The following is a 57,671-nucleotide window of genomic DNA, read 5'->3' on the forward strand; positions in this document are numbered from 1 at the left end:
CGAATCGCTCGAACAGTTGCGGGCGTTGTGGCATGGCTATCGCATCAGCGTCACGCTTATCGATGCAGCGCCGGCCCCAGGCGTCGATACGCCCGAAGATGCAGAGCGGATGCGCAAACTGTTTGACCGTGCCTGAAATTAAAGGTACTTTTTCGCCTTCTGAGAACGGCCGGAACCACCGCTGATTTGAAGCAGACAACAATAATTTTCAATAGTTAAACCCGAGGGACTTTCCATGAAATTGATTTTGTTGGGCGCGCCTGGCGCCGGCAAGGGTACGCAAGCCACATTCATCTCCAAGGAATTCGGCATTCCCCAGATTTCCACCGGCGACATGCTGCGTGCTCAAGTCAAGGCCGGCACCCCGCTCGGTCTCGAGGCCAAGAAACACATGGATGCCGGCGGCCTGGTCCCGGATGCCGTGATCATCGGCATGGTCAAGGATCGCCTGACCCAGGATGACTGCAAGAACGGTTACCTGTTCGACGGCTTCCCGCGCACCATTCCCCAGGCTCAAGCCATGCGCGATGCCGGCGTGCCGCTCGATTTCGTGCTCGAAATTGACGTCCCGGACAGCGACATCGTCGAACGCATGGCGGGCCGCCGCGCTCACCTGGCGTCCGGCCGCACCTACCACGTCAAGTTCAACCCGCCGAAAGCCGAAGGCAAGGATGACGTGACCGGCGAGCCGTTGGTCCAGCGTGACGACGACAAGGAAGAAACCGTCAAGAAACGCCTGGAAATCTATCATTCGCAGACCAAGCCACTGGTTGACTTCTACTCCAAGTGGGCGGCGGAAGGTGACGGCAAGGCGCCGAAGGTGCGCAAGGTAGTCGGCGTCGGCGGTGTGGACAGCATTACCAAGAGCGTTTTCGACGCGCTGAAATAAGGAAAGAAAATGACGGTGAAAAACGCCTTCTACGCACAGTCAGGGGGCGTTACCGCCGTCATCAATGCCACGGCGTGCGGCCTGATCCAGGAAGCCCGTCGTCATGGCGACAAGATCGGGAAAGTCTATGCCGGCCGTGATGGCATCATCGGCGCGCTGACCGAAGACCTGATCGACACCAGCCTCGAATCCGACGCCGACATCGCCCGCCTGCGCTCGACGCCGGGCGGAGCCTTCGGTTCCTGCCGCTACAAGCTGAAAAGCCTGGACGAACATCGCGCCCAGTACGAACGCCTGATCGAGGTCTTCAAGGCGCACGACATCGGCTATTTCTTCTACAACGGCGGCAACGACTCGATGGACACCGCCTGGAAGGTGTCGCAGATCGCCGAGAAGATGGGCTATCCCGTCGTTTGCGTCGGGGTTCCGAAAACCGTCGATAACGATTTGCCGCTGACCGACTGCTGTCCCGGCTTCGGTTCGGTAGCCAAGTATGTTGCGACCTCGATTCGCGAAGCCGGCTACGACGTCGCCTCGATGGCGCGCACCTCGACGAAGATCTTCGTCCTCGAGGTCATGGGGCGCCACGCTGGCTGGATTACCGCCGCTTGTGGCCTGGCATCCGAGAATGTCGGCGAACCGCCGCATATCCTGCTCTTCCCCGAGGAGCCGTTCGATCCGGAGCGCTTCCTGGCGCGGGCGGATGAGTGCGTCAAGCGCTACGGTTACTGCACGGTGGCCGTTTCCGAAGGCTTGTCTGATGCTTCCGGCAAGCTGATTGCGGAATCGGGGACCAAGGACGCCTTCGGCCACTCCCAGCTGGGCGGGGTCGGGCAGGTCGTCGCCCAGTTGATCAAGGACAAGCTCGGCTACAAGTACCACTGGGCACTGGCCGACTACCTGCAACGCTCGGCCCGCCATCTGGCCTCGCGAACCGATGTCGAGCAGGCGCATGCCCTGGGCGTTGCAGCGGTGGATTTGGCCTTGCAGGGCAAGAATGCGGTGATGGCGACTATCGAGCGGCTGTCAGAGAAGCCGTATCGCTGGCGGATCGGCGATGCGCCCTTGAAGGACATCGCCAATGTCGAGCGTAAAATGCCGGCTGAATTCATTTCGGCGGACGGCTTCCACATCACCGAAGCCTGCCGCGCTTATTTGCAGCCGCTGATCGATGGCGAGGAGCCGCCGGTCTATCGCAATGGATTGCCCGATTACGTGCGTTTGAAGAACGTTGCCGTCACAAGAAAGTTGGAGGCGTTCAAAGTGTAGTTCCATCAACCTAGGGAGGGAGAGTATGTCTACACCGTTGTGGTTGGCGCTGGGATGCGCCGTTCTAGCAGTGTTGTACGGCTGGATTTCCAGCCAGCAGATCCTCGCGTTGCCGGCCGGCAACGAGCGCATGAAAGAGATTGCCAAGGCAATCCAGGAAGGCGCGGAGGCATACCTCAGCCGACAGTACAAGACCATCGCCATGGTTGGCGTCGTCCTCTTCATCGTCATCGGTGTTGTTCCCAAGCTTGGCTGGTTGACTGCCTTCGGTTTTCTGATCGGTGCTGTGCTGTCCGGCGCTGCAGGTTTCATCGGCATGAACGTTTCGGTGCGCGCCAACGTGCGCACGGCTGAAGCCGCACGCAGCGGCATTGCGGCGGCGCTCGACGTTGCCTTCAAGGGCGGGGCGATCACCGGCATGCTGGTGGTCGGTCTGGGGCTGCTCGGCGTCGCCGGGTATTACGCTTTCCTCAAATCAGTGAATGGCCCTGGTGCCGACCTGCACCACGTCATCGAACCGCTGGTCGGTCTGGCCTTCGGTTCCTCGCTGATTTCGATCTTTGCTCGTCTCGGCGGCGGCATCTTCACCAAGGGGGCAGACGTCGGCGCCGACCTGGTGGGCAAGGTGGAAGCCGGCATTCCCGAGGATGATCCGCGCAATCCGGCGGTGATCGCCGACAACGTCGGCGACAACGTTGGCGACTGCGCCGGCATGGCGGCCGACCTCTTCGAGACCTATGCCGTGACCGTGGTCGCGACCATGGTGCTGGCTGCGCTGATCATCAAGACGGCGACCGGCCTCGGCGAAAACCTGGTGCTTTATCCGCTGGCCCTGGGCGCAGTGTCGATCATTGCCTCCATCGTCGGTTGCTATTTCGTCAAGGCGACCGAGGGCGGCAAGATCATGGCGGCCCTTTATCGCGGCCTGATCGTCGCCGGCGTGCTGGCCCTGGTCTTTTACTACCCGGTGACGGCCTGGCTGATCGGTGCCGGCGCCACGCTGCCCGACGGCAGTGTGATCAACACCATGACCATGTTCGGCTGCTCCGTCGTCGGCCTCGTGCTGACCGCCGCACTGGTCTGGATCACCGAGTACTACACCGGCACCGATTACGCGCCGGTCAAGCACGTCGCGGCCGCTTGCCAGACCGGCCACGCCACCAACATCATTGCCGGTATCGGCGTCTCGATGAAGGCGACGGCGCTGCCGGTGCTGTCGGTCTGTGCTGCGATCTATGCTGCGTTTGCCATGGGCGGCTTGTTCGGCATCGCGATCGCCGCCACCTCCATGCTGTCGATGGCCGGTATCGTCGTCGCCCTCGACGCCTACGGTCCGATCACCGACAACGCCGGCGGCATTGCCGAAATGGCCGAACTGCCGAAGGAAGTGCGCAATGTCACCGATCCGCTGGATGCCGTCGGCAACACCACCAAAGCGGTGACCAAGGGTTACGCCATCGGCTCCGCCGGTCTGGCCGCCCTAGTGCTGTTCGCGGACTACACCCACGGTCTGGAAGCGGTCTCGGGCAAGGTCTTCACCTTCGATCTGTCCAACCATCTGGTGATCATCGGCCTCTTCATCGGCGGCCTGATCCCCTTCCTGTTCGGTGCCATGGCCATGGAAGCGGTCGGCCGTTCGGCCAGTGCGGTGGTCGTCGAAGTGCGTCGCCAGTTCAAGGAGATTCCCGGCATCATGGAAGGCACGGCCAAGCCGGACTACTCGCGTGCGGTCGACATGCTGACCGTGGCGGCGATCAAGGAAATGATGATTCCCTCGATCCTGCCGGTGGCCGTGCCGATCGTCGTCGGTCTACTGCTCGGGCCGGTCGCGCTCGGTGGCTTGCTGGTTGGCACGATTGTCACCGGCCTGTTCGTGGCGATCTCGATGACGACCGGTGGCGGTGCCTGGGATAACGCCAAGAAATACATCGAAGACGGTCATTTCGGTGGAAAAGGCTCGGATGCGCACAAAGCCGCCGTCACCGGCGACACGGTGGGTGATCCCTACAAGGATACGGCGGGTCCGGCGGTCAATCCGCTGATCAAGATCATCAACCTGGTGGCGCTGCTGATCGTGCCCCTGATTGCCTAATATTTAACACTTGAGCAAAAAAAGGCGGCTGTGGCCGCCTTTTTCTTTTTGTGTTTCTTTAGACTGCGCGTTTTCTGCCACATCAGAATTCAAAGAAAGCTTCAGGGAGCATGAGCGAGGCACTAGGCGGTCCGGCCGAGAACGGCAAATCGGGCATACGGGAAGACATCCTGCATCATGACCCCCTGCTTGACTGCCTGGTCGAGTTGACACGCATTCACGGCCGGCCGAGTACGCGCGCCGCGCTGATCGCCGGCTTGCCTTTGGAGAACGGTTCGCTGACCCCGTCCTTGTTCGGGCGCGCGGCCAGTCGCTCCGGCCTCTCGGCCAAGCTGGTCCGCCGCTCGCTCGAGCGGATCGACGACGTTTTGCTGCCCGCCGTCCTGCTGCTCAAAGGCGAAGAAGCCTGCGTCCTGCTCGGCTGGGATGACAGCGGCGACAACGCCCGCCTGCTTTTCCCGGAGACCGGCCAGGGCTCAGTGCTGTTGTCGCGCGAGGCCCTGGCGGTGCGTTACACGGGCGTTGCCATTTTTTCCCGGCCGCATTTCCGGTTCGACAAACGGACGCCGCAGGTCGGCGAGGTCAAGCTGCGTCACTGGTTCTGGGGCGCCCTGGCCGATCAGTGGCTGGTCTATCGCGATGTGCTCGCGGCGGCGCTGCTAATCAATCTGATGGCGCTGGCCATGCCCTTGTTCACGATGAACGTGTACGACCGGGTGATTCCCAACCGGGCCATGGAAACGCTCTGGGTGCTCGCCCTCGGCGTCGTTCTGGTGATCGGCATCGACATGATGCTGCGCCTGTTGCGCGGCTATTTCATCGATCTTGCCAGCGCGCGAATCGACATGGAACTCTCGGCCAAGATCATGGAGCGGGTGCTCGGCGTCCGGATGGAAGCCCGGCCGGCGGCGGTCGGGGCCTTTTCCTCGAACCTGCGCTCTTTCGAGTCGGTCCGCGACTTCATCACCTCGGCTTCGGTAACCGCCTTCATCGACCTGCCGTTCGCCCTGCTCTTCGTTCTGGTGATCGCGTTGATCGCCTGGCAACTGATCATCCCCGTGCTGCTGGCCATCGTCGTCGTGATCATTTACGCCTACATCCTGCAGCACAAGATGCACGAGCTGTCGGAGACGACCTATCGCGCCGGCGCCCTGCGCAATGCGACGCTGATCGAAAGCCTGACCGCGCTGGAAACCATCAAGACCCTGGGCGCCGAAAGCGTGATGCAGTCGAAATGGGAAAAGTCGGTCGCCTTCGTGTCGCGGGTCAACAACCAGATGCGCTTCCTGTCCGCCGCTGCCACCAACGGGGCGATGGAAATCCAGCAGTTGGTCAATGTCGTGGTCGTCATTGCCGGGGTCTATCTGATTGGCAACGGCCAGCTCAGCATGGGCGGGCTGATCGCCTGCACGATGCTGACTTCGCGCGCCGTCGCCCCGCTCGGCCAGATGGTCGGCCTGCTGATGCAGTATCACAATGCCAAGGTCTCGCTGACCTCGCTCGAAGAAGTCATGGCCAAGCCGGTCGAGCGGCCAGGCGATGCGGCCTTTGTGCATCGTCCGGAACTGAAGGGCAACATCGAGTTCCGCGATGTCGAGTTCACTTACCCCAACGCCTCGATCAGCGCCCTGAAGGGATTCAGCTGCAAGATCGCGACCGGCGACAAGGTGGTCGTCATCGGTCGCATCGGCTCGGGCAAGACGACGCTGCAGAAGTTGCTGCTCGGCCTCTACCAGCCGACCGGCGGGGCGGTGAGCATCGATGGCGTCGATCTCCGCCAGCTCGATCCGGCCGACCTGCGCCGCAACATCGGCTACGTTGCTCAGGATGTCACGCTCTTTTACGGCAGCCTGCGCGACAACATCGCGATCGGCGCCCCCTACGCCGACGATGCGACCATCGTCGCCGCCGCCGATGCCGCCGGCCTGACCGATTTCGTCAATCGCCATCCGGACGGTTTCGACATGATGATCGGCGAGCGCGGCGACTCGCTGTCCGGTGGCCAGCGGCAAGGCGTGGCGATTGCCCGCGCCCTGCTCATGGACCCGCCGATCCTGCTGCTCGACGAGCCGACCAGCGCCATGGATTTCTCCTCGGAACAGCAGTTCAAGGAGCGTCTGCGGAGGGTGGCGGCCCACAAGACGGTGGTCATCGTCACCCACCGCAACAGCCTGCTCGATCTGGCGACCCGCGTCATCGTCGTCGATGAAGGCCGCGTCGTCGCCGACGGCCCGCGCGATCAGGTCATCCAAGCCCTGCAGAGTGGCCGCATCGGGAGGGCCTCATGAAGCGCCCGCACCGGATATTCGCTGCCGTCCACGGCAGGCTGGAAAAGCTTGCCCAGTGGAGTGCGCCACGTGTCGAGAAAGTGCTCGGGCGGCTGCCGAGCCGGGAAGAAATTGAAGTCGTCGATTTCGCCACCGATGCCGATCTCGCCATGCTGCGCCAGGAACCGCTGCGCGCCCGCATCCTGCTCCGCTCGATCGGCGTTGTCTTCGCCATCTTCGTGATGTGGGCCGCCGTCGCCCAACTGGACGAGGTGACGCGGGGCGAGGGCAAGGTCATTCCGTCCAAACAGCTGCAGGTCCTGCAGAGCATCGATGGCGGCCTGGTTTCGGAAATCCTGGTCCATGAAGGCGAGGTCGTGCAGGCCAACCAGCTGTTGATCAAGATCGACGAGACGCGCTTCGCCTCCTCGGTCAAGGAAAACCAGTCGCAGGCCCTCGGGCTGATGGCCAAGGCGGCGCGCCTCAAGGCATTGTCCGACGGCAAGGAGTTCGTGCCGCCGCCGGAAGCGCTCAAGGCGGCGCCGGACGTCGTCGAGCAGGAACGCCAGCTCTTCCGGGCCAAGCGTGAGGAGATGCAGGCCTCCGTCTCGATCGCCCGCCAGCAGCTCAGCCAGCGCCAGCAGGAACTCAACGAAGTGCAGGCGCGGCGTTCGCAGGCCGCCCAGGGTTACGAGCTGACTTCCCGGGAACTGACCGTGACCAAGCCGCTGATCAATTCGGGTGCCGTCTCCGAAGTTGAACTGCTGCGCCTCGAGCGCGATGTCTCGCGTTACCGCGGCGAGCGAGATCAGGCCTCGGCCCAGATCACGCGGGTCCAGGCTTCGATCAACGAGGCGCAACGCAAGATCGAGGAAGTCGAGCTCAGCTTCCGCAACGACGCCGGCAAGGAGCTTTCGGAAACGGTGTCCAAGCTGAACAGCCTGACCGAGGGCGGCGTCGCGTTGTCCGACCGCGTCACCCAGTCGTCGATCCGCTCGCCGGTCAAGGGTACGGTCAAGCGGCTGCTGGTCAATACGGTGGGCGGCGTCGTCCAGCCCGGCAAGGACATGATCGAGATCGTGCCGCTCGAAGACGCGCTGCTGCTGGAGGCCCGCGTCCTGCCGCGCGACATCGCCTTCCTGCGGCCCGGCCAGCCGGCGATGGTCAAATTCACCGCCTACGATTTCTCGATCTACGGCGGCCTCGACGGCACGCTCGAGCATATCGGCGCCGATACCGTCACCGACGACAAAGGCAATGCCTTCTACACGGTGCGCGTCCGTACCAACCGGCCCGGCTTCGGCGACGCCAACTTGCCGATCATTCCCGGCATGGTCGCCGAGGTCGATATTCTGACCGGCAAGAAGAGCGTCCTCGCCTATCTGCTGAAACCGGTGCTGCGCGCCAAGAGCGTCGCGATGTCGGAGCGCTGATGCAGCACTGGATACTCGACGACAGTGCCGTACCGCCGCCGACCTGGCAGCAAGCCCTGCTGCAGGCCTGGCGACTCGAACGCTGGCGGGCTGGCGAGGTGCCGGCCGACCAGCCGGGCATTCTGTGGTGCCGACTGCATGCCGGCGAGACACCGGCCGAGATCCTGCGTGGGCTACGTCTGAGCGAGGGCAGCGCCTGGTTCTGTTGTGCGACGAGCCGGACGAGGCGACGGTCATCGATGCTCTGGCCGCCGGTGCCGCCGGTTGCTGCAACAGCCATGCCGCACCTGAAGTCTTGCACCAGGTGGCGCTGGTGGTCGACAACGGCGGGCTGTGGATCGGCCAAGCGCTGTTGAGCAAACTGGTCGGCAGTACATCCCGCATTCTGGGGCAGCAACCGCGGCCGCCGCGCGACGATTGGGCCAAACTTCTTTCCGAACGCGAATGCCAGGTGGCGCGACTGGTAGCGGGTGGGGCCAGCAACAAGGAGATCGCCAATCAGTTGGAGATCTCGGAAAGAACGGTCAAGGCACATCTGACCTCGATCTTCGAAAAACTCAGCTTGCGCGACCGCTTGCAGCTTTCTCTGAAGATCAACGGTCTGATGGTCTAGCCGAAAGCGTGAGTTTTTTCACGCTATCCGCCACCACTGGTACTTTGGTGCAATAGAAGGGCCTGCTCGATCTCCCTACACTGGCAAGCTTGCTAATCGTGTCTGGAGTATTCCCGTGGCCCAAGCTCAAGTCATCGCCAAAGTCTCGTCCCTTTCCGGTGAAGCCTATGCCCGCGACAACGCTGGCAAGCTGCGCCGCCTGAAGGCCGGGGATGCGATTCGCGAGGGCGAAACGGTGGTGGCGGGAGACGGGGCACAAGTTGTTCTGCTGCTCGCCGATGGTCGTGAAATGACTGTCCTGCCTGGTGAAACGGCCAGGCTGGATGCCGAAGTCGCGGCGCTGGTGAAACCGGATGCCAGTGATAGCGCGGTGGTCAACAACCCGGACGAATTCGAAAGAATCGCCAAGGCCCTGGCGACCGGGGGCGATCTCGACGCGCTGCTTGAAGATCCGGCTGCCGGCGTTGCCGGTCCCGGCAATGAGGGTCACAGCTTCGTCGAGTTCCTGCGTGTCGTCGAGAGCGTCGATTCTTTGTCCTATCAGTTCCCTGCGGCGCGGATCGGAACCCCGGAAATCATCGAGAATCCGGCTTCGCCGGTTTCTGAGCTGGGCGATGCCAATGCGCCTACCGCGAATGCCGGGGCTGGCACGCCGCCGACCGGCAGCGATGCTGGCTATACCCTCAACGAAGACACGGCACGGACTTTCGCGGCCGGCGATTTCGGTTTCGCCGATGCCGATGCCGGCCAGACCCTCCAGGCCGTACGCATCGACAGCTTGCCGGCGGCCGGCAACCTGACCTTCAATGGCGTGCCGGCGATGGTTGGCCAGATCATCGCGGCCGCCGACCTCGCGCAACTGGTCTACACCCCGGGGGCAAATGCCAGCGGCGCGCCCTATGCCGGTTTCGACTTCAGCGTCCAGGACAGCAGCGGCGCCTTCGCGACGACACCCAACCACATCACCCTGACCGTGGCACCGATCGACGACACCAGCCTCCTCGCTCCGGACAGCCAGACCGTGGCGGAAGACACAGTGGCCACCGGCAACGTGCTGGCCAACGACAGTGACCTGGACAACGCCTTGGACGTCACCGGCTTCACGGTGGTCGGCGTCGCGGGCAGCTTCAATGCCGGCCAGACGGCGACCATCGCCGGCATCGGCACCCTGACCATCGCCACCAACGGCGATTACAGCTTCACCCCGCTCGTCGACTGGAACGGCACGCTGCCGACTGCGACCTATACCACCAACACGGGCAGCACAAGCACGCTCGACCTGAGCGTGACGCCGGTCAACGATGCCCCGACGCCGGCCGACCCGGGCAACCCGGCCTTCGATCCGGCGGCGGGCAATTACAGCGTGACGACCTTGGAAGACACGCCAGTTTCCGGCCAGGTCGTGGGCACCGACGCCGACGGCGATCCGCTGACCTATGCCAAGTGCAGCGATCCGGCCAACGGCACGGTGACGGTCAATGTCGACGGCACCTGGACCTACACCCCGGGTCCGAACTACAACGGCAACGACAGTTTCATGGTGACGATTGCCGACGGCCATGGCGGCAGTGCAACCTCGACGGTTTTCGTCGGCGTGACGCCGGTCAATGATGGGCCAACCCCGGCCGATCCGGGCAACCCGGCTTTTGATCCGGCAACCGGCAATTACAACGTGACGACGCCGGAAGACACGCCGGTTTCCGGCCAGGTCTTGGGCACCGACTCCGACGGCGATCCGCTGACCTATGCCAAGGGCAGCGATCCGGCCAACGGCACGGTGATGATCAATGCCGATGGTACCTGGACCTACACCCCTGGCGCGAACTACAACGGCAGCGACAGCTTCACCGTGAGCATCGCGGACGGCCACGGCGGTAGCGCCACTTCGACGGTTTTCGTCGGCGTGACGCCGGTCAATGATGGGCCGACCCCGGCCGACCCGGGCAACCCGGCCTTCGATCCGACGACCGGCAATTACAACGTGACGACGCCCGAAGACACGCCGGTTTCCGGGCAGGTCGTGGGCGCCGACGCCGACGGCGATCTGCTGACCTATGCCAAGGGCAGCGATCCGGCCAACGGCACGGTCTCGGTCAATGCCGACGGCACCTGGACCTACACCCCGGGTCCGAACTACAACGGCAGCGACAGCTTCACCGTGAGCATCGCGGACGGCCACGGCGGTAGCGCCACTTCGACGGTTTTCGTCGGCGTGACGCCGGTCAATGATGGGCCAACCCCGGCTGACCCGGGCAACCCGGCTTTTGATCCGGCGACCGGCAATTACAACGTGACGACGCCGGAAGACACGCCGGTTTCCGGCCAGGTCGTGGGTACCGACGCCGACGGCGATGCGCTGACCTACGCCAAGAGCAGCGATCCGACCAACGGCACGGTGACGGTCAATGCCGACGGTACCTGGACCTACACCCCGGGCGCGAACTACAACGGCAGCGACAGCTTCACCGTGAGCATTGCCGACGGCCATGGCGGTAGCACGACCTCGACGGTCTTCATCGGCGTGACGCCGGTCGACGATGCCAGCCTCCTGGCGCTGGACAGCCAGACAGTGGCGGAAGACACCGTGGCGACCGGCAACGTGCTGGCCAACGACGGGGATGTGGACAATGCCCTGAGCGTCGCCGGCTTCACGCTGGCCGGCGTCGCGGGCAACTTCAGCGCCGGGCAGACGGCGAGCATCGCCGGCATCGGCACGCTGACCATCGCCGCCAACGGCGACTACAGCTTCACCCCGCTCGCCAACTGGAACGGCACAGTGCCAACGGCGAGCTACACGACCAACACCGGCAGCACCAGCACGCTCGACCTCACGGTGACTCCGCTCGACGACACGCCGTCGGTTTCCGACGATGGCGCGAGCACGCCCGAAGACACGCCGGTGATCATCCGCGTGCTGGACAACGACAGGGATGCCGATGGCGATGCCCTGACGATCACCGCCATCGATGGCCAGCCGGTGGCCGCCGGCGACACGGTCGCGGTCGCCAATGGCACGGCGACGCTGAACGCCGATGGCACGATCACCTTCACCCCGGTCAGCAACTACCACGGCTCGGCGACCTTCACCTATACCGCAAGCGATGGCCGGACGCCGGTCAGCGGTGATGTCAATGTCACAGTTACGGCAGTCAATGATGCGCCGCTGGCGGGCAACGACAGCGTTACGACCGCGGAAGACACGCCGGTGACCATCCTGGTCCGGGCCAACGACAGCGATGCCGATGCCGACCCGCTGACGGTGACCGCCTTCACCAACCCGGCCAACGGCACCTTGACGCAGAACGCCCAGGGCAACCTGGTCTATACCCCGAACGCCAACTTCAACGGCGCCGATTCCTTCACCTACACGATCAGCGATGGCCAGGGCGGCTTCGATACCGCCACGGTCACCGTCAATGTCGGCGGCAGCAACGACGCCCCGCTCGCCAATCCGGATGCCGGAAGCACGGGCGAAGATGCTACGTTGGTGGTCAGTGCCGCCAACGGCGTCATCCAGAATGACAGCGACCTCGATGGCGACAGCCTGTCGGTCAGCGGTATCGCCTTCGGCGCCAGCACCGGTACGGTCGGCAGTCCGCTGGTCGGGGCCTGGGGCAGCCTGACCCTGCATGCCGACGGCAGCTACACCTATGTCTCGAATGCGGCCGCCCAGGCCCTGGACGACGGCGAAAGCCGGACCGACATCTTCACCTACACCGTCTCCGATCCCGGCGGACTGAGTAGCACGACCACGCTGAGCCTGACGGTAAGCGGCGCCAACGACGGTCCGCTGGCGATCGACGACGCCCGGACGACGCCGGAAGACACTCCAGTGACCATCGTCGTGCTCGGCAACGACAGCGATGTCGACGGCGAAGCGCTGCACGTCTCGGCGATTGCCGGCCAGCCGGTCACGGCCGGCGACAGCGTGGCGGTGACCAACGGTACGGCGACCCTGAACGCCGACGGCACGATCACCTTCACCCCGGCGGCGGGCTACAACGGGCCAGCCGACTTCAGCTACACGATCACCGACGGCACGACGAGCGATACCGCCAACGTGCATCTGGTGATCGACGACGTCAACGATCCGCCGGTCGCCCTCGACAACGTGGTCAATGGCAGCGAAGACAGCCCGGTGAATTTCGATCCGCGCTCGAACGACAGCGATCCGGACGGCGACCCGCTGACCATCACCGCGATCGACGGCCAGCCGCTCGACCTGGCCATCCCGGTGACCCTGAGCCAAGGCGTGGTCAGCCTGAACGCGGACGGCACTTTGACCTTCACGCCAAACGCCAACGTGAACGGCCCGGTCAGCTTCCAATACACGATTGCCGACGGTCGCGGCGGCAGCGACACGGCGCTGGTCAATCTCAACATCGCCGCGGTCGACGACCCCAGCACGCTGGTCGCCGATACCGGCACCACGCCGGAAGACACGGCGCTGTCGGGCAATGTGCTGACCAACGACGGCGATATCGACAACAGTCTCGCGGTAGCGAGCTTTGCCGTCAGTGGCGTGGCCGGCAGTTTCAACGCCGGCCAGACTGCGACCGTCGCCGGCATCGGCGCGATCGCTCTGGGCGCTAACGGCGACTACAGCTTCGCGCCGGCTGCCAACTGGCACGGTACGGTGCCGACGGTGAGCTACACGACCAATACGGGCAGTAGCAGTACGCTCGCTATCACGGTGACGTCGGTGGACGACGCCTTTGCCGACGCCGACGAAAAGGTCAGCGTCGCCGAAGACACGACGCTGACCGGCAGCGTGCTGACCGGCACGACGAGCGTCGACGGCCTGGTGACAGTCAGCGACTTCACGGTGGCCGGCGTTGCCGGCAGTTTCACGGCCGGCCAGACGGCGAGCATTGCCGGGGTCGGCATGCTGCAGATCAATGCCGATGGCAGCTACAGCTTTACCCCGGTCGCTAATTACAACGGTGCGGTGCCGGTCGCCACCTACACGCTGAGCGATGGCTCGAGCGGCGATACCTCGATGCTGAGTATCACGGTGACGCCAGTCGACGACACCTTCGGCGACGTCAACGAAACGGTCAGCGTCGCCGAAGACACGACGCTGACCGGCAGCGTGCTGACGGGTACGAGCAGCGTCGATGGCCCGGTCACGGTCAGTGGCTTCACAGTGGCCAGCATCGCCAGCGGCTTCACTGCCGGCCAGACGGCTAGCATCGCCGGCGTCGGCACGCTGATCATCGCGGCTGACGGTGGTTACAGCTTCACACCTGCTGCCAACTACGTCGGCGCCGTTCCGGTCGCTAGCTACACACTGAGCGATGGGTCGAGCAGCGATACCTCGACGCTGGCGATTACCGTTACCCCGATGGATGATGCTTTCACGGATGCTGACGAAGCGGTCAGCGTCGCCGAAGACACGGCGCTGACCGGTACTGTCTTGAATGGCACGACGAGTGTCGATGGCCCGGTCACGGTCAGTGGCTTCACGGTGGCCGGCATCCCCGGCAGCTTCACCGCTGGTCAGACGGCGACCAGCGCCGGCATTGGCACGCTGACCATTGCCGCAGATGGTAGCTACACCTTCACCCCGGCTGCCAACTACAACGGTGCAGTGCCGGTCGCCACCTACACCCTGAGCGACGGATCGAGTGGCGACACCTCGACCTTGAGCATCGCAGTAACGCCGGTGGGCGACGCCTTCACGGATGCCGACGAATCCGTCAGCATCGCCGAAGACACGACGCTGAATGGTACGGTCCTTGCCGGTACGACGAGTGTCGATGGCCCGGTCACGGTCAGCGGCTTCACGGTGGCCGGCATCTCCGGAAGCTTCACGGCCGGCCAGACGGCGACTATCGCCGGCGTCGGAGCGCTTCAGATCAATGCCGACGGCAGCTACAGCTTCGCCCCGGCCGCCAACTACAACGGCGCCGTGCCAGTCGCCACCTACACGCTGAGCGACGGCTCGAGCGGCAACATGTCGACCTTGAGCATCACGGTGACCCCGGTCAATGACAATCCGCTTGCCGTCGACGACAGCAACAGTGTGCCGATCAATACCGCTACCAGCGGCAACGTGCTGGCCAACGACAGCGACCTCGACGGCAACCCGCTGAGCGTCACCGGTTTCAGCGTGGCAGGCGTGGCCGGCAGCTTTACGGCCGGCCAGACGGCAAGCATCGCCGGGGTCGGGGCGCTGCAGATCAACGGCGACGGCAGCTACACCTTCACGCCGGCCGCCAACTACGCCGGGGCCATCCCGGTTGCCACCTATGCCGTCAGCGACGGCCAGGGCGGCACCGACAGCGCGACGCTGAGCCTGAGCATGGGCAACAACGCGGCGCCCGACGCCCGCGACGACGGCCCGGTGGGCGTCACCGAAGACACCCCGGTCAGCGGCAACGTGCTGGTCAATGACAGTGACCCGAACGGCAATCCGCTGAGCGTCACCGGCTTCACGGTGGCCGGCGTCGCCGGCAGCTTCGCGGCCGGCCAGGCGGCGAGCATCGCCGGCGTCGGCACGCTGCAGATCAATGTCGATGGCAGCTACAGCTTCGCCCCGGCCGCCAACTACAACGGCCCGCTGCCGATCGCCACCTACAGCATCACCGACGGCCTGGGCGGGACTGACAGCGCGACCCTGGCGCTGGGCCCGGTCACGTCGGTCAACGATGCCCCCTGCTGAGCAACACGCCGCTCGTGATGAGCGTCGCCGAGGATGCAGGCAACCCGTTCGGGGCCGTTGGCTCTCCCGTCTCCAGCTTAATCGGCGGCATCAGCGATGCCGACGGCGGCGCGCTGCAGGGGATCGCCATCGTCGGTAGCAACCTGACGCATGGTTCGTGGTACTTCACGACCGATAACGGCGCGAGCTGGCACCTCGTGGCGGCCAGCCCGTCGAGCTCGCTGCTGTTGGCCAACGATGCCAATACGCGCCTCTACTTCCAGCCCGACGCCAATTTCAACGGCACGGCGACGGCGGCGTTGACCGTACGGGCTTGGGACCAGAGCAGCGGTACGCCCGGGACCTGGGTCAATACTGTCAGCAACGGCGGCAATACGGCATTTTCCAGCGCCACCGATACCATCGACGTCCAGGTGACGGCGGTTAACGATGCGCCGATCGCCTTTGGCGCGGCGGCGCTGGCGCCGATTGCCGAAGACTCGACGAATCCGCCGGGGGCCACCGTGGCCGCGTTGTTCGGCGGGGCCGGCAATTTCCATGACAATACCGACCAGGTGGCTGGCGGTTCCAGCGCGAATACCTTTGCCGGCATCGCCATCAGTCAATACAACGCCATTCCGGCGATCGGCACGTGGCAATACTCGACCGACGGCGGGGCCTCCTGGATCGCCCTGGGCGATGCGACCCTGGCTTCGGCCGTCACCCTGCAGGGGACGGATCTTCTGCGCTTCGTGCCGGCCGCCAATTACAACGGCGACGCGACCCAGTTGCGGGCCAACCTGATTGAAAGCGGCGTCAGCATCACGAGTGGCGATGTCGTCAATCTGGTCGGCGCGACGGGCGGCACGACCCATTATTCGCAAAGCACGGTACTGCTCAGCGAGACCGTTACGCCGGTCGATGATCCGAGCGTTCTCGTGGCGGACAGCAGGACGGTTGCCGAGGACCATCCGGCGACCGGCAACGTGCTGACCAATGACAGCGACGTCGACAACGCCCTGAGCGTGGTGAGTTTCAGCGTGGGCGGTACGGCCTATGCGGTGGGAGCGGTCGCTACCCTGACCGGCGTCGGCACGCTGACCATGGCTACCAACGGCAGCTACACTTTCACGCCGGTCGCCAACTGGAACGGCACGGTGCCGACGGTGAGTTACACGACCAACACCGGTGGCGCCAGCACGCTCGATATCACCGTCACGCCGGTGGATGATGCCTTTGCCGACGCCAACGAAACCATCAGCGTCGCCGAAGATACGACCCTGACCGGCAGCGTGCTGACCGGCACGACGAGCGTCGATGGTCCGGTCACGGTGAGCAGCTTCACGGTGGCGGGTGTCGCCGGCAGCTTCACGGCCGGCCAGGCGGCGAGCATCGCCGGTGTCGGCACCTTGCAGATCAATGCCGATGGTGGCTACAGCTTCACCCCGGCCGCCAACTACAACGGTGCGGTGCCGATCGCAACCTACACGCTGAGCGATGGGTCGAGCGGCGACACCTCGACGCTGGCGGTTACCGTAACCCCGGTGAACGATGCCTTTAGCGATGCCGACGAAACGGTCAACATCGCCGAAGACACGATGCTGACCGGCTCTGTCTTGAGTGGTACGAGTAGCGTTGATGGCCTGGTGACGGTCAGCGGTTTCACGGTGGCCGGCGTCGCCGGCAGTTTCACGGCTGGCCAGGCGGCGAGCATCGTCGGCGTCGGCACGCTGCAGATCAATGCCGATGGCGGCTACAGCTTCACGCCGGCCGCCAACTACAACGGTGCGGTGCCGGTCGTTACCTACACGCTGAGCGATGGCTCGAGCGGCGATACCTCGACGCTGGCGATTACAGTGATCCCCGTGGTCGACGCCTTTGACGATGCCAACGAAACCGTCAACATCGCCGAAGACACGACGCTGACCGGCAGCGTGCTGAGCGGAACGAGCAGCGCCGACGGCCCGGTGACGGTGACTGGCTTCACGGTGGCCGGCATCGCCGGCAGCTTCGTGGCTGGCCAGGCGGCGAGCATTGCCGGGGTCGGCACACTGCAGATCAACGCCGACGGCAGCTACAGCTTCACCCCGGCCGCCAACTACGCTGGTGCCGTGCCGGTCGCAACCTACACGCTGTCCGATGGCTCGAACGGCGATACCTCGACCTTGAGCATCACGGTGACCTCGGACAATGACGCGCCGACTGTCGGCTCGGCGGCAATCAGCGTTTCGGAAGAGGGCGTGGCCGGTGGTATAGCCGATACGGCGGGCAGTCCGGGCGACAGCACCAATCTGGCGATCCGTTCGGGAACGATCGGCATTGCCGATTCCGACAGCCCGGTGACGGTCAGCCTGCAGGCGCCGACGGCGGCGTTGAGCGCCGGCGGTGTGGCAATCACATGGAGTGGTGCCGATAGCCAGATGCTCATCGGCTCGGCCGGTGGCATCGAAGTCGCCCGCGTGACGATAGATAACAGTGGAAATTACCAGGTCACCTTGTCGCAGGTGCTCGACCATGGCGTCGCCGGTAGCGAGGACAGCCTGAGCTTCAACGTCGGTGTCACTGCTAGCGATGGCGCGATGAGCGCCTCGGGGGCGATCGCGCTCACCGTCGAAGACGATTCGCCGCTCGCCACGTCCTCCGCGGTGGCGGTCGGCGGCACGGCGACCAACACCAATCTGGCGATCGTGCTCGACCTCTCGGGCTCGATGGACGATCCCAGCGGGCTGACCAACGCCACGCGTCTCGCTGTCACCAAGGAAGCGATCAAGGAACTGATCGATACCTACGATGGCATGGGCGAGGTGATGGTCAATGTCACGGTCTTCGGCTCGTCGGGCACCAGCGGGACCTGGATGACGGCGGCCAACGCCCTGCAATTCGTCACTGCCGCCCAGTCGTTCAGTTCCAGCGGCACGATGTACACCAACTATGATGCCGCCCTGGCCGCCGCCATGACGGCTTACGGCGGTGCCGGCAAGCTGAGCGGCGCCAATGTCCAGAATGTCCTGTACTTCCTCTCCGATGGTGAGCCGAATCGCGGCGACGGCAACAACACGGCGCTCACCAACACCAATGCAGGCAGCAGCGACAACGGCATTCAGGGGGTGGAAGAGACGATCTGGACCAACTTCCTGAGCAGCAACCACGTTAGTGCCTACGCCATCGGCCTGGGAACGGGGGTTACCACGGCCAACATGGACCCGGTGGCGTACGACGGGGTCAATGGCACGGGCCGCGATTCCTTGTCGGTGGCGGACCTCAATGACCTGAGTTCGGTGCTGGCGTCCACCATCGAGAGTCGCGTCACCGGGGCGATCATGATCGACGGGGGCGGTTCTGGCGGCTTCGGGGCGGATGGCGGCTATCTGGCAGCACTCACCTACGGCAACAACACCTTCAGCTTCGACGGTAGCGCGCTGACCGTCGGCGGCGCCGGCACGACGGCCTACAGCTTCGATGCGGCAAGCCATGTGCTGGCCGTGACGGCAGCCGGCGGCCCCTTCGTGGTCGACATGGATACCGGGGAGTACACTTACACCCGGACGCCGAGCAGAACGGTCCTCCAGGAGAGCTTCGGCTACACACTGACCGACCACGATGGAGATACTGCCGTGGGCACGCTGACCATCAACCTGCCGGATTACGATACGGCGCCCGTCGCTCGCGACGACCGGGTCGTGGTGGCCAGCGGCAGCGTCAGCTCGAATACAGTTACCCTCAAGGATGCTTGGCTGACCTGGAACGACAGCGATGCCGAGGCTGCGACGCTGACGGTGAGCGCGGTGAGCAACGCCACATCGCATGCGTCGAGCCAGGTTGTCGATGCGGTCAGTGCCAGCAGCGGCGGCAGCGGCGCCTTCTCCTACACGGTTTCCGACGGCGGGCAGACCAACGATGCGGCGGTCTCGATTACGACGGTGAACAGCTCTACCCTCAGCGGGACGGGGCTCGACAACATCCTCGTCGGCGATAGCACGGGAGAAACCATCCGCGGTTACGAAGGCAACGATGTGCTGGTTGGCAATGCCGGGAACGATACCCTCAGCGGCGGCAGCGGCATCGATCTGCTGATCGGTGGTACGGGCAACGACAGCCTGAGCGGCGGCATCGGCTCCGATACCTTCGCCTGGTCGCTGGCCGATCAGGGCACGGCAGCAACGCCAGCGCGCGACACGATCAGCGATTTCTCGGTGGCGGCGAAAGCCGACGGTGGCGACATGCTCGACTTGCGCGATCTGCTGCAGGGCGAGAACCACGCGAGCGGAACCGGCAACCTCACCGATTTCCTGCATTTCACCAGGTCGGGCAGCGATACCGTGATCGACATCAAGCCAACCGGCACCAGTGGCAGCGTGACCCAGCAGATCGTAATGAGCGGTGTCGACCTGACCGCCGGCAACACCCTGAACGATCAGGCGATCATTCAGGACCTGCTGACCAAGGGCAAGCTGCTGACTGACTGATTCCCGCGTTCGGCCAGCAAAAAGGGGCGATCTTGATCGCCCCTTTTTTCATCCTGCCGCGGTAAAGCGGAGGCTTCAGCCTTCGTGCTTGCGCAGGTTGGCGACGCTCGGAATATGGATCTTGCGGCCTTCGACGACGATCAGCCCGAGTTCGATCAGTTCGTGCAGGATGCGCGAGAAATGTTCCTGGGTCAGGTTGAGGCGGGAGGCGATGACGCCCTTGTTGGTCGGCAGCGTGATCGAGACTTTGACGCCGTCCTGGTCGGCCTCCGACAGTTCGCGCAGCAGGTAGCCGATGATGCGTTCCTTGCCGGAGTGCAGCGAATAGGATTCGACGTCGCTCATCAGCTGGTGCAGGCGCATGGACATGCCGGCCAGCATCTTGCGGCCGAACTTGTGATCGCGTTCCAGTTCGTCGAAGACGGCGGCCTTCGAGACATGCAGCAGCAGAGAATCGGTCAGCGCCTGGGCGAAGACGATATAGGGCTTTTCCATGAACATCAGCGCTTCGCCGAAACTTTGGCCCTGGCCGATGATCTCGACGACCTTTTCCGTGCCCTGGGCCGAGGTGAAAGCCAGCTTGATCTGGCCGTAGACCAGCAGGTGGAAACCGTTGCAGGGGTCGCCCTTGTGGAACAGGATGTCGCCCTTGCTGGCGTGGATTTCGCGGGTCGAGCGGGCCATGCGATTGATTTCTTCGGGAGCCAGGCCGTTGAACAGCGGAATGTGGGTAAGCAGTGCCTCGATGTTGATGGGGTGATTTGCCTGCATGGCTATGCCGTATAAAAGTGACCGGCGAATGGTGGCACCGACCTAGTTCGAGAGCAATAGATCCTTGGGCTTAATTCCTAGTCAATTGGGCGTAGAGCAGCGGCAGGCGGCGTGGCAGTTCCTCGGGTTTGCGGATGACGCAGAAGCCGGCCGGGCCGAACAGGTAGGGCAGGTAGCTGCCGGCCTCGCGGTCGATGGTGACGCAGAAGGGCATCAGGCCGAGGCGGCGGGCTTCGTAAACCGCCATTCGGGTGTCCTCGATGCCGTAGCGCGAGTCGTAGAGGTCGAGGTCGTTCGGTTTGCCGTCGGTGATGATCAGCAACAGGCGGCGCCCGGCCGACTGCTCGTACAAAATGCTTGCCGACTGGCGAATCGCCGCCCCCATCCGGGTATAGAAGCCGGGCTTGATGGCCAGGATGCGGGCGCGGGCAGCGGCGTCGTACTTGCCGTTGAAGTCCTTGAGCAGATGGAAGCGGATGTTCTGGCGGCGCAGCGAGGAAAAGCCGTAGATCCCGAAGCGGTCGCCGGTGGCGCTCAGGGCTTCGGAGAATAGCAGCAGGGAATCGCGGATCACGTCGACGATGCGGTGGCTGTCGGAAATCCAGGCGTCGGTGGACATCGAGAGGTCGGCCAACAGCAGGCAGGCCAGGTCGCGTTCGCAGCGGGCCTGGGCGAGGTAGCCGCCGGTTTCCGGGGTGTGCCCGGAGGCGCGGTCGGCATGGTTGCGGACGCAGGCATCGACATCGAGCTCCGAACCGTCGGGCTGGGCCTTCAGCCAGTGGCGCTGCGGCGCGAGGGCGGCGAACTGGCCGCGCAGCTTCTTGGCGGTGGCGGCGAGTGCCGCCGGCAGCTCGGCATGGCCAGCATCACGAGCGATCATCGGTCGTAACTGGCAATGCCGGGGCAGCAGCAGGCCCTTGCGGTAATCCCACTCGGGTAGCGCTAGGCCGGGGCCGATCGGTGTGTCGTCCTCGGCCGCCGAGGGCAGGTCGAGGTCGAACTTGACGCGGGAGACAGCGGTTTCGGCATCGCGGGTTAGCGACAACTGGTCGAGGTCACGCGCCGCATTCTTGGCATTAGGGTCTTCGTCGTCGTCATAGGCGCGGTTGACCCGCACGTACTCGGCCCAGGTCGGCAGGCTTTCGGCGCGGAACATGGCGAGCACCGGCGCCTTGTTGTCCGGGGCCTCGACCTGCTCGGCCTTGTGCGCCTCCTTTTCGGCTTCGGTGCTGCCGCTGCCTTCGGGCGGTAGATTGTCACCGGGGTCGGCGATCGAGCCGGCGACGCTTTCCTCGGCAGCGATCAGCCAGAGCAGCACGGGTTGCGGCGGCCGGGATTTTTTCGTGTTGAGCGGCGGCAGGCTGGCAACAGTGGCCGGGTCGCGCAAGGCCTGACGGATTGCGTCTTCCTGCGCCGCCTCGTCCGGTTGCAGTTTGGCCGGCTCGATGCGCTCGGCCAGGTGAGCGCTCACTAGCCGTTCGTAGCGCGGCCGTAGTCCGGGGTAGCGGGCGAGGGCGGCGCGGCTGGCGCGCTGGTTGCGGAGGAACCACGGTAACTCCGGCGCTACGTCGTTGGCGGCCAGCGCGGCCAGCCACAGGTAGAGGTCGCGGTTCAGCGCCTTCTCGGGGAAGGCCGCGATTTCCGGCGGCAGGCGCAGGGTCTGGGCATCGCGCCGGGCCTGGGCAACCTTTTCGCCGCTGCCGGCCAGCCGTTCCAGCCATTTGCGCCGGGCGCCGTGCGTTGCCGCGGTGGCGGCCGCGACCTTCAGGCCGGGGTCGCCGCCGAACGCGCGGAACAGGATGCCGGCCGTCTTCTCGACCTCGAGCAGCTTGACGGCGGCCTCCGGGTAATGGCCGGCGGCGGCCTTGGTGACCCAGTTGTGCCAGAGCTTTCCGACGAATTCTTCCATGGCTAGAGTTTGGCTCCCGCGTCTTCATCGGTATTTGATAGAACCGAAAAACGCGCTTCGTTGCGCCGCGCTTCGTCGTTGGCAACCCAGCGCAGCAGTTGTCCGTTCGGGTTGCTCTTGTTGACCGTGTCGCAGGCGGAAATGCACTGCCCGCACTGCGTGCAGGCGAACATCCAGCGTTTGACGTTGCGCGGCTTGAGGCGCATCGGGCAGACTGCGTCGCAGGCCGAGCCGTGGCCGTCGAGGCAGGTGGCGCAGTCGGTAAGGCGTTCGCGTTCGAAGCCGACAACCATCGCTTTCTTGTTGCCGATCCAGGCGAAGCTCTGGAAGATGCCGACGGCGCAGGCGTAGCGGCAGAACAGGTGGCGGGCGAAGAGGAATTCCAGGCTGAGCACCGTGGTCGCGGCGCTGAGAAAGATCACTTCGCCGCGGTAGAGCGAGAAGGTGAATAGCCCGTGGTACACATGGAACGGCGGCATCAGGTAGGTCAGGCCGACCACCGCCCAGGCGAAGGCAAAGGCGATGGCAGCGGGGACGACGAGCAGCCAGTAGCGCTTGTCGCGCACGGCCGGGCTACCGTCCGGTTCCCAGGGTGGCGTCTGCTTCCTGTCCCAGACCGAATGCTTGCCGGTAGCGCGCAGCATCAGCCGGTTGATGGTTTCGACCACCGAGAAATGCGGGCACAGCCAGCCGCAGTAGAGCCTGCCCCATTTCCAGGCAATGCCGATGACCAGCAGGGCGGCGCCGAGCAGCGGCAGGAAGAGGTAGAGCAGGATATTGATCGCCGCCGCCGATGGATCGCCGGTGCCGGCGATCAGTTCGTCGATGCCGAGATGCCAGGGCAGGGTCAGGAAGTAGGCGTGCTTCTCGACCAGGTCGTAGCGGAAGAGGTCGAAGATCGGGGTCAGCGTGAACAGAGCGAAGAAGCCGATCTGCGTCAGCGCCCGGTAGCGCTGCAGGGCGGGTTTGGTCATTGGAGCGAGGGGCCGATCAGCGGGTAGCGCCAGATTTGGCCGGCCATGGCCTTGGCCAGGCCGAACATGCCGAACATCACCAGCGTCGAGTGGATGCAGGTGAAATAGAGGATGACGACGACCCAGGTCCATTCCCAGTGCAGGCCGCCGATGGCGAGAAAAAGGGCGCTCAGCGAGACGATCAGGATGCCGCCGTAGAGGCTGACGAAGGTCGCCTGCTTGAGGTGTTGCCGGGCGAGCGGCGGGGCGCTCGCCTTGTGCTTCTGCCACAGCCAGAGCAGCACGCCGAAGGCGATTCCCGGCGCCACCAGCAGGTTGGCCAGGAACAGGCTTTCGGCGAGGACGGCCAGGCGTTGGCCATCGGCTGCCGGCTTGTCGGCAGAATCAGCGGCCGAAAGTGGCATTGACGATTTCCATGAGCGCCTCGACGGTTTCCTCGTCGTCGGTCAACGTTTCGACCAAGGCGGCGCGGCAGGCGGCGGAGACATCGAAGCCGGACTTGATCAGCGTTGCGGCATAGACCAGCAGCCGGGTGCTGGCGACTTCCTCGAGGTCGCGGTCCTTGAGGGCGCGGAAGGCCTTGGCGATGCCGACCAGGCGCTTGGCGAGATCGGCGTCGCAGCCGGTTTCGCCGATCAGGATGGAGATTTCGCGCTCGGCGCCAGGGAAGTCGAAGCGCATCGAGACGAAGCGCTGGCGGGTCGAGGGCTTCAGGCCCTTCATCAGGTTCTGGTAGCCGGGGTTGTAGGAGACGACCAGCATGAAGTTGGCCGGCGCTTCCAGGGTCTCGCCGGTGCGGTCGATGGGCAGGATGCGACGGTCGTCGGCCAGCGGGTGGAGGACGACGGTAGTGTCCTTGCGCGCCTCGACCACTTCGTCGAGGTAGCAGATACCGCCTTCGCGCACGGCGCGGGTCAGCGGGCCGTCGCACCAGTAGGTGCCCTTGTCGGAGATCAGGTGGCGGCCGACGAGGTCGGCGGCGGTCAGGTCGTCGTGGCAGGCCACGGTATAGAGCGGCAGCTTGAGGCGCGCCGCCATGTGCGAGACAAAGCGCGTCTTGCCGCAACCGGTCGGGCCCTTGATGAGCAGCGGCAGGCGTTCGCGGAAGGCATGCTCGAAGAGCGATATTTCGTTGCCGGACGGTTCGTAGAAAGGCAGGTCGTTCATTTGAGAGACATCCAGTAAGCCAACAGAATCAAGCCGGAGACGAGGATCAGCCAGCCTTCGAGCAGCAGCCGCCACATCAGCGGCGCGCTGCGCAGTTCCATGAAATCGAGAATCACCAGCCGGCCCTTGACGAAGGCGATGACCAGCATGGCGACGATGGCCGAGGTGCCGGCGGCGCCGACTTCGCCAAGATACCAGGTGGCGGCAGTGGCGGCGATCAGCACCAGCCAGGCGCGGTGGGCGGGGTTGCTCAGGGCATTCATCAGCGCATCACATAAACGAGGGGGAAAAGGATGATCCACAGCAGATCGACCATGTGCCAGTAGGCCGCGCCGCTCTCCAGGCCGTGCGCATTGTGGCTGCCGTAGGCGCCGTTGCGCGACTGCACCCAGAGCACAGCGAGGATCACCATGCCGAGGATGACGTGCATGAAATGGAAGAAGGTCAGCGAGATGTAGAACATGTAGAAGGTGTTGGTCGACAACGAAATGCCGGCCCCGAACTTTTCCGCGTATTCGAAGATCTTGACGGCCAGGAAGCCGCCGCCACAGAGAAAGCCGAGGGCAATGTTGCGCGAGATGGCCTTCTGGTCATCGCGATGCGCCGCCTGCACGGCGAGCACGACGAACCACGAACCGGTGATCAGGAGCAGGGTATTGAGCGCCCCGGCATTGCGGTCCAGCGTCTGCTGATAGGTATTGAACAGCTCGACATCGTGGGCGCGGGCGAAGGCGTAGGAGGCGAAGAACACGGCAAAGGCCAGCATCTCGGCCAGGATGAAAAACCAGATCGCGAGATCGCCGGGCAGGCGTTTGTCGATGGGTGGTGCAACGAGTGGGGCGGCAAGCGTAGTCATGCGGTCGATGATAGCGACGCCGGCCGGTCGGTAACTTGATCTGCAATAAGAATGGAAAGCAAAGTTTGCAGTGCCGCCACGGGTTGCCTGGCCCGACGAAAAGGCCAAATACCCGGTAATTTTCGAGCCTTTCGTTGCCTCCTGGAAACCGACCGCCAGGCCGACAGGCCGAGCTATCTGTCGATCTTCTACCGGTGCTTTGACCGGCAGTGGAAGGGCAAGACAGTTAGCCTGCGCTAGAAAATCGGGGGCGAAAAGCAGAAGCGAAGTTGACTATTTCAGCCACAACAAAGAAAAACGCCTCGCTGATGCGAGGCGCTTTTTGCCGGAAACCTTAGAACGCCTTTACACGATCTGAGACCCCGGCCTTGTTGTCGCTAAAACAGTCAGGATGCCTTGCGGCGGCGCAGGGCGCCCAGGCCAAGCAGACCAAGGCTCAGTAGCGCCAGGCTGGCCGGCTCGGGAACCTGGTTGGGGTCGATCGGGTTGCCACCAACCAGGATGCCGTCGATCGCAAGGCCGGTATTGAATGCCGTGTCGCTCCAGTTCACGACGCCGAAGTCGAGATAGTAATTGCCGTCGGCCAGGATTTGATAGGTCGACTTCACCCAACCGGTATAGCCACAGCCGGTGGCCCAGCAGCCTGTACCGACTGGCGACCAGGTGGGGGCGCCGGGAACCACGGTGACAGTGGTGGGATCCATGGTGGCGGCAATGGCAGGCATGCCAAAGCCGGGAACGGTGTTGCCACCCGGGGTGGTGCGGGCAGTAAACAACAGGGCTACCAACGAGTTGTCAGCGGCATTGAACAGGCGAGACCAGGCATAGTCGGCAAAACCGGCGCCATCGGTCGTCACGAAATTGAAGTGGTACTGAAGGGAGGTGCCCGCTGTAGCGGCAAAATTGACGGAGCGCAGCACCGTACCGTTGGTTTCGCTGCCAAGGCCGAGGCCAGCCTGCGAGGGGGCATTAGTGGTTGCAACATAGAGATAGTTGCCACCGTCGGGCGATGCAGTTACCACGCCATCGGCGCCAAGTTCGCCGCAGGTGCCGGTACAACTCCAGCCGGCCGGGAGGGCCGATGCGGTGCCGGAAAAGGCCAGCGCGGACAGTGATAGCAAGGACGTAAGCCCCAGATTGATTGTTGAACGCTTGAATAGACTCATTTTTGTTGCCCCCTTTTGATGAAAAGTAGAAACCAAAGCGAAAAACATGAGGGAGTGTGCTGTTGATCTTTCCCTCGGGACTTCAACCGCTCCGGATTTGCGAGGTATCAAGCACTTAACGTGCCAATATCGAATCGGTGGATTGTATGTGCGTTATTTCAATGGCTTGCGATTTTTCCTTGGTGATTCATTCCAATGGGTTTGAGAAAATTTTGCGTGGCATGTAAGAGTTTCCGACAGTTCACTCTCGTTGAGTTGTATTCACTGGTCTGACCGTAAGCGACCTTTCACTGACCATCCCTCGCGCATGCAAGGCCCGCTGCGCGTCACGGAACAATATCGGTTACGCCAAGCGTCCTGCATTGATCATCGCCAACGACTAACATCCAGGTGCTTGTTGACGGCGCTGGTGTGGGCAAGTCTGCTCGGCAGGGGGGCAGCCCGTGTTGGAAAAAGGGGCGAAAAAAAGCGCGGGTCTCACGACCCGCGCTTGAAGTACAGCTAGGAGGAATCCTCTTAAGCGGCCTTTTCGTCCTTGCCGCCGACGAAGAAGCTGATCAGGTAAATGATCAGGCCGATCAGGAAGAACACGCCGGTAAATTCACGTGCCCAGTAGAACAGCGCGATCTTGTCCTGCGCCACCATGAAGGGCAGCGGAGAGTCGGAGGCGCGTTGCAGCCAGACCTGCAGGATGCCGGCGGCGGTCAGGAACAGCGTGATGAAGACCATGGCGATGGTCATCAGCCAGAAGGCCCACATTTCCATCACTTGCGACTTGTTGCTGTTGGCAGCACGGCCGCGCAGGATGGGCATGGCGTAGGAGATCATCATCAGCACGACCATGGCGTAGGCGCCATAGAAAGCCATGTGACCGTGAGCGGCGGTGATCTGCGTACCGTGCGTGTAGTAATTCACCGGAGCCAGGGTGTGCAGGAAGCCCCACACGCCGGCACCGAGGAAAGCCATTACACCGGTGCCCAGTGCCCACAACACGGCAGCCTTGTTCGGATGCTCGCGGCGGCGACGGTTTACCATGTTGAAGGCAAAAACGGTCATGGCGAAGAACGGGATCGGTTCCAGGGCGGAGAAGATGGAACCCCACCACTGCCAGTATTCCGGCGTGCCGATCCAGTAGTAGTGGTGACCCGTACCGATGATGCCGGTGATCAGCGTCAGGGTAACGATCACGTACAGCCACTTTTCGATGACTTCACGGTCGACGCCGGTCGTCTTGATCAGCACGAAGGCCAGGAACGAACCGAGGATCAGTTCCCACACGCCTTCCACCCAGAGGTGCACCGTCCACCACCAGAAGAACTTGTCGAGAACGACGTTCACCGGGTTGTAGAAGGAGAACAGGAAGAAGACGGCCAAGCCCCACAGACCGATCATCAGCACCATGGAAATGGCGGTCTTCTTGCCCTTCAGCATGGTCATGGTCAGATTGAACAGGAAGCCGAGCGCGACGATGACGATACCGAGCTTGGTCGGCAGCGGCTGTTCGAGGAACTCGCGGCCCATGGTCTCGATGATGTTGTTGCCGGTCAGTTCAGCCAGGGTGGCATACGGCACGGCCAGATAGCCGACGATGGTCGCGGCACCGGCCACCAGGAAGGTCCAGAAGAGGATCAGCGCCAGTTTCGGGCTGAACAGCTCGGTCTCGGATTCTTCCGGGATCATGTAGTACGCGCCACCCATGAAGCCGAAGAGCAGCCACACGATCAGCAGGTTGGTGTGGACCATGCGGGCCACGTTGAAGGGAATGGCCGGGAACAGGAAGTCGCCGATCACATACTGCAGGCCAAGAATCAGGCCGAACAGGATCTGACCGACAAACAGGCCGATAGCCGCGATGAAGTAGGGTTTGGCAACCGCTTGCGATTTGAATTGCATGTTCAGTGTCTCCTCTCGATCAGCCTTGGTCGTTGGGCGGCCAGTTGGCATCGTTGATCGAATTGACGTGCTTCAGGAAGGCCACGATGGCATTCAGCTGCTCGTCGGTGAAGTTGAACTGCGGCATGCTGCGGCGACCCGGGATGCCCTCTTTCGGACGGCTCTGGATGAAGGCCTTGACGCCCTCGTCGCCGTAGCGAACGATGACATTGGCCAGTTCCGGTGCGAAATAGGCACCTTCACCCATCAGGGTGTGGCAGCCGATACAGTTATTTACTTCCCACAGCTTCTTGCCCTCGGCGATCTGCGGCGTGATGTTCTGCCGCATGTCGCGTTTGGGAAGTTGCGAGTGGGTGTCGAATGACAACGCCAGGAACAACAGGAAGAAGAAAACCGTCCCCCCGTAGAAAATGTTCCGCGCCATCGATTTGGTGAACGCGCCGCTCATTGTTTTCCCCCTTTCGGAAATTGTTTGGCGAGGCGATGTTATTTCCGAGTGCTCTGCTGGGGCTTTGATGTCCGCTAAAAAACGAAAGGCGGCGCAAATTAAAGTTGACCGCCGCACTCGGGAAATCGGCGCTTGCCAGCTTGTAGCGGACTCTGGCGTTTCAGCGGGGCTGGATGGCGGGTTTTCCCTGCGGAATGAAGGCCGGCCCGCTCGGGGCTGCGCGCTTCGGGCCGAACAGGCTGCGCGCGCGCAACTGGTTGGTCAGCGCCTGCGCGTGGTCGCGGCGTTGTTCGCTGTAGCCGAGCAGTGACTCGACCTGGGCTGTCGACGGGGCGGCCGGGTCGAGCTTCAATTGCGACAGTTGCTCGAAGCTGTCCGCGTAAGGTTCGCTGATCTCGCGTTCGATGCGGTTGGCCAGTTCCTGGAGCGACTCCGCATGCAGCCGTTCGTCCTCGACGATCTGCTGCCAGCGGGCCTGGATGCGCGCTTCGCGATCGATGAATTCGCGAATCTCCTGGTGGGCGGCGACTTCTGCACTCCAGCGGTAGCTCGGTTTTGGAATGTGCATGACCAGGCCGCCGACGGTGACGGCGAGCAGCAGGCCGCCGGCGCATCGCCCCTGCCATGACCACGGCGCCGCATCGCGCAGGGGGCGGCCGAGCAGCATGCCGAGCAGGAGGCCGGCGATCAGGCCGCCGATGTGGGCGCTGTTGTCGATGCCGGGGACGAGCAGGCCGAGCGTGATGCTGATGCCGGTGAAGGCGCTGGCCGCCCGGAACAGCCAGCGGAATTCCTGGGGTTCGAGGCTGCTCCGCTCCAGCCAGAGAAAGATTAGCAGGGCGCCGTAGATCCCGAAGATGGCCCCGGAGGCGCCGCCGGAGATCGCCTGGTTGCCCTGCGTGACCAGCGACAGAAGATTGCCGGCCAGGCCGCTGCCAAGATAGATCGCGATAAAGCGCCCGTGGCCGTACATGCGTTCGACCAGTTGGCCGGCATCCCACAGCGCCCAGAGGTTCATGGCGATGTGGAACAGGCCGAAATGCAGGAACAGGGCGCTGCCCAGCCGCCACCACTGGCCGTCTTGCGTCGCCGGCCCGAAGTTGGCGCCCCACGCCAGTTGGACGCCGGCGTTCGAGTGCCAGAGGCCGGCACCGGCATTGAGTGTTAGCAAAAAGACCACGACATTGGCGGCGATCAGCAGCAGCGTGACCGGCACGCGGCGGCGCCGGGCGTGCAGTTGGTCGTGAAGGCTGAGCGGGAAGTGGGGCGAGTTGGGCATGGGGGCTGGTGGTTCGGCGATTCGCCATGATACCGGCCAGCGGTTTGCACTGGTGCCGGAAATGGCGATGGACAAATCGTCGGTTCGGGCTACGACGGGCAGGTATACTTCATATTCCTGACTACCGATTGAGACTCATGGCCGCTCCCTCCGACACCGCCAGCATGGCGCTTTTTTGTGACTTCGAGAATGTCGCCCTCGGCGTGCGCGATGCCCAGTACGAAAAGTTCGACATCAAACCGGTGCTCGAACGCCTGCTGGCCAAGGGCAGCATCGTCGTCAAGAAGGCCTATTGCGACTGGGATCGCTACAAGGCCTTCAAATCGGCGATGCACGAAGCCAATTTCGAGCTCATCGAAATCCCGCACGTCCGCCAGTCCGGCAAGAACTCGGCCGACATCCGCCTCGTCGTCGATGCGCTCGACCTCTGTTATACCAAGTCGCATGTCGATACCTTCGTGATCATCAGCGGCGATTCCGACTTCTCGCCGCTGGTCTCCAAGCTGCGCGAAAATGCCAAGCGGGTGATCGGGGTCGGCGTCAAGCAGTCGTGCTCGGACCTGCTGATCGCCAACTGCGATGAATTCATCTATTACGACGACCTGGTGCGCGACCGCGAAGGCCATCGTGGCGGAGCGCGCCGCGAAAACCGCGAGAACGTCCGGCGCTCGCCGGAAGAGGAGAGCAAGCGGCACGAGAAGCTCGAAGAGCGCAAGGCCAAGGCCATCGAACTCGCCGTTGCAACCTTTGCCGACCTCATTGCCGACCGCGGCGATACCGAGCGGATCTGGGCTTCGGTGCTCAAGGAAGTCATCAAGCGGCGCAACCCGGGGTTCAACGAAAGCTATTTCGGCTTCCGCAGCTTCGGCAACCTGCTCGAAGAGGCGGCCCATCGCGGGCTGATCGGCTTCGGGCGGGACGAAAAGTCGGGTGCCTATGTGACCCGCGTGCAAAGCCGGGCCAGCCAGCCGGAAGAGACAAGCGGCGCGGTGGCGACCATCGAGCCGATGGCTGAGCCGAAAACCGAAACCGCTACCGAGCCGCAAGGCGCCGCGCCGCAGAACTCGCGCCGGCGCGGTGGCCGTCGCTCGCGCAAGGAAACCGTCGAGCGCGGCGTCGAGACCGTGGTCGTCGAGGCGGTACCCGTCGTATCGCCCGAGGCTCCCGCTCCTGAAGCGGTGCTTCCCGCTGCTTCGAGCGAAGAGGCAGTCTCGGCGAAAGGCCGCCGCCGAGGCGCCCGCCAGCCGCGCAAGGAGAAGGAAGAGTCTGTGGCGCTGGCGCCGGAGGTCGTGGTCGCTCCGTCTGCGGTTACCGCTACGCCAGTCGTCGACGCGCCGAAGCCGCGCAAGCCGCGCAGTCGCAAGCCGAAGGCGGCGACCGAATAATTGCGATTCGGAGAGGGCGAAACGGGTTCGCCCTCAGTCGTGCCGCACAGTTCCTAGATAACGGCCAGCAGCTTGGTGCGCAGGGACTCGGCCTCGCGCTTGCCTTCGCGCGACATCACGATGGCGTGATACCACTCGTCGTAGAGGTGACGAAGGGTGCCGTGGTCTTGCGCATTTTCGATCTTGTCGAGCAACGAACTGGTGCCGAGTGCTCCGACAAAGGCATTCAGTGTGTTCATCATGAAATTGCGCGCGTGTTGCATGCGAATCGGGTCGGGTGTTGCCGGCAGTTCGCCGAAGGCGGTGATCGAAGGTAGCTGGGCGGGCGGGGTGCCGGCTTTGCCAGTGTCGCTGGCGACTTCGATATAGCCGTCCTCTTCCAGCAGGCCAAGTGTGTGCTGTAAGTCGTCGGCCTGCAGCATGCTGCGCAGTTCGTCGACCGTGCGCTTGCCGTCGATCATGATCAATACCCGCCGCTGGCGCGGCGTCAGGCCGCCCGCTTTGGTCGATATTTCATCCTGGCCTTTGGGGGTTTTTGCGAATGCAACGCCCATGGTTTGTCTCCAATGCTTATATATTTTGTGGGGCATTGTACCCAAAAAAGAAAACCCGCCGAGCGGCGGGTTTTTCGTGGCGAGCGGAGCGCGAATCAGGCGGCAGCCTGGGTCGGTATCTTGTGCCCGCGACGGGTGATGCGGTTTTGCGAATCGACGTAGATCAGTTCCGGCTCGTACTTGGCCAGTTCGATCTCATTGTAGACGGCGAAGGTGGCGATGATCAGGATGTCGCCCGGCGCAGCACGGCGCGCAGCCGAACCGTTGACCGAGATGACGCCCGATCCGCGCTCAGCGCGAATGGCATAGGTGGTGAAACGCTCGCCATTGTTTACGTTCCAGATATCGATCTGTTCGTATTCCTTGATGTTGGCCGCCTCGAGCAGGTCTTCATCAATGGCGCATGAACCCTCGTAATGCAGGTCGGCGTGAGTCGTCGTCACGCGGTGCAACTTGGATTTCAGCATGGTTCTCTGCATGGTTTCACTCATCCAGAAAGTTGGGGGAAGCGCATTGTAACGACAATGGCCCCCCTGTCAACGGGTGTAATTATGAATGCTGCAACCGCGTTAAATCTCAATGTTATCAATGAGCCGCGTTGCTCCCAGTCGACTGGCGGCAAGCGCCACCAGCGGGGCTTTTTCGCCTTTTGGCGGCGACAGGTCGGCCTGTTGCCGCACTGCAACATAATCGGTCTTCCAGCCCGCCGCAGCGAGCTCAGCGAGGGCGGCGTTCTCGAGCTTGATGGTGTCGCGCTCGCCGGCCCGCACGGCATCGCGGATTTCATTGAGCAGGCGATAGAGGCGGGGCGCTTCGGCGCGCTCGGCGGCGCTCAGGTAGCCGTTGCGCGAGGAAAGCGCCAGGCCGTCTTCGGCGCGTACCGTTTCGCCGCCGATGATGGCGATCGGCAGGGCCAGTTGGCGGGCCATGTTGCGGATGACCATCAACTGCTGGTAGTCCTTCTTGCCGAACAGGGCGGCCCGCGGCTGGACGATGTTGAACAGCTTGAGGACGACGGTGGCGACGCCGCGGAAATGGCCGGGGCGGAATTCGCCATCGAGAATGTTCTGGATGGCCGGCGGCTCGACGACGTATTCCTGTGGCTCGGGGTAGAGGTCGGCCTCGGTCGGCGCGAACAGCACATCGACGCCGGCGGCGGCCAGCTTGTCGCAATCAGCCTGGAAGGTGCGCGGGTATTTGTCGAAATCCTCGTTCGGGCCGAATTGCAGGCGATTGACGAAGATCGAGGCGACCACGGTGTCGCCGTGGGCCCGGGCCTGTTCCATCAGGCTGATGTGGCCGGCGTGCAGGTTGCCCATGGTCGGCACGAAAACGACGCGGCCGCGCCCCTGGAGCGCCGACCGCAGGTCGGCGATGCGAGAATGGATGTGCATGGTATTAGGCGGCGTAGGTGTGTTCGGGGCCGGGATAACTGCCGTCCTTGACGGCGGCGACGGCACGGGCGGCGGCGTCGGCGATGCTGGTCGCGCCGTCCATGAAGTTCCTGACGAACTTGGCCTTCTTTCCCGGCGGGATGTCGAAGGCATCGTGCAGCACCATGACCTGGCCGGAGCAGTCCTTGCCGGCGCCGATGCCGATGGTGATGATGGCCAGGCTGGCGGTGACTTCGGCAGCGAGCACGGCCGGAATGGCTTCGAGAACGACCATCGTCGCCCCGGCATTCTGCAGGGCCAGCGCATCATCCTTCAGGCGTTGCGCGGCAGCTTCGCCCTTGCCCTGGACCTTGTAGCCGCCCAGCGCATGCACTGACTGTGGCGTCAGGCCGACGTGGCCGCAGACCGGGATGCCGCGGTGCACGAGAAATTCGACGGTCTTCGCCATATCGAGCCCGCCTTCAAGCTTGACCATCTGGGCGCCGGCCGCCATCAGCGTCACAGCGTTGCGGAAAGCCTGTTCCGGCGATTCCTGATAGCTGCCGAAGGGCATGTCGGCGATGATGAAGGGACGGTCGCTGCCGCGCTTGACGGCGGCGACGTGGTAGGCGATGTCGGCGACGGTGACCGGCAGGGTCGTGTCGTGGCCTTGGATGACGTTGCCCAGCGAGTCGCCGATGAGCATCGATTCAACGCCGGCGCCGTCGAGCAGACGGGCGAAGCTGGCGTCGTAGCAGGTGAACATGACGACCTTCTCGCCGGCCAGGTAGAGCTTGGCGAGGTCGGCCTGGGTCAGGCGGCGGGTGATGGTTTGGGCAGACATTCAAGTCCTGAAAACGAAATAGACGGCGCCTAGGATACACAGAGCGGCCCACAGATAGTCAAGCTTCAGTGGCTGCTCCATGTAAAAGACGACGAAAGGCACGAAGACGACGAGGGTAATGACTTCCTGCAATATCTTGAGCTGGCCGAGGCTCATCTCGGTGTTGCCGATGCGGTTGGCCGGCACCTGGATCAGGTATTCGAATAGCGCGATGCCCCAGGAAATCAATGCTGCGATCCACCAGGGTTTCTCGTTGAGATGCTTGAGGTGCGAATACCAGGCGAAAGTCATGAAGACGTTCGATAGCGCCAGCAACACCACCGTCTGCCAGAGCACGGGGATGTGGAAACCGAACAGGTTCACAGGAGGACGATGCCCTGGTTGGCGACGGCCGGCAGCCAGGCGGCAATGCGGCCGCGCCCGGGGATGATCAGGTCGGGTGCTAGTTCGGCCAGCGGCTGGAGCACGAAGGCGCGCAGATGCAGGCGCGGGTGGGGGAGGGTCAGACGGGGCAGGTCGACGAACTGGTCGTCGTAGAGCAGCAGATCGAGATCGAGTGTGCGCGGGCCATTCTTCTCGGCGCGAATGCGGCCGAAGCGCTGTTCCACCTCGAGCAGTGCATCAAGCAGCGCTTCCGGGGCGAGCGTGGTTTCCAGCATGGCTACCGCATTGACGAATTCCGGCTGGTCAAGGATGCCGACCGGCGCCGTGCGGTAGAGCGAAGAGCAATGCACAACGCGGCTCTCGGGCAGGTTGGCCAGGGCACCGAAGGCGGCGCGGATGGTGCTCGCCGGATCGCCGAGATTGGCGCCCAGCGCGACGTAGGCAATGTTCATTCAGCAGCCGGGCCGGCCGGTTTCTTGCGTTTGCGCCGGCGCTTCTTGTCGCCGGCCTGTTCCGGGACCAGCATGGTGGCGCGCTCTTCGCCTTCGACATTCTGGAAGCGTGTCCACCACTCGGCCAGTTCCCGGTCAATCTCGCCGGATTCGGCGCGCAGGACCAGGAAGTCGTAGCCGGCGCGGAAGCGCGGCTGTTCGAGCAGGGCGTAGGGGCGCTTGCCGGCGCGCGCTTCGAAACGCGGCTGCAGCGCCCAGATGTCCTTGATGTCGCCTGCGATGCGGCGCGTGATGGCGAGCTTTTCGCCCTGCGTGTCGAGCACGGTATCCATCGCCTGGTAGAGCGCCGGAATCTTCGCCTCGCCCTTGGCCTTGAGCTTTTCCCAGTGGGCCAGTACTTCGTGCCAGAGCAGCGTCGCGAACAGGAAACCGGGCGAAGTGCCCTTGTTGCGGCGGACGCGCTCGTCGGTGTTGGCCAGCGAGAGCATGACGAACTTCTCGCCCATCGGCTGTTCGAGGATGACATCGAGCAGTGGCAGCAGGCCGTGATGCAGGCCCTCGTCGCGCAACTGGGTGATGCATTTGACCGAGTGCCCGGAGGTCAGCAGCTTGAGCATTTCGTCGAAGAGGCGGGCCGGCGGCACGTTTTCGAGGAGCACGGCCATTTCGCGGATTGGTTTGCTGGCCGCCGGATCGATCATCAGGCCGAGCTTGGCGGCGAGGCGCACGGCGCGCAGCATGCGCACCGGGTCTTCGCGGTAGCGGGCGCGCGGCTCGCCGATCATGCGCAAGGTTTTCTGCTTGAGGTCGCCGACGCCGTGGTGGTAGTCGATGACCGCTTCGGTCGCCGGGTCGTAATACAGCGCGTTGGCCGTGAAATCGCGGCGGGCGGCATCCTCGGCGTGGCTGCCGAAGACGTTGTCGTGCAGCACGCGGCCATGTTCGTCGGTCTTCGTCTTCTCGTCGAGCAGGCCGCGGAAGGTGGTCACCTCCAGCGTTTCCTGACCCATCATCACATGAACGATCTGGAAGCGGCGGCCGATGATGCGCGAGCGACGGAAGGCGCGGCGTATCTCTTCCGGCGTCGCATCGGTGGCGATGTCGAAATCCTTGGGTTCGGCGCCGATCAGCAGGTCGCGCACGGCGCCGCCGACGACGTAGGCCTTGTGGCCTTGCTCCTGCAGGGTTTCGCAGACGCGGCGGCTACCGCTGCTGATGCGGTCGCGGGTGATGCCGTGGGTGGAGACGGGAATGACAGCGGGCTCGTGGTGGCTGGGCTGGGACTTCTTGCCGCCAAAGACGCGGGAAATGAGTTTGCGGATCACGGATTACCGTTCAGGAGCGCTCGGGAGCGTTGCGGAAAAAGCCGGATTCTACCGCAAAGCGATGATTTTCCAGCCCAATTGACTGGCGTGCTGGCGCAGTTTGTCGTCGGGATCGACGGCGACCGGAGTCTTTACCTTGCCCATCAGCGGCAGGTCGTTGTGCGAGTCGCTGTAGAAGTAGCTGTCGGCGAAGCTGCCCCACCACAAGCCGAGCGATTCGAGCCAGGCTTCGACCCGTTCGATCTTGCCTTCGCGGAAGGACGGCATGCCGCGCGGGCCGCCGGAGAAGGCGCCGTTCTGCATGTCGACCGCCGGCGTCGTGCCGATCAGGTGCGGGATGCCGAATTCGCGGGCGATCGGGCCGGTCACGAAGCTGTTGGTGGCGGTGACGATGGCGCACAGGTCGCCATTGGCCAGGTGCTGGTCGACCAGCGCCCGGGCCGGCTCGCCGATGATCGGGCGGATGTGGCGATCCATGTACTCGCGGTGCCAGGCATCGAGTTCGGCGCGCGGGTGGCGGGTCAGCGGGGCGAGCTGGAAGATCAGGAATTCGTAGATGTCGAGCGTGCCGGCCTTGTACTGCTCGTAGAACTGGATGTTCCTGGCTTCCTGCAGTTCGCGGTCGACCACGCCTTTGGAAATCAGGAACTGCGCCCACTCGAAGTCGGAGTCGCCGGTGAGCAGGGTATTGTCGAGGTCGAAGAGGGCGAGGTTCATGCGTTGGCTTCCAGGTTGAGCAATTCGCGCAGCAGCGGCAGCGTGACCGGGCGTTTCTGCTCGAGGGTGTATTGGTCGAGGGCGACGACCAGCATCGACAGGGTGCGCATGTCGCGCGGCGCATGGCGGAGCAGGTAGTTGATCGCCTCCGGCGACAGCTTCAGGGCGCGCTCCTTGGCCTGCGCCGCAATGGCTTCCGCCTTTTCGGCGTCGGACAGTGGCTGCAGGCGGTAGATCAGGCCGGAGCCGAGGCGGGTCCGCAGATCTTCGCGCAGCGCCAGGTGGGCCGGCGGCTGCGGGGCGGCGGTCAGCAGCATGCCGCCGGCCATTTTCAGGCGATTGAAATGATTGAACAGCGCGATCTGGCCATCGGCGTTCAGTTCATCGACGTGATCGACGGCCAGTTGCCCGCTGGCGGCGGCCTTTGCCAGCCCGCGGTCGATTGCCGCATCGACGTAGGTGAAACCGCTGGCCAACAGTAGATGGGAGCAGCCGGAGCCGGCTTCGCCCCACAGGCAGAACGAGGTTTCGGCGCGCGTTCCGGCCAGCCAGCCGGTAAAGGCGGTCAGGGTTTCGGCATTGCCGCCGGGCACGAAGTTATCGAGCGTGGGCGGACTATCTGGCAGCAAATCGAGAATCAGCTGGCGCATCGGGGAGGCGGTATGAAACAGGGTGGGCGATTTTAGCATTTGTCCTGAAATCGGCCCGGCTTTCACCCGCCGGGATGTACCCGGTTAGGCGGCGGGTGGCGAGTATGCTGCCGGCCAGTGCCGGGAAGGGTTTCCGATTCGCTCGCCGCTTATTCCGGCGATCGCTCGCGGTGTGTGAATTTCCTAACAGTGGTCAGCGTTGTTACTTAAGTAATATCTCCCTACCATAAGCCAAAATGTTTGAATGAGTTGAAAATGCTTGCCCAAGCGGATTGCTTCCAATGACCTTGCCTGCAGACGACGAATCGACGGTAACGGTCGAGCGCCGCTCCCGGACCGACCGGCGCCAATTCGATTCCGGGCCGCCCCGCGGCTGCTTCGAACGGCGTCGCCGTGCCGAGCGCCGACTACCGACGGCAGAGGAAAACGCGATTTCCGATGCCGAGTGGGAGCGCTATTTCGGCGCTGCGGGGCAAGCCTCGAACACCCACGATTCCTTGCTGGATCACGCGGCTGAGGTTCTGGACAAAGTCCGCGATCGTTTTTGATCCGGACGCCCCCTCGATAGCACGCCCGATCGGCGCGCCCTGCGTCTACTCCGCCATCCCGGCTCGGGATGGCGTCGGTGGCCCATCTTCCGTTTGTTAAAATTGCGGCAACTGCGCGCCCAGCGCTGCCCGAAAGCCCCACCAATGCAATTCCGCCGTCTTGCTCATAGTCTGGTTGCCCAAGTTCTCGGACTGGCCCTCCTGATCACGATTTTTGGCACCGCGGTTCGCTTCACGCTGCTTTCGAACACCATGCGCGACGGCATCGAGGAACTCGTCACCGCGCATCTGTCGTCGGAGGCGAGCTATGTCGCCAGCGACATTGACGAAAAAATCCGCGCGCGCAAACAGTTGCTGGAAACCATGGCGAAGCAACTGCCGGCGAGCCTTCTCGATCATCCGCGGGAACTCGAAGGCTGGCTGGCGGAACGTCACGCCCTGGCGCCTTATTTTTCTCTCGGCATGACGATTGTTCCAGCCAGCGGCAAGGGAGTCATCGGAGAGTTTCCGCTGCTGCCCGGGCGGCGACAACTTGACTTCAGCGATGCCGACTGGTTTCGTGCCGCCCGCGACAATGCCGTTTTCGCCATTGGCAAGCCGACTGTCGGTCGTGTCGTCAATCAGGGAATCATCGTCATGGCGGCGCCCATTCTTGATGCACGGGGTCGCGTGCTGGCGGTCCTGAATGGTGTCTCCACGCTCGATACGCCGGGTTTTCTCAATCTGATCCAGAACAACACGATCGGCAACACCGGTGGTTTCCTGCTCATCTCGCCCCGCGACAAGCTATTCGTTGCTGCATCGATGCCCAATATGCGCCTCCGTCCGACGCCGCCGACCGGCGCCAACCGCCTTCACGACCGCGCGATGGAGGGCTGGCGTGGTGCGGGGATTACGGTCAATGCCTTTGGCGTTGAGGAAATTGCAGCGATTGGCAGCGTGCCCAGCGCCGGCTGGTTTGTCGTGGCGCGCATGCCGACGGCCGAGGCATTTCAGTCCGTGACCGCTTCGGGCAAGCTGCTGGTGCAAAAAGGGGGGGCCATCACACTGATCGTGCTCACCATCTTCGGGGTTTTTCTGTTTTATCTGTTTCGCCCCTTGCGCCAGGCGTCGCGCCAGATCCACCAGATGGCCGACGGCGATTTGCCGCTGGAGCCCCTGGCCGTCGTCCGTCACGACGAGGTTGGGGAAATGGTCGATGGTTTCAATTTCCTGGTGGCGAAGGTGCGCGAGAATGAACAGCGGATGACCCGGCTCGCCCACCAGGACGCCCTGACCAGTCTGCCCAACCGCCTGTCGTTCCTGATGCGCGCCGAGCAGACGGTCGCCCTGTTCCAGCGTCGAAACAGCCGACTGGCGCTGATGTTTATCGACCTTGACGGCTTCAAGCCGATCAATGACGTTTATGGCCACGAGGCGGGTGATCAATTGTTGCAGCAGGTAGCTGCCCGCCTGGGCGAGAGCGTTCGCAAGGCGGATTTGGTTGCCCGCTATGGTGGCGACGAATTCGTGGTGCTGCTGACCGATATTGGCGATCCGGAAGCCACGGCGGTGCTGGCCGACAAGATCATCGCCAAGCTGTCGCAGCCCTACCTGGTCAATGAGATGGAGGTTGTGATCGGCGCCAGCATCGGCGTCGCCTTCCTGCCGGACGATGCCGAAGACATGGATTCGCTGATTGCCCAGGCCGATGCCGCGATGTACGACGCCAAGCGGGCTGGCCGCAATTGCTACCGTTTTGCGCACAAGCCGGGTTGAGTCGCAGCGCGGCATGCAGGCCGGGCTGGTCTTGCTATTTCCGGAAGCCGAGGCTTACTGCCAGCTGATCAGGCCGTAGTTCTTCTTGCCGCGACGCAGGATGGTGAAGCGGCCGTAGAGAAGTTCGTCGCCGGCCAGAACATGATCCAGCGCCTCGAGCTTGTGGCCGTTGACCGTGACGCTCCCGCTCTGGATGAAGCCGCGCGCTTCCGACTTCGATTTGGCGAGGCCGGCGGCGACCAGGGCGTCGATCAGGCCGCCGTTGGCCTTTTCCAGTTGCACGCCGGGCATGCCGTCCTGGGCCAGCTGTTCGAGGTCGTTTTCAGTCAGATCGGCGAGCTGGCCGGAGAACAGACACTCCGTGATGCGCCGGGCGGCCATCAGTGCCACTTCACCGTGCACCAGGCGGGTGGCTTCCTCGGCCAGGATGCGCTGGGCTTCCGGCTTGCTGCCGCTGGCCTGGTCGGTCGCTTCGATCTCGGCGATGCGGCTGACCGGCAGGAAGGTGAAATAACGCAGGAACTTGTAAACGTCGGCGTCGCTGGTGTTCAGCCAGAACTGGTAGAAGGCGTAGGGCGAGGTCTTTTTCGGGTCGAGCCAGATGGCACCGGATTCGGTCTTGCCGAACTTGGTGCCGTCGGCCTTGGTGATCAGCGGCAGGGTCAGGCCGAAGACGTGCTGGTGGTTCAGGCGCCGGGTCAGGTCGGTGCCGGCGACGATGTTGCCCCACTGGTCGGAGCCGCCGATCTGCAACTGGCAGCCGTAGCGCTTGTTGAGTTCGGCGAAGTCGTAGCCCTGGAGCAGGCTGTAGGAGAACTCGGTGTAGGAGATGCCCTGGTCTTCGCGCTGCAGGCGCTGCTGCACCGATTCCTTCTTGATCATGGTGTTGACCGAGAAGTGCTTGCCGATGTCGCGCATGAATTCGAGGCAGTTCATGCCGCCGAACCAGTCGTAGTTGTTGGCCATGATGGCCGGGTTGGTGCCCGCGAAGTTCAGGAAGGGCGCCACCTGGCCGCGGATCTTGTCGACCCAGCTGGCGATCACGTCCGGCGTGTTGAGCTTGCGCTCGGTGGCCTTGAAGCTCGGGTCGCCGATCATGCCGGTGGCGCCGCCGACCAGGGCGATCGGCTGGTGGCCGGCTTCCTGGAAGCGCTTCAGGATCAGGACCGGCACCAGGTGCCCGAGGTGCAGGCTGTCCGCCGTCGGGTCGAAGCCGCAATAGAGCGTCACCGATTCCCCGTTCAGCAGTTGGTCGAGCGCCTGGGCGTCGGTGATCTGGGCGATCAGGCCGCGATCGTGCAGATCCTGGATGAGAGGGGACTGGTACATTGCAAATTCTCCACGGGACGGGCGCGAGCTGACGAAAGCCGGCGCCAAAAATTCGGACCCGCGATTTTAGCAGAGGCGCAGCTGGGCGCTGGTGGAACGCGCCGTGTGAACGCCGGTCAAAGCGATAGCTCGATCATGCACAGGGGGAAGGATCGGGGGCGTTGCGTAGGGGGCGGTTGCGGCTGTCATGGCCCCGGTTCGAAGGACCTATCCATCCGGTATATCAGCGGTTTGTGACAAGGGTTTCTGCCGCTTGCTGGCGGTTTTGGCGCGTGAGATGATCCGCCGCGATTGAGTTGAAGTCATCAGTCAATGAGCGACGAATTCGACAAAAACTAACTAACGACTTCACCCCAGAGGAGATGATCATGAACGGGATTTCAGCTTGGTGGGCCAGGGTTGGGCTGCAATTGAAATTGCAGCTGCTGATCCAGGGCTTCCTGATCATCGTTCTGGTCGGTGCCCAGCAATGGATCTTCCACCTCTTCGAAGATCAGCTGCTGACCGCCGCCAAGGAGCGAGCCACGGCCGTGGCCGATGGCGCGATCAACGGTTTGAATACGCTGATGATCATCAAGGCCGGCGCCGACGAGGTGATCAGCGACCCGAAGGCCCGCGCCCAGTTCCTCGAGAAGATGGGCAAGTCGGAAAGCGTCAAGGAAATGCGCGTAATCCGTGGCAAGGGCATCGACGACGAGTTCGATGGCGGCCTGCCGCAGGAGGTTGCGGTGGACGACATGGACAAGCGGGTGTTGGCCACCGGCGTAACCGAGTCCCAGCTCTATCACAATGGCGATGAGGCATGGCTGCGCCTGGTGGTGCCCTACATCGCCAAGAAGAATTTCCGCAGCATCAACTGCCTCGAGTGCCACGGCGTCGACGAAGGTGCCGTGGTCGGCGCTGCCAGCGTCACGATCGACGTTCAGGAAGATATGAAGACGATCGAGGAAATCAATGTCGGGATGTGGATCGGCCAAGGTGTCCTGCAAGTCGTGCTGTTCTTCGTCATCGGCTTCATTGTCCGCCGTCTGCTTCGCCAGCTCGGCGGCGAACCGGCCTATGTGATCGATATCATCCGCCAGATCGCCAACGGCAATTTGGCCGGGCGTATCACGACCCGCGATGGCGACAACAGCAGCCTGCTGTATACGACCCAGCAGATGCAGGGCAGCTTGCGCGGCATGATCGGCCGTATCCTTTCGACCTCGGACCAGTTGTCGCAATCCGCTCGCCAACTGGCTGCTTCCTCGCAACAGGTGCAGCAGGCTTCCGAGCGGCAAAGCGATTCGTCGGCCGCGGTCGCCTCCTCGATCGAGGAAATGACGGTTTGCGTCGGTCAGATTTCGGAAAATGCGGCGGGCGCCCAGCGCCACGCCTCGGAAACCGGATCCTTGGCCAAGGACGGCGCCAACGCCGTGCAGGGCGTGATCGCCGAGATGGACAAGATTTCGACGGCGGTTGCCACCTCGTCCCGGGTGATCACCTCGCTTGGCGAGCAATCGCACCAGATTTCGAATATCGTCAAAGTCATTAAGGAAATTGCCGATCAGACCAATCTGCTGGCGCTGAACGCAGCCATCGAAGCCGCACGGGCTGGTGAGCAGGGCCGGGGCTTCGCCGTGGTTGCCGATGAGGTCAGAAAACTGGCCGAGCGCACGACGCTGTCCACCCAGGAAATTGCCGCGATGATTCAGTCGGTGCAGGGCGGCACCGACGACGCCGTCGCCGGCATGGCGCAAGGCAGCATCCTGGTCGACGAAGGCGTCCAGATGGTAAGCAGTACCGGGATTTCGATGGAGAAAATCCAGGGTAGCGTGCAGAAGGTGCTGGCGGCCGTCGATGACATTTCATCGGCCCTCAAGGAACAGAGCTTGGCCAGTCATCTGATCGCCCGCAATGTCGAGGGAATCGCCGAGATGACCGAGGAAACCAGTACCGTCATCAAGGAAGTCTCCGCGTCGGCTGCCCAGCTCGAACAACTGGCTGCCAGCCTGAAAGCCGCGGTCGGCGAGTTCAAGATCTGATCTTCGATCCCGGCCTGCCCGCGGCGGGCCGGCCGCCGGAATTCCCCGGCCTGTGGCGCGGTTAGGGGCGGCCGGCGGTTTCGGGTAAAATCGCTTTTTTTTCCAGCGGATAACCTCCGCGCTTGGCACATTTCCCGGACCATGACCCAGAATACTTCCCTCTCCTATCGTGATGCCGGCGTCGATATCGATGCCGGTGACGCCCTTGTCGAGCGCATCAAGCCGCTGGCCAAAAAGACCCTGCGCGAAGGCGTGCTCGGTGGCATCGGCGGTTTCGGTGCGCTGTTCGAAGTGCCCAAGCGCTACAAGGAGCCGGTGCTGGTCTCCGGTACCGATGGCGTCGGCACCAAGCTGCGCCTGGCTTTCGATCTGAACCGCCACGATACCGTCGGTCAGGATCTGGTCGCGATGAGCGTCAATGACATCCTCGTGCTCGGCGCCGAATCGCTGTTCTTCCTCGATTACTTCGCCTGCGGCAAGCTCGATGTCGATACCGCAGCCTCCGTCGTCGGCGGCATCGCCAAGGGTTGCGAACTGGCCGGCTGCGCGCTGATCGGCGGCGAAACCGCCGAAATGCCGGGCATGTACCCGGCCGGCGAATACGATCTGGCCGGTTTCGCGGTCGGCGTTGTCGAAAAGTCGAAAGCCATCGACGGCAAGTCCATCGCCCCGGGCGACGTTGTGCTCGGTCTGGCTTCTTCTGGCGCCCATTCCAACGGCTACTCGCTGGTCCGCAAGATCATCGAGCGTTCCCAGCCGGACATGAACGCCAAGTTCGATGGCGAGCGCACGCTGGCCGATGTCGTCATGGCGCCGACCCGCATCTACGTCAAGCAAGTGCTGGCAACGATGGAAAAGGTCACGATCAAGGGCATGGCTCACATCACCGGTGGCGGCCTGCTCGAAAACGTGCCGCGCGTGCTGCCGGAAAATACCGTCGCCGAACTGGAAAAGGCTGCCTGGCCGCGTCCCAAGCTGTTCGACTGGATGCAGGCCGAAGGCAATGTCGCCGAGAACGAAATGCACCGTGTCTTCAACTGCGGCATTGGTCTGGTCGTCGTCGTTGCGGCGGCTGATGCCGAAGCCGCAATGGCCGAACTGAAGGCGCAGGGCGAAGCTGTCTATCGCATCGGCAAGATCCGGGCGCGGCAGGGTGACGAAGCGCAGACCCTCGTGGTCTAAATGGCAATGGCGGGTCGCGGCGCTAGCCTGCGGCCTGCTGCTGTTCAATGTCTCGTCGGAAGTCTGGGCGACGGGCAAGAAACCGTCGGCCAAGCCGGCGGTCAGCAAGAAAATCAAGGCGCCCCCGCGGCATGCGCGGCGCGTCGCCACCCCCGAAGTCGCGATCGGCTCGGCCGAGGTGCTCGATGCCGAGCGCGTCGGTCTGCATGGGCATGCGAGTTACTACGGCAGCGGCTTCCAGGGGCGCAAGACCTCGACCGGCGAACGCTTCGACATCAAACTGTTCACCGCGGCGAGCAATCGCTTCCCGCTCGGCACCATGGTCGCCGTGCGTCGACTGGACAGCGAGCGTTGCGCCATCGTCAAGATCAATGACCGGATGGCGGCCAGTCACCGGCGGCGGATCATCGATGTCTCGCGCGGGGTGGCCGAATATCTCGACATGCTGCGAGCCGGCGTCGTCCTGGTCCGGGTGGCCAAGCTCAAGGGAGACTGGCAGGCGCGCGGCGCCGAAGCCTGTCATGCCGCGTTCGAGGCCGATGACGATTGCGTTGCCTGCGGCCGACCACCGCGCCTGCCCGATTTTGGTGAGAGCAACGGCGGATAGCCCGACAAACTGGCCTACCGGGCCGGAATTTTTTCTGTGGCGCCAGTCACTTCGCTACAATCCGATCTTTGCTGACCGTTGGGTCAGTCACCAGCCCCGGTCGTCGTCATGAAAAAAAACACCCATTTCGGAGTTGTCGCCCTCGCCATTGTCGGCTTGCTGGGTCTGGCCTACTACGCCTACAACGCCAATCGTGCGCCGGTGGGCGCCCCGGCCGCGTCGAGTGGGGCGCCAGCGGGGATGGCGATGGCGGTCGAGGTTGCCCGGGTCAAGGCCAGTGACTTTTCCGACGATGCTGCCGCGGTCGGCACGCTGAAGTCCAACGAGTCGGTGGTCTTGCGTCCGGAGGTGGCAGGCCGGGTGTCAGCGATCGGTTTCAGGGACGGAGCGGTGGTCGGCAAGGGTGATCTGCTGCTGGCGCTCGATGCGGCGATTCAGGAGGCTGAGTTGCAACAGGCCAAGGCCAATCTGTCACTGGCCCGAAGCAACCACCAGCGCAACGTGGAACTACTTGGCCGGAAATTTCTCAGCCAGCAGGCGGTGGACAGCTCAGCAGCCACTTTGCGTGTCCAGGAGGCGGCGGTCCAGCTGGCCGAGGCCAAGTTCGCCAAGACTCGGGTCAAGGCTCCTTTCAAGGGCGTCGTCGGCCTGCGCAATGTCAGTATCGGCGACTACGTCAAGGAGGGCCAGGATCTGATCAATATTGAAGATATCGCCACCCTGCGCGCCGATTTCAAACTCCCGGAAACCTATCTTGGTCGGCTGAACAAGGGCCTGATCATCGAGGTCACCAGCGATGCGCTGCCCGGTGAGCGTTTCAAGGCTGCACTCGATGCGGTCGACCCCCAGGTCGATCCGGTCGGCCGCTCGATTTCGGCCCGGGCCCGCCTCGACAATGCCGCCGGCAAGTTGCGCCCCGGCATGTTCGTACGCGTTCGCCTGCTGTTCGGCGAGCGCAAGGCAGTGCTGCTGGTGCCGGAACAGGCGATCGTGCCGGGGGCGCAGCCGGCCGTCTATCGGGTCGTCGACGGCAAGGCGACGCTGGTCAAGGTTCGGCTCGGCGTGCGGCGTGCGGCCCAGGTCGAGGTGCTCGAGGGGCTGGCGGATGGCGATCTCGTGATCACCGCCGGGCAGTTGAAACTGCGCCCAGGAATGGCGGTCCTGGCGGTCGGCGAGGGCGCTCCGGCCGCGCCATCGGCGGGCAGTGCGCAAACTGGATCGGGAACGGCTGCCGCCAAATGAGAATTTCGGAAATCTGCATCAAGCGGCCGGTTTTCGCCACAGTACTGTCGCTGGTCGTGATGCTGCTCGGCATCGTCTCCTACGATCGCCTGGCGGTGCGCGAGTATCCGAAAATCGACGAGCCGGTGGTCACCGTCACCACCAACTACCGCGGCGCTTCGGCCGAGATCATCGAATCCCAGGTCACCAAGCCGATGGAGGATTCGCTGGCCGGCATCGAAGGTGTGGAAGTGATCACTTCCATTTCGCGAGCCGAAAACAGCCAGATTTCCGTCCGTTTCAAGCTCGAGCGGGCGCCCGATTCGGCAGCGGCCGACGTTCGCGATCGCGTCTCCCGCGTCCGTAACAAGTTGCCGGACGCGGTCGACGAACCGGTCATCGCCAAGGTCGAGGCCGATGCCAACCCGATCATCTGGCTCGGCTTCTCGTCCGACCAGCACTCGGCGCTGGAAGTCACCGACATCGCCAACCGTATCGTCAAGCCCAAGCTGCAGACCCTGCCGGGGGCAGCCGATGTGCGCATCTTCGGCGAGCGCAAGTTCGCCATGCGTATCTGGCTCGACAAGCAGCGTCTCGCCGCCTACCAGCTGACCCCAGCCGATGTCGAGGATGCGCTGCGCAAGCAGAATGTCGAGGTCCCGGCCGGGCGCATCGAAAGCCGCGAACGCGAATTTTCGGTGGTCGCCAGTACCGATCTGAAAACGCCGGAGGAATTCGGCGCCGTCATTGTCAAGACGGTCAATGCCTACCCGGTGCGTATCGCCGATCTCGGGCGGGTCGAAATCGGTCCGGCCGCCGAGCGCAGTTCGGTCCGTTTCCGTGGCCGGGCGGCGGTCGGCATGGGCGTCATCAAGCAGGCGACGGCCAATCCGCTCGAATTGTCGAAGGCCTTGCGCGCCGAATTGCCGAACCTGGTCAAGCAGTTGCCGGAAGGCATGCGCGCCGATATTTCCTACGATTCGTCGATCTTCATCGACCGCTCGATCCGTTCCGTGTTCAAGACCATCGGCGAAGCGATCCTGCTCGTGCTGGCGATCATCTTCTTCTTCCTGCGCAATGTGCGGGCGACGTTGATCCCGCTGGTCACCATCCCGGTCTCGCTGGTCGGCGCCTTCGCGATCATGTTCATGTTCGGCTTCACGATCAACACGCTGACCCTGCTCGCGCTGGTGCTCGCCATCGGCCTCGTGGTCGACGACGCCATCGTTGTGCTGGAGAACATCTACCGCCACATCGAGGACGGCATGCCGCGGATGCAGGCGGCGCTGCAAGGCTCCAAGGAAATCGGCTTCGCGGTGGTCGCGATGACCCTGACCCTGGCCGCCGTCTATGCCCCGGTGGCCTTCATGACCGGGCGCACCGGCAAGCTGTTCATCGAATTTGCCCTGACCCTGGCCGGTGCCGTGCTGGTTTCCGGCTTCGTCGCCCTGACCCTGTCGCCGATGATGTGTTCGGTGCTGTTGAAGCACGAGGAAAAGCACGGCAAGGTCTTCCTGGCCGTCGAAGGTTTTCTGAACTGGCTGAACGTCGGTTACAAGCGGGTGCTGACCGCCTCGCTGAACCGTCGCTGGCTGGTGATGCTCGCTTTCGTCATCGTTGCCGCTTCCTGTGGCTTGCTGCTCAAGGCCCTGAAGTCGGAACTGGCACCGGTCGAGGATCGCGGCATCGTTCTCGGCATCTTCTCCGGGCCGGATGGCGCGACACTCGACTACACGGAGAAATACGCCCGTCAGCTCGAGGGTATCTTCAGCCAGACCAAGGACGTCGATCGTTTCTTCGTGGTCGCCGGCAGCCCGACGGTGAGCCAGGGGATTGCTTTTGTCGGCCTGACCGACTGGAGCGAGCGCACGCGCCGTTCCACCGACATCGCCAAGGAACTGTTCCCGAAATTCGGGGCGATTCCCGGTGTGCTGGCCTTCCCGGTGACGCCACCTTCGTTGGGTCAGAGCCCGCGTGAGCGGCCGATCAATTTCGTCATCGCCACCTCGGCCTCCTATGAGGACTTGCAGCAGGCGGCCAGCCAGTTCCTCGGCGAACTGGCCAAGAATCCCGGCCTGACCAATGTCGATACCGACCTCAAGCTCAACAAGCCGGAGCTGTCGGTCCTGGTCAAGCGCGACAAGGCTGCCGACATGGGCATTCCGGTGGAAAGCATCGGCCGGACGCTGGAAACCCTGCTCGGCGGCCGCGAGGTCACCCGCTTCAAGCGCGACGGCGAGCAGTACGACGTGATCGTCCAGGTCGCGGATGTCGACCGCAGCAATCCCGACGACATCCGCGACATCTACGCCCGCGGTCGCGACGGCAGCATGATCTCGCTCGACAACCTGGTCAGCATCAACGAAACCATCGCGCCGCGCGAACTGAACCATTTCAGCCAGCGTCGCGCCGTCACCATTTCGGCCAACCTGGCCCCGGGCTACACGATGGGCGAGGCGCTGACCGCCATGGACGCCATCGCGGCCAAGGTGCTGAAACCGGGCTACGCGGTGGACTACAACGGCCAGTCGCGCGAGTTCCGGCAATCCTCGTCCTCGCTGGCGCTGACCTTCGGCCTGGCGCTGGCCTTCATCTATCTGGTGCTGGCCGCCCAGTTTGAGAGCTTCCGCGACCCCTTCATCATCATGCTCACCGTGCCGCTGTCGATGGCGGGTGCGCTGCTCGCGCTCTGGCTCTCCGGTGGCACGCTCAACGTCTATAGCCAGATCGGCCTGGTAACGCTGGTCGGGCTGATCACCAAGCACGGCATCCTGATCGTCGAATTCGCCAACCAGTTGCAGGAAAAAGGTCTGGAACTGAAAGCGGCAGTCATCGAGTCGGCCGCCCTGCGTCTGCGCCCAATCCTGATGACGACCGGGGCCATGGTCCTCGGCGCGGTGCCGCTGGCGCTGGCCGTCGGTGCCGGGGCGGAGTCACGGCAACAGATCGGCTGGGTCATCGTCGGCGGCCTGCTCCTCGGTACCTTTTTTACCCTGTTCGTGGTGCCGACCGTCTATTCGCTGCTGGCGGCGCGCATCGAGCCGGTGGCCGACTGAGGAGGCCACGGCTTGGTCAACGAATCCGGTAATTGGCCCGGCCTCGATGTCGACACTGGGCTGAGTCAGGTCGTCAACAAACAGGCGCTCTATCGCAAGTTGTTGCGCAGCTACTGCGAAAGCAATGTGGCGACCGCGCAGAAACTCGACGCCGCCCTGGCGGCGGGCGATCGGGATCAGCTCAATCGCCTGGCCCACACCTTGAAAGGGACGAGCGGGACGCTTGGCATGCCTGCGGTTTACGCGGCGGCACAAGCTCTGGAGCGGGCAGACCCGGCGGCCAGCCCCGAGCAACTGGTGGTGTTGTTGAACCGGTTGAAGCTTGAACAGGAAACAGTCCTGGTCTCGATCGAGCGTTATCTGGCGGCCTGAGGGCGCGCCCTCAGGCCGCCAGAAATTCGCCGGTGCGGGCGGCGATCCGTTCGCTCAGTCTCGGATCCAGGCAGTCGTAGTGCTCGGCCGTGAAAGAATTGGTCAGCCAGGTGATCTGGCGCTTGGCCAGTTGGCGGGTCGCGAAAATGCCGCGGTCGCGCAATTCGCTGGGCGGCAGGGTGCCGTCCTGCGCTTCCCAGGTCTGCCGGTAGCCGACGCAGCGCATCGAGGGCAGGTTGAGGTTCAGCGTGTACTTGCGGCGCAGCATCCGCACTTCCTCGTCGAGACCAGCGGCCAGCATCTCGTCGAAGCGGCGGGCGATGCGTTCGTGCAGCACGGCGCGGTCGGACGGCAGCAGGCCGATCGACAGGAAATCGTAGGGCGGGCGCTGGCGTTCGCTTTCGGCCAGCAGTTCGGACATCGGGCGGCCGCTCAGGCGGTAGATTTCCAGGGCGCGTTGCAGGCGCTGGCTGTCGGTCGGATGCAGGCGGGCGGCGGTCGCCGGGTCGACCGCGGCCAGCTTGGCGTGGATCGCCGGCCAGCCGGCGGCCGCGGCTTCGGCGTCGATCGCGGCGCGCAGCCCGGCATCGGCCTGCGGCAGATCGGCCAGGCCGTGGAGCAGGGCGCGGAAATACATCATCGTCCCGCCGACCAGCACCGGCACCTTGCCGGCCGCGCTGATCGCGGCCATCGTGGCCAAGGCGTCGGCGCGGAAACGGGCCGCGGAATAACTCTCTTCCGGCGAAATCAGGTCGATCAAGTGGTGCGGGTAACGGGCCAGCGTCGCGCGGTCCGGCTTGGCGGTGCCGACATCCATGTCGCGGAAAACCTGGGCCGAATCGACACTGATCAGTTCGACCGGCAACCGGTCGGCCAGCGCCATGGCCACGGCCGTCTTGCCCGAGGCGGTCGGGCCCATGATCAGTATGGCGGGAGGCTGGCGCGCGTCGTTCATGGCGGCGAATGCTATCACGCTCGCCGACACAGCCTCCGGCCTATAATCGGCAAATCCGAGGGAGGTCTTCCATGTCGCTAGTTCCCTGCCGCGCCTGCGGTCATCAAGTCGATACCTCAGCCATGGCCTGTCCGGGCTGCGGTGCCACCAATCCCGGGCGCAAGATGAGCCGCCAGCAATCCGACCTGATCGCGTTGCTGATCCAGCTCGTGGTCGGTACCGCCCTGGTCGTCGGCATCGCTTCCTGGGCCTGGCAGACGGTCGGGCCGATGGTCAAGAGTCAGTTGGCCAAGCCGATCCAGTAATCGGCCAGGTGGGCCAGGCGCGATCAGTCTGCGGGCATGAAAAAATAAAGGGGGCATAATGGGACTCCGTGTCGCGTTGTCGTGCCGTCTTTCCTGCCCGGCAAGCTCATTGCTATGCACGCTTTCCATTTCCGGGAGATTCCCCTCATGAAATTTCGCCTGTTAGCCCTTCTCTCCCTGATTGTCACGCTGCTCTCCGGTTGCGGCTACAACCAGGTTCAAATCAACGACGAGGCGGTCACCGCCGCCTGGTCTGAGGTCCTCAACCAGTACAAGCGGCGGGCCGATCTGGTGCCCAACCTGGTCGCCATCGTCCAGGGCTATGCCGCCCACGAAAAAGAGGTCCTGACCCGGGTCACCGAGGCCCGGGCCGGCGTCGGCAGCCTCAAGGCAACGCCCGAGCTGGTCAATGATCCGGCCGCCTTCGCCAAATTCCAGCAGGCGCAGAGCGAACTGTCGAGCGCCCTGGGCCGCTTGCTGGTAGTCAGCGAAAACTATCCGCAACTCAAGGCCGATGCCAATTTCCGCGATCTGCAGGCGCAGGTCGAAGGCACCGAAAACCGCATCACCGTCGCCCGCAACCGCTACATCAAGGCGGTGCAGGACTACAACGTCTCGGTCCGCACCTTCCCCAACAACCTGACGGCGATGGTGATGGGCTGGAAGGCCAAGGCCAATTTCACGGTCGAGGACGAGAAGGCGATCAGCACGGCGCCCAAGATCGATTTCAACGCGCCGCAGCCGGCCGCGAAGTAGCCCTGAGATGATCCACCTGGCCGCTCGCCTGGCGCTGCTCTGGTTTTGCCTGCTCGGCGGGCTGGCCTGGGCTGCAGCGGGCAGCGAGGCGGCGGCTCCGGTGGCCATTCCGCCGCTGACGGCGCGAGTTACCGACCTGACCGCGACGCTGAGCGCCGAGCAAAAGGCCGGCCTGGAACAGCGCCTGGCCGATCTCGAAGCACGCCAGGGGGCGCAGGTGGTGGTGCTGCTGCTCCCGAGCACGCAGCCGGAAACCATCGAGCAGTTCGGCATCCGCCTGTTCGACGCCTGGAAGGTCGGGCGCAAGGGCATCGACGACGGCGTCCTGCTCATCGTCGCCAAGGACGACCGGCGCCTGCGCATCGAGGTCGGCTACGGCCTCGAAGGCGCCCTCAACGACGCCACGGCCAAACGCATCATCGCCGAGGTCATGACGCCCTTGTTCAAGGCCGGCGATATTTCCGGCGGAGTCAGCGCTGGGGTGGACGCCATTCTGAAAGTGGTGGCCGGCGAGGCGCTGCCCGAACCGGCGGCCAGGGATGACGGCCTGACCAAAGGCGGCGGGCAGTGGAAGCTCGGTGACCTGCCCGAAGCGGTGATTTTCGGCCTGCTGTTCGCCCTGGTTGTCGGCGGCACCGTCCTCCGCCACCTGTTCGGTAATCTGCTGGGCAGCGCCGTCGCCGGCGGGGTTGCTGGCGGCCTCGGCTGGCTGGTCGTCGGCGGCGTGCTGGGCATCGTTGGCGGGGCGCTGCTCGGCATTTTTCTCGCCGTGTTCGGCCTCGATATCCTGCTCAGTGGGCTGTTCAGCGGCGGCTCGCGCGGAGGTTCCGGAGGTGGGTCGGGCGGCGGCGGCTTCAGTGGCGGTGGTGGTTCGGGTGGTGGCGGTGGCGCCTCGGGGAGCTGGTAGATGAAGCTTGGACGCGTATTGAAACATTGGCTGGTGCCGCCCTGGCTGGCGGCCCGCCGCTTTGGCCCGGCCCTGTCGGCGGAAATCGGCGCTGCCGTCGAAATCGCCGAGGCGACCCAGCGCGGCGAAATCCGCTTTGTCGTCGAAGGCCCCTTGCCCTTCGCCGTTCTCTGGCAAGAGCGCACAGCCCGCCAGCGGGCGGCCGACCTGTTCGGCCGGCTGGGGGTCTGGGATACCGAAGAAAACTGCGGCGTCCTGATCTACGTCCAGCTCGTCGACCGGCGCGTCGAGATCCTCGCCGACCGCGGGATTGCGGCAAAAGTGCCGCAGGCCGAGTGGGATGCCATCTGCCGCCACATGGAAGCCGCTTTCACCGCCGGCGACTACCGGGGCGGAGCCTTGGCCGCCATCCGCCGGGCCGGCGAATTGCTGACCGCGCATTTCCCGGCCGGGACGACCAATCCCGACGAATTGCCAAATCAGCCGATGGTGATTTGATTCCTGCGTCGAGCGTCTCCGGCAGCCCTCGCAAGTGCTAGTTCAGCGAAACCAGGACATCGCACTGTGATTCGGTCAGCACGTGGCGGGTGACACTGCCGATCAGAAGTTCTTCGAGCGCGCTTTCGCCGTGCTTGCCGATGACAATCAGATCGCAGTCCAGTTCCTGTTCCTGCTCGATGATGTGCTGTGAAGGATCGCCCAGGATGAGCTTCAGGCTGACTTTGCCGGCATCGACGCCGATGCCGGCGCGCAGTTCGGTCAGCTTCTGCATTGCTTCGGCGCGCGCGGCAATCTGGTAGTGCGTGATCGCGGCATCGTCGACCCCGGCATACCGCAGTTTTCCTTCGAAGGGCATCACGGTGGCATGCAGCAGCACGATCTCGGCTTCGCCGGCAATGGCGCATGCGGCACTGATTGCACCGCGTGACGATGGCGAGAAGTCGACCGGCACCAGCAGCCTCCGGTAGGGTACGTGGGCGGCCTGCTTGACCACCAACAGCGAATGCGAACTCTGGCTGATCATTCGCTCGGCTGTCGAGCCGAGCAGCAGATGGCGCATGAAACTCGCACCGCGCGCGCCGAGGATGAGCAGATCGGCGGCCATGGCGTCGGCCAGGTTGGCGATTTCGTCGAGCAGGGGGCCGGTTACGACATGGCTGCCGGCGGCGACGCCATGTTGCTCCAGCAAGGTCGCGGCCAGATGATGCAGTTCGTCCCGGCAGTTATCGATCACGCGTTGTTCGACCTCGGGTGGCAACTCGGCAACCAGATGGCGGAGCTTTTCGAGCGGTGCCAGCGAGGCGACATGGATCAGGTTGAGGGTAGCCCCGCTCGCCTTGGCGACGATGGCGGCCCGTTCGGCGGCGTGGCGTGCCGGGGCGGAGAGGTCGGTAGCGGCAAGCAGGCGACTCAATTTGGCCATGGGCGGATTCCTTTTGGCTTGGCTGGCGCAGGTTGGTGTCAGGTATTTCCTGTCGAGGCATGCGGCGCGAAGCGTTGCTGGACATGATGGATCATGCCGCGGGCAAGTTCCTCCTCGCCATAGAAAACTGTGCCGATCCCCTCCTTGCGCAGCAGCGCCGACTCATCCTCGCTATGAGTGCGCAGCACGATCTCGATGGCGGGATTCAGGGTTCGGGCGATCTCGGCCATCTGGCGCAGGTTCAGGGCATCCGGTGTGGCGATGACGAGCATGGCGGCATGGGCGATATGGGCCTGGATTAGCACCTCCGGCTCGGCAGCATTGCCGGAGACGGCTGCGGTGCCCTGGCGGCGCAGGGCTTCGACCCGTTCCCGGTTCTGCTCGACGACGACATAGGGAGTGCCCTGCGCTTGCAGGCTTTCGGCAATGCGCTGGCCGACCCGGCCATAGCCGACCAACACGACCTGGCCTTCGAGGTATTTGCGCTCGGTGCTCATCGGCAACTGGGCGTAGGGGTCTTCCCGGCGCTCGAGGTCGCGGGCCAGGTCCGAATGTGCCAGCGCCCACTTCCGGATCGGCTCGACAGCGGCGAAAACGAAGGGGTTGAGGGCGATCGAGATCAGCGCGCCGGCCAGCACCAGGCTCATGCCCTGGGCCGAGAACAGACCGAGCGTCATGCCGAGGCCGGCCAGGATGAACGAGAATTCGCCGATCTGGGCCAGGCTGGCGGCCACGGTCAGCGCCGTGTTGAGCGGGTAGCGCAAGGCGATAACCAGCATCAGGGCGGCGATCGACTTGCCGATGATGATGATGGCAACCACCGCCAGGACCTGCCACGGCTGTTCGACCAGGATCGCCGGATCGAACAGCATGCCGACCGCGACGAAGAAAAGTACCGAAAAGGCGTCGCGCAGCGGCAGCGACTCCTCGGCCGCACGGTGGCTGAATTCCGAATTGCGCATCACTGTGCCGGCGAAGAACGCGCCCAGCGCGAACGAGACGCTGAACAACTGGGCGGCGCCGTAGGCGATGCCGATCGCGGCGGCGATCACTGCCAACGTGAACAGCTCGCGCGAGCCGGTCCGAGCGACCTGCCAGAGCAGCCAGGGCAGGGCGCGGCGGCCGACGATCAGCATCAGGGCGATGAAAGCGGCGACTTCGAGCAGGGTTCGGCCGATGCTCTGCCAGAGAGGAGTCGTCGCTTCGGCGCCGCTACTGCCTCCCAGCACGCCGGCCAGCGGCGGCAGCAGGACGAGAATCAGCACCGTCGCCAGATCTTCGACGACCAGCCAGCCGACGGCGATCCGCCCATTCATGCTGTCCAGGATGCCGCGCGCCTCGAGCGCCTTGAGCAGGACCACGGTGCTGGCGCAGGACAGCGAGAGGCCGAAAATCAGGGACATGCCGGGCGTCCACCCCCACCACCAGCCGAAGCCGTAGCCGAGCGCGGTGGCCAGCGTCATCTGTACCACGGCGCCGGGCAGGGCGACGCGTTTGACCGACAGCAGGTCGTCGATCGAGAAGTGCAGGCCGACCCCGAACATCAGCAGCATGACGCCGATTTCCGAGAGCTGGGAGGCCGTCGCGATGTCGGCGACGAAACCCGGTGTGGCCGGGCCGATGGCGATGCCGGCGAACAGGTAGCCGACCAGGGCGGGTAATTTCAGGCGTTCGGCGAGGAAGCCGAAGATCAGTGCGAAGCCGAAGGCGGCGGCGAAGGTTGTGATCAGGGAAACGTCGTGTTCCATTCAGGGACCAATTGTCGAGGCGCGGCGCTAGGCGCAGGTTCAGGCTGGCAAGCCTGGTGTTTGAATGCGGCGTGCGTCCGGCGTTCAACGAAACTGCCGCCCAAGCCGGGAAAATGACAGCCGACGGCGGCTGTGCCGTGGGAATTCTCCCATGGATGGTGGGCGCTCGCCCCCTGTTCCGGGGAAAAAACGGGATAATGGTCCGAACGTCAGACCCGATCGCCGGACATAACTAACTGAATATATTGGAGACAGTATGACGACCGATTCGCTATTCCGCCGCGCGCATACGCGTGCCGTCGACGCGCGTCAGGCAGCGCGCGAATTTCACGCCGGCGTCAGCCAGCCCGACATGGCCATGGTCATCTTCTTTTGCTCCAGCGAATACGACCTCGAAGCACTGGGCGACGAATTGAATCGCCTGTTCGGCGACGTACCGCTGCTCGGCTGCACCACGGCGGGCGAAATCGGTCCCGGCGGCTATTGCGGCCATAGTCTCTCCGGCGTCAGTTTTCCTGCGGCCGCCTGCGTCGTTGCCGCCGACCGCTTTCCGCTACTGCAGCAATTCAAGTTTTCCGCAGGGCAAACCTTTGCCAAGAATCTTTTGCAGAGTCTGGAAAGCCGTTCGCCAGAGGTGTCGACGAGCAATACCTTTGCTTTCCTGCTGATCGACGGTCTGTCGGTGCGCGAAGAACCGGTGGTCTACACCTTGCAGTCGGTCCTCGGCAACATCCCGCTCTGCGGCGGTTCGGCCGGTGACGACCGCAAGTTCGCCAGTACCTGGATCTTCCACGAGGGGGCTTTCCACACCGATAGCACCCTGCTGATCCTGGTCAGCACGCCGCTACCCTTCCGGGTCTTCAAAACGCAGCATTTCGTCAGCGAAAAGGAGCGCCTGGTCGTCACCGAGGCCGATGCGACGAACCGTGTCGTCAAGGAAATCAATGGTCTCCCGGCCGCCGAGGAGTACGCCCGCGTGCTCGGCGTTACGGTCGCCGAACTGACGCCGGATCGCTATTCGGAAACCCCGATCGTTGTCGTCATCGACGGCACCGACTATGTGCGTTCGGTCCAGAAGGTCAATCCCGACGGCAGCCTGACCTTCTTCTGTGCCATCGAGGACGGCCTGGTCCTGCGCGTGGCGCGTGGCGCGGATATCGTTTCCAACCTCGAGCAGGCCTTCGGGCACATCCAGGAAGAGATTGGACCGCTTCAACTGTGCATCGGCTGCGATTGCATCCTGCGCAATCTGGAGCTCGCCCGGAAACATCTGACCGAGCAGACGGCCGACCTCTTCGACCGCAACAATACGATTGGCTTCAGTACCTACGGCGAGCAGTACGGCGGTGTCCACGTCAACCAGACATTTACCGGTATCGCGATCGGCACCCCGCTCGAGAAGATCGATGGCTGAACCCGCCGGCGCCCCTCCCGTGCCCGAGACGGCGGCACTGCAAGCCGAGGTGACCCGTCTCAACAAGATGGTCAACGCGCTGATGAACCGGGCCGAGCGTGACATGGGGGCCAAAGGTTCCTCCTTCACAATTTTCCAGAATGCCGTCACCCTGGAAAACCAGGTTCGCGAACGGACGCAGGCGCTGGAAATGGCCCTGCACGAGAATGAACGGATCAACCGCGCCTTGCAGCGCGAAAAGGAAGCG

49 protein-coding genes (2 of these 49 running past the window's edge) are annotated in these 57,671 nt (G+C 63.7%); 25 read left to right on the forward strand and 24 right to left on the reverse strand.

Going from position 1 to position 57,671, the window contains the following annotated elements; translation table 11 throughout:
• The 10 genes from kdsB to NQE15_RS07150 all read left to right on the forward strand — a co-directional run.
• On the forward strand, positions 1 to 136 hold the end of the coding sequence (gene kdsB / locus NQE15_RS07105; RefSeq protein WP_265947886.1) for a 3-deoxy-manno-octulosonate cytidylyltransferase. The gene continues 638 nt to the left of window position 1, outside the view; only the last 136 of its 774 coding nucleotides appear in the window; its start codon lies beyond the left edge, outside the window; its stop codon occupies positions 134 to 136.
• A gap of 99 nt (positions 137 to 235) precedes the next feature.
• On the forward strand, positions 236 to 889 hold the full coding sequence (gene adk, locus NQE15_RS07110; RefSeq protein ID WP_265947888.1) for an adenylate kinase: 654 nt from the start codon (positions 236 to 238) through the stop codon (positions 887 to 889).
• 9 nt (positions 890 to 898) lie between these two features.
• On the forward strand, positions 899 to 2,158 hold the full coding sequence (locus NQE15_RS07115) for a 6-phosphofructokinase (protein ID WP_265947890.1): 1,260 nt from the start codon (positions 899 to 901) through the stop codon (positions 2,156 to 2,158).
• Positions 2,159 to 2,183: 25 nt separating this feature from the next.
• Positions 2,184 to 4,250 (forward strand): sodium-translocating pyrophosphatase, encoded by a 2,067-nt coding sequence (locus tag NQE15_RS07120; protein ID WP_265947891.1) that lies wholly within the window; start codon positions 2,184 to 2,186, stop codon positions 4,248 to 4,250.
• Positions 4,251 to 4,360: 110 nt separating this feature from the next.
• A complete protein-coding gene (locus NQE15_RS07125; RefSeq protein WP_265947893.1) occupies positions 4,361 to 6,538 on the forward strand; it encodes a type I secretion system permease/ATPase in 2,178 nt (725 codons plus the stop codon).
• Entirely contained in the window at positions 6,535 to 7,950 is a 1,416-nt protein-coding gene (locus NQE15_RS07130) for an HlyD family type I secretion periplasmic adaptor subunit (protein WP_265947895.1), read from the forward strand. Before NQE15_RS07125 ends, NQE15_RS07130 begins: the two co-directional genes overlap by 4 nt.
• Positions 7,950 to 8,306, forward strand: a complete 357-nt coding sequence (locus tag NQE15_RS07135; protein WP_265947897.1) for a hypothetical protein — start codon at positions 7,950 to 7,952, stop codon at positions 8,304 to 8,306. Before NQE15_RS07130 ends, NQE15_RS07135 begins: the two co-directional genes overlap by 1 nt.
• A complete protein-coding gene (locus tag NQE15_RS07140; protein WP_265947899.1) occupies positions 8,264 to 8,563 on the forward strand; it encodes a response regulator transcription factor in 300 nt (99 codons plus the stop codon). Before NQE15_RS07135 ends, NQE15_RS07140 begins: the two co-directional genes overlap by 43 nt.
• 115 nt (positions 8,564 to 8,678) lie before the next feature.
• On the forward strand, positions 8,679 to 15,227 hold the full coding sequence (locus tag NQE15_RS07145; RefSeq protein ID WP_265947901.1) for a retention module-containing protein: 6,549 nt from the start codon (positions 8,679 to 8,681) through the stop codon (positions 15,225 to 15,227).
• Positions 15,228 to 15,244: 17 nt separating this feature from the next.
• On the forward strand, positions 15,245 to 19,672 hold the full coding sequence (locus NQE15_RS07150; protein WP_265947903.1) for a beta strand repeat-containing protein: 4,428 nt from the start codon (positions 15,245 to 15,247) through the stop codon (positions 19,670 to 19,672).
• Between the two features lie 75 nt (positions 19,673 to 19,747).
• On the opposite strand, the gene NQE15_RS07155 is transcribed toward NQE15_RS07150, so the two are convergent.
• The 11 genes from NQE15_RS07155 to NQE15_RS07205 all read right to left on the reverse strand — a co-directional run bounded on the left by NQE15_RS07155 (position 19,748) and on the right by NQE15_RS07205 (position 30,135).
• Positions 19,748 to 20,443, reverse strand: coding sequence for a Crp/Fnr family transcriptional regulator (locus NQE15_RS07155; protein WP_265947906.1), 696 nt, complete (start codon positions 20,441 to 20,443; stop codon positions 19,748 to 19,750).
• Between the two features lie 70 nt (positions 20,444 to 20,513).
• Entirely contained in the window at positions 20,514 to 22,352 is a 1,839-nt protein-coding gene (locus tag NQE15_RS07160; RefSeq protein ID WP_265947908.1) for a nitric oxide reductase activation protein NorD, read from the reverse strand.
• Between the two features lie 2 nt (positions 22,353 to 22,354).
• Positions 22,355 to 23,326: a 4Fe-4S binding protein gene (locus NQE15_RS07165; RefSeq protein ID WP_265947911.1), complete on the reverse strand. Its 972-nt coding sequence runs from the start codon at positions 23,324 to 23,326 to the stop codon at positions 22,355 to 22,357.
• Entirely contained in the window at positions 23,323 to 23,730 is a 408-nt protein-coding gene (locus tag NQE15_RS07170; RefSeq protein ID WP_265947913.1) for a hypothetical protein, read from the reverse strand. The genes NQE15_RS07165 and NQE15_RS07170 overlap by 4 nt, the downstream gene beginning before the upstream one ends.
• Positions 23,711 to 24,493, reverse strand: coding sequence for a CbbQ/NirQ/NorQ/GpvN family protein (locus tag NQE15_RS07175; protein WP_265947915.1), 783 nt, complete (start codon positions 24,491 to 24,493; stop codon positions 23,711 to 23,713). The genes NQE15_RS07170 and NQE15_RS07175 overlap by 20 nt, the downstream gene beginning before the upstream one ends.
• On the reverse strand, positions 24,490 to 24,756 hold the full coding sequence (locus tag NQE15_RS07180) for a cytochrome C oxidase subunit IV family protein (RefSeq protein WP_265947917.1): 267 nt from the start codon (positions 24,754 to 24,756) through the stop codon (positions 24,490 to 24,492). Before NQE15_RS07180 ends, NQE15_RS07175 begins: the two co-directional genes overlap by 4 nt.
• On the reverse strand, positions 24,756 to 25,349 hold the full coding sequence (locus NQE15_RS07185; protein ID WP_265947918.1) for a cytochrome c oxidase subunit 3 family protein: 594 nt from the start codon (positions 25,347 to 25,349) through the stop codon (positions 24,756 to 24,758). Before NQE15_RS07185 ends, NQE15_RS07180 begins: the two co-directional genes overlap by 1 nt.
• 386 nt (positions 25,350 to 25,735) lie before the next feature.
• Entirely contained in the window at positions 25,736 to 26,470 is a 735-nt protein-coding gene (locus NQE15_RS07190) for an NF038132 family protein (protein ID WP_265947920.1), read from the reverse strand.
• Between the two features lie 561 nt (positions 26,471 to 27,031).
• Entirely contained in the window at positions 27,032 to 28,408 is a 1,377-nt protein-coding gene (locus NQE15_RS07195; protein WP_265947922.1) for a cbb3-type cytochrome c oxidase subunit I, read from the reverse strand.
• A 19-nt stretch (positions 28,409 to 28,427) separates the two neighbouring features.
• Positions 28,428 to 28,856, reverse strand: coding sequence for a c-type cytochrome (locus tag NQE15_RS07200; RefSeq protein ID WP_265947924.1), 429 nt, complete (start codon positions 28,854 to 28,856; stop codon positions 28,428 to 28,430).
• Between the two features lie 160 nt (positions 28,857 to 29,016).
• A complete protein-coding gene (locus NQE15_RS07205; RefSeq protein WP_265947926.1) occupies positions 29,017 to 30,135 on the reverse strand; it encodes a rhomboid family intramembrane serine protease in 1,119 nt (372 codons plus the stop codon).
• Between the two features lie 137 nt (positions 30,136 to 30,272).
• Between NQE15_RS07205 and NQE15_RS07210 the strand changes: the two genes are divergently transcribed.
• Positions 30,273 to 31,520, forward strand: a complete 1,248-nt coding sequence (locus NQE15_RS07210; RefSeq protein ID WP_265947928.1) for an NYN domain-containing protein — start codon at positions 30,273 to 30,275, stop codon at positions 31,518 to 31,520.
• 53 nt (positions 31,521 to 31,573) lie between these two features.
• Here the strand turns inward: NQE15_RS07210 and NQE15_RS07215 are convergent, their stop codons facing one another.
• From NQE15_RS07215 to hda, 9 genes are all read right to left on the reverse strand, one after another.
• Complete coding sequence (locus tag NQE15_RS07215; RefSeq protein WP_265947930.1) at positions 31,574 to 32,074, reverse strand: hypothetical protein; 501 nt, start codon at positions 32,072 to 32,074, stop codon at positions 31,574 to 31,576.
• 95 nt (positions 32,075 to 32,169) lie between these two features.
• Positions 32,170 to 32,553 carry an aspartate 1-decarboxylase gene (panD, locus tag NQE15_RS07220; RefSeq protein ID WP_323054955.1) on the reverse strand — a complete coding sequence of 128 codons (384 nt, stop codon included), beginning with the start codon at positions 32,551 to 32,553 and terminating at the stop codon, positions 32,170 to 32,172.
• 90 nt (positions 32,554 to 32,643) lie between these two features.
• Positions 32,644 to 33,468 carry a pantoate--beta-alanine ligase gene (gene panC / locus NQE15_RS07225; protein WP_265947934.1) on the reverse strand — a complete coding sequence of 275 codons (825 nt, stop codon included), beginning with the start codon at positions 33,466 to 33,468 and terminating at the stop codon, positions 32,644 to 32,646.
• Between the two features lie 4 nt (positions 33,469 to 33,472).
• Complete coding sequence (gene panB, locus NQE15_RS07230; RefSeq protein WP_265947936.1) at positions 33,473 to 34,291, reverse strand: 3-methyl-2-oxobutanoate hydroxymethyltransferase; 819 nt, start codon at positions 34,289 to 34,291, stop codon at positions 33,473 to 33,475.
• Complete coding sequence (locus NQE15_RS07235; protein ID WP_416336532.1) at positions 34,292 to 34,582, reverse strand: DMT family protein; 291 nt, start codon at positions 34,580 to 34,582, stop codon at positions 34,292 to 34,294.
• 68 nt (positions 34,583 to 34,650) lie between these two features.
• The gene (gene folK / locus NQE15_RS07240) at positions 34,651 to 35,127 is read right to left on the reverse strand and encodes a 2-amino-4-hydroxy-6-hydroxymethyldihydropteridine diphosphokinase (RefSeq protein ID WP_265947940.1); all 477 of its coding nucleotides are present in this window, start codon (positions 35,125 to 35,127) and stop codon (positions 34,651 to 34,653) included.
• Positions 35,124 to 36,452 (reverse strand): polynucleotide adenylyltransferase PcnB, encoded by a 1,329-nt coding sequence (gene pcnB, locus NQE15_RS07245; RefSeq protein ID WP_265947942.1) that lies wholly within the window; start codon positions 36,450 to 36,452, stop codon positions 35,124 to 35,126. Before pcnB ends, folK begins: the two co-directional genes overlap by 4 nt.
• A gap of 48 nt (positions 36,453 to 36,500) precedes the next feature.
• Entirely contained in the window at positions 36,501 to 37,169 is a 669-nt protein-coding gene (locus NQE15_RS07250) for an HAD family hydrolase (protein ID WP_265947944.1), read from the reverse strand.
• Positions 37,166 to 37,858 (reverse strand): DnaA regulatory inactivator Hda, encoded by a 693-nt coding sequence (hda, locus tag NQE15_RS07255; protein WP_265947946.1) that lies wholly within the window; start codon positions 37,856 to 37,858, stop codon positions 37,166 to 37,168. Before hda ends, NQE15_RS07250 begins: the two co-directional genes overlap by 4 nt.
• Before the next feature lie 242 nt (positions 37,859 to 38,100).
• On the opposite strand from hda, the gene NQE15_RS07260 reads away from it, so the two are divergent.
• Together NQE15_RS07260 and NQE15_RS07265 are read left to right on the forward strand one after the other, a co-directional pair.
• Positions 38,101 to 38,367 carry a hypothetical protein gene (locus NQE15_RS07260; RefSeq protein ID WP_265947948.1) on the forward strand — a complete coding sequence of 89 codons (267 nt, stop codon included), beginning with the start codon at positions 38,101 to 38,103 and terminating at the stop codon, positions 38,365 to 38,367.
• Between the two features lie 144 nt (positions 38,368 to 38,511).
• Positions 38,512 to 40,125, forward strand: coding sequence for a diguanylate cyclase domain-containing protein (locus tag NQE15_RS07265; protein ID WP_265947951.1), 1,614 nt, complete (start codon positions 38,512 to 38,514; stop codon positions 40,123 to 40,125).
• Positions 40,126 to 40,179: 54 nt separating this feature from the next.
• On the opposite strand, the gene tyrS is transcribed toward NQE15_RS07265, so the two are convergent.
• The gene (gene tyrS / locus NQE15_RS07270; protein ID WP_265947953.1) at positions 40,180 to 41,454 is read right to left on the reverse strand and encodes a tyrosine--tRNA ligase; all 1,275 of its coding nucleotides are present in this window, start codon (positions 41,452 to 41,454) and stop codon (positions 40,180 to 40,182) included.
• 368 nt (positions 41,455 to 41,822) lie between these two features.
• Between tyrS and NQE15_RS07275 the strand changes: the two genes are divergently transcribed.
• The 6 genes from NQE15_RS07275 (at position 41,823) to NQE15_RS07300 (ending at position 49,916) form a co-directional block, all read left to right on the forward strand.
• Positions 41,823 to 43,478 carry a methyl-accepting chemotaxis protein gene (locus NQE15_RS07275; RefSeq protein WP_265947955.1) on the forward strand — a complete coding sequence of 552 codons (1,656 nt, stop codon included), beginning with the start codon at positions 41,823 to 41,825 and terminating at the stop codon, positions 43,476 to 43,478.
• Positions 43,479 to 43,619: 141 nt separating this feature from the next.
• Positions 43,620 to 44,660, forward strand: coding sequence for a phosphoribosylformylglycinamidine cyclo-ligase (gene purM, locus NQE15_RS07280; RefSeq protein WP_265947957.1), 1,041 nt, complete (start codon positions 43,620 to 43,622; stop codon positions 44,658 to 44,660).
• Positions 44,632 to 45,267 (forward strand): septal ring lytic transglycosylase RlpA family protein, encoded by a 636-nt coding sequence (locus NQE15_RS07285; protein ID WP_265947960.1) that lies wholly within the window; start codon positions 44,632 to 44,634, stop codon positions 45,265 to 45,267. Before purM ends, NQE15_RS07285 begins: the two co-directional genes overlap by 29 nt.
• Before the next feature lie 108 nt (positions 45,268 to 45,375).
• Positions 45,376 to 46,509: an efflux RND transporter periplasmic adaptor subunit gene (locus NQE15_RS07290; protein WP_265947962.1), complete on the forward strand. Its 1,134-nt coding sequence runs from the start codon at positions 45,376 to 45,378 to the stop codon at positions 46,507 to 46,509.
• The gene (locus tag NQE15_RS07295) at positions 46,506 to 49,544 is read left to right on the forward strand and encodes an efflux RND transporter permease subunit (protein WP_265947978.1); all 3,039 of its coding nucleotides are present in this window, start codon (positions 46,506 to 46,508) and stop codon (positions 49,542 to 49,544) included. Before NQE15_RS07290 ends, NQE15_RS07295 begins: the two co-directional genes overlap by 4 nt.
• Before the next feature lie 12 nt (positions 49,545 to 49,556).
• Positions 49,557 to 49,916 (forward strand): Hpt domain-containing protein, encoded by a 360-nt coding sequence (locus NQE15_RS07300; protein WP_265947980.1) that lies wholly within the window; start codon positions 49,557 to 49,559, stop codon positions 49,914 to 49,916.
• A gap of 10 nt (positions 49,917 to 49,926) precedes the next feature.
• On the opposite strand, the gene miaA is transcribed toward NQE15_RS07300, so the two are convergent.
• A complete protein-coding gene (gene miaA, locus NQE15_RS07305) occupies positions 49,927 to 50,871 on the reverse strand; it encodes a tRNA (adenosine(37)-N6)-dimethylallyltransferase MiaA (RefSeq protein ID WP_265947982.1) in 945 nt (314 codons plus the stop codon).
• Between the two features lie 71 nt (positions 50,872 to 50,942).
• On the opposite strand from miaA, the gene NQE15_RS07310 reads away from it, so the two are divergent.
• The 4 genes from NQE15_RS07310 to NQE15_RS07325 all read left to right on the forward strand — a co-directional run bounded on the left by NQE15_RS07310 (position 50,943) and on the right by NQE15_RS07325 (position 53,337).
• Positions 50,943 to 51,176 (forward strand): hypothetical protein, encoded by a 234-nt coding sequence (locus NQE15_RS07310; RefSeq protein ID WP_265947984.1) that lies wholly within the window; start codon positions 50,943 to 50,945, stop codon positions 51,174 to 51,176.
• Between the two features lie 147 nt (positions 51,177 to 51,323).
• The gene (locus NQE15_RS07315) at positions 51,324 to 51,932 is read left to right on the forward strand and encodes a LemA family protein (RefSeq protein WP_265947986.1); all 609 of its coding nucleotides are present in this window, start codon (positions 51,324 to 51,326) and stop codon (positions 51,930 to 51,932) included.
• A gap of 7 nt (positions 51,933 to 51,939) precedes the next feature.
• Positions 51,940 to 52,839: a TPM domain-containing protein gene (locus NQE15_RS07320; protein WP_265947988.1), complete on the forward strand. Its 900-nt coding sequence runs from the start codon at positions 51,940 to 51,942 to the stop codon at positions 52,837 to 52,839.
• The gene (locus NQE15_RS07325; protein ID WP_265947990.1) at positions 52,840 to 53,337 is read left to right on the forward strand and encodes a TPM domain-containing protein; all 498 of its coding nucleotides are present in this window, start codon (positions 52,840 to 52,842) and stop codon (positions 53,335 to 53,337) included.
• Between the two features lie 37 nt (positions 53,338 to 53,374).
• On the opposite strand, the gene NQE15_RS07330 is transcribed toward NQE15_RS07325, so the two are convergent.
• Together NQE15_RS07330 and ybaL are read right to left on the reverse strand one after the other, a co-directional pair.
• Entirely contained in the window at positions 53,375 to 54,262 is an 888-nt protein-coding gene (locus tag NQE15_RS07330; RefSeq protein WP_265947993.1) for a universal stress protein, read from the reverse strand.
• A 38-nt stretch (positions 54,263 to 54,300) separates the two neighbouring features.
• Positions 54,301 to 56,010 carry a YbaL family putative K(+) efflux transporter gene (ybaL, locus tag NQE15_RS07335; protein ID WP_265947995.1) on the reverse strand — a complete coding sequence of 570 codons (1,710 nt, stop codon included), beginning with the start codon at positions 56,008 to 56,010 and terminating at the stop codon, positions 54,301 to 54,303.
• A gap of 256 nt (positions 56,011 to 56,266) precedes the next feature.
• Here ybaL and nosP point away from each other — a divergent pair, with 256 nt between their 5' ends.
• Positions 56,267 to 57,424 (forward strand): nitric oxide-sensing protein NosP, encoded by a 1,158-nt coding sequence (gene nosP / locus NQE15_RS07340; protein ID WP_265947998.1) that lies wholly within the window; start codon positions 56,267 to 56,269, stop codon positions 57,422 to 57,424.
• Positions 57,417 to 57,671, forward strand: the beginning of a protein-coding gene (locus NQE15_RS07345; RefSeq protein WP_265948000.1) for an ATP-binding protein. The gene runs 849 nt beyond the window's last position; only the first 255 of its 1,104 coding nucleotides appear in the window; its start codon is at positions 57,417 to 57,419; its stop codon lies beyond the right edge, outside the window. The genes nosP and NQE15_RS07345 overlap by 8 nt, the downstream gene beginning before the upstream one ends.

Source organism: Dechloromonas sp. A34 (assembly GCF_026261605.1).
GTDB lineage: Bacteria > Pseudomonadota > Gammaproteobacteria > Burkholderiales > Rhodocyclaceae > Azonexus.

Bases quoted from the DNA above. Each gene is read 5' to 3' on its own strand.
- NQE15_RS07250 (WP_265947944.1), bottom strand. From the start codon at position 37,169: ATGAACCTCGCCCTCTTCGACCTCGACAATACCCTGCTCACCGGCGAC.
- ybaL (WP_265947995.1), bottom strand. From the start codon at position 56,010: ATGGAACACGACGTTTCCCTGATCACAACCTTCGCCGCCGCCTTCGGC.
- NQE15_RS07315 (WP_265947986.1), top strand. From the start codon at position 51,324: ATGAAATTTCGCCTGTTAGCCCTTCTCTCCCTGATTGTCACGCTGCTC.
- NQE15_RS07125 (WP_265947893.1), top strand. From the start codon at position 4,361: ATGAGCGAGGCACTAGGCGGTCCGGCCGAGAACGGCAAATCGGGCATA.
- folK (WP_265947940.1), bottom strand. From the start codon at position 35,127: ATGAACATTGCCTACGTCGCGCTGGGCGCCAATCTCGGCGATCCGGCG.
- panD (WP_323054955.1), bottom strand. From the start codon at position 32,553: ATGCAGAGAACCATGCTGAAATCCAAGTTGCACCGCGTGACGACGACT.
- NQE15_RS07265 (WP_265947951.1), top strand. From the start codon at position 38,512: ATGCAATTCCGCCGTCTTGCTCATAGTCTGGTTGCCCAAGTTCTCGGA.
- NQE15_RS07120 (WP_265947891.1), top strand. From the start codon at position 2,184: ATGTCTACACCGTTGTGGTTGGCGCTGGGATGCGCCGTTCTAGCAGTG.
- panC (WP_265947934.1), bottom strand. From the start codon at position 33,468: ATGCACATCCATTCTCGCATCGCCGACCTGCGGTCGGCGCTCCAGGGG.
- NQE15_RS07215 (WP_265947930.1), bottom strand. From the start codon at position 32,074: ATGGGCGTTGCATTCGCAAAAACCCCCAAAGGCCAGGATGAAATATCG.
- panB (WP_265947936.1), bottom strand. From the start codon at position 34,291: ATGTCTGCCCAAACCATCACCCGCCGCCTGACCCAGGCCGACCTCGCC.
- adk (WP_265947888.1), top strand. From the start codon at position 236: ATGAAATTGATTTTGTTGGGCGCGCCTGGCGCCGGCAAGGGTACGCAA.
- NQE15_RS07235 (WP_416336532.1), bottom strand. From the start codon at position 34,582: ATGACTTTCGCCTGGTATTCGCACCTCAAGCATCTCAACGAGAAACCC.
- tyrS (WP_265947953.1), bottom strand. From the start codon at position 41,454: ATGTACCAGTCCCCTCTCATCCAGGATCTGCACGATCGCGGCCTGATC.
- NQE15_RS07295 (WP_265947978.1), top strand. From the start codon at position 46,506: ATGAGAATTTCGGAAATCTGCATCAAGCGGCCGGTTTTCGCCACAGTA.
- NQE15_RS07175 (WP_265947915.1), bottom strand. From the start codon at position 24,493: ATGAACGACCTGCCTTTCTACGAACCGTCCGGCAACGAAATATCGCTC.
- NQE15_RS07325 (WP_265947990.1), top strand. From the start codon at position 52,840: ATGAAGCTTGGACGCGTATTGAAACATTGGCTGGTGCCGCCCTGGCTG.
- nosP (WP_265947998.1), top strand. From the start codon at position 56,267: ATGACGACCGATTCGCTATTCCGCCGCGCGCATACGCGTGCCGTCGAC.
- NQE15_RS07180 (WP_265947917.1), bottom strand. From the start codon at position 24,756: ATGAATGCCCTGAGCAACCCCGCCCACCGCGCCTGGCTGGTGCTGATC.
- NQE15_RS07185 (WP_265947918.1), bottom strand. From the start codon at position 25,349: ATGACTACGCTTGCCGCCCCACTCGTTGCACCACCCATCGACAAACGC.
- NQE15_RS07195 (WP_265947922.1), bottom strand. From the start codon at position 28,408: ATGCAATTCAAATCGCAAGCGGTTGCCAAACCCTACTTCATCGCGGCT.
- NQE15_RS07275 (WP_265947955.1), top strand. From the start codon at position 41,823: ATGAACGGGATTTCAGCTTGGTGGGCCAGGGTTGGGCTGCAATTGAAA.
- NQE15_RS07210 (WP_265947928.1), top strand. From the start codon at position 30,273: ATGGCCGCTCCCTCCGACACCGCCAGCATGGCGCTTTTTTGTGACTTC.
- NQE15_RS07310 (WP_265947984.1), top strand. From the start codon at position 50,943: ATGTCGCTAGTTCCCTGCCGCGCCTGCGGTCATCAAGTCGATACCTCA.
- hda (WP_265947946.1), bottom strand. From the start codon at position 37,858: ATGCTAAAATCGCCCACCCTGTTTCATACCGCCTCCCCGATGCGCCAG.
- NQE15_RS07330 (WP_265947993.1), bottom strand. From the start codon at position 54,262: ATGGCCAAATTGAGTCGCCTGCTTGCCGCTACCGACCTCTCCGCCCCG.
- NQE15_RS07165 (WP_265947911.1), bottom strand. From the start codon at position 23,326: ATGACCAAACCCGCCCTGCAGCGCTACCGGGCGCTGACGCAGATCGGC.
- purM (WP_265947957.1), top strand. From the start codon at position 43,620: ATGACCCAGAATACTTCCCTCTCCTATCGTGATGCCGGCGTCGATATC.
- miaA (WP_265947982.1), bottom strand. From the start codon at position 50,871: ATGAACGACGCGCGCCAGCCTCCCGCCATACTGATCATGGGCCCGACC.
- NQE15_RS07135 (WP_265947897.1), top strand. From the start codon at position 7,950: ATGCAGCACTGGATACTCGACGACAGTGCCGTACCGCCGCCGACCTGG.
- NQE15_RS07160 (WP_265947908.1), bottom strand. From the start codon at position 22,352: ATGGAAGAATTCGTCGGAAAGCTCTGGCACAACTGGGTCACCAAGGCC.
- NQE15_RS07115 (WP_265947890.1), top strand. From the start codon at position 899: ATGACGGTGAAAAACGCCTTCTACGCACAGTCAGGGGGCGTTACCGCC.
- NQE15_RS07155 (WP_265947906.1), bottom strand. From the start codon at position 20,443: ATGCAGGCAAATCACCCCATCAACATCGAGGCACTGCTTACCCACATT.
- NQE15_RS07130 (WP_265947895.1), top strand. From the start codon at position 6,535: ATGAAGCGCCCGCACCGGATATTCGCTGCCGTCCACGGCAGGCTGGAA.
- NQE15_RS07290 (WP_265947962.1), top strand. From the start codon at position 45,376: ATGAAAAAAAACACCCATTTCGGAGTTGTCGCCCTCGCCATTGTCGGC.
- NQE15_RS07205 (WP_265947926.1), bottom strand. From the start codon at position 30,135: ATGCCCAACTCGCCCCACTTCCCGCTCAGCCTTCACGACCAACTGCAC.
- NQE15_RS07150 (WP_265947903.1), top strand. From the start codon at position 15,245: ATGAGCGTCGCCGAGGATGCAGGCAACCCGTTCGGGGCCGTTGGCTCT.
- NQE15_RS07170 (WP_265947913.1), bottom strand. From the start codon at position 23,730: ATGCCACTTTCGGCCGCTGATTCTGCCGACAAGCCGGCAGCCGATGGC.
- NQE15_RS07260 (WP_265947948.1), top strand. From the start codon at position 38,101: ATGACCTTGCCTGCAGACGACGAATCGACGGTAACGGTCGAGCGCCGC.
- NQE15_RS07320 (WP_265947988.1), top strand. From the start codon at position 51,940: ATGATCCACCTGGCCGCTCGCCTGGCGCTGCTCTGGTTTTGCCTGCTC.
- NQE15_RS07200 (WP_265947924.1), bottom strand. From the start codon at position 28,856: ATGAGCGGCGCGTTCACCAAATCGATGGCGCGGAACATTTTCTACGGG.